The 41,913-nt window shown below is 70.3% G+C and carries 35 protein-coding genes and 2 pseudogenes (1 of these 37 running past the window's edge); 24 read left to right on the top strand and 13 right to left on the bottom strand.

Annotation, left to right across the window (positions count from 1 at the left end; translation table 11 throughout):
- On the bottom strand, positions 1-362 hold the beginning of the coding sequence (corA, locus tag ACIP94_RS22605; protein ID WP_402428357.1) for a magnesium/cobalt transporter CorA. It extends 637 nt beyond the left edge of the window; the window shows 362 of its 999 coding nt (coding positions 1-362); the start codon lies at positions 360-362; the stop codon falls past the left edge of the window.
- Positions 363-493: 131 nt separating this feature from the next.
- Here corA and ACIP94_RS22610 point away from each other — a divergent pair, with 131 nt between their 5' ends.
- From ACIP94_RS22610 to mshC, 4 genes are all read left to right on the top strand, one after another.
- Positions 494-1,177, top strand: a complete 684-nt coding sequence (locus ACIP94_RS22610) for a histidine phosphatase family protein (RefSeq protein ID WP_402428360.1) — start codon at positions 494-496, stop codon at positions 1,175-1,177.
- A 109-nt stretch (positions 1,178-1,286) separates the two neighbouring features.
- Positions 1,287-1,877: a DUF3090 domain-containing protein gene (locus ACIP94_RS22615; RefSeq protein WP_402428363.1), complete on the top strand. Its 591-nt coding sequence runs from the start codon at positions 1,287-1,289 to the stop codon at positions 1,875-1,877.
- Positions 1,841-2,659 (top strand): SCO1664 family protein, encoded by an 819-nt coding sequence (locus tag ACIP94_RS22620; RefSeq protein WP_402428367.1) that lies wholly within the window; start codon positions 1,841-1,843, stop codon positions 2,657-2,659. The genes ACIP94_RS22615 and ACIP94_RS22620 overlap by 37 nt, the downstream gene beginning before the upstream one ends.
- A gap of 146 nt (positions 2,660-2,805) precedes the next feature.
- Complete coding sequence (mshC, locus tag ACIP94_RS22625; RefSeq protein WP_402428370.1) at positions 2,806-4,035, top strand: cysteine--1-D-myo-inosityl 2-amino-2-deoxy-alpha-D-glucopyranoside ligase; 1,230 nt, start codon at positions 2,806-2,808, stop codon at positions 4,033-4,035.
- 394 nt (positions 4,036-4,429) lie between these two features.
- On the opposite strand, the gene ACIP94_RS22630 is transcribed toward mshC, so the two are convergent.
- From ACIP94_RS22630 to ACIP94_RS22660, 7 genes are all read right to left on the bottom strand, one after another.
- Positions 4,430-5,401: a PAC2 family protein gene (locus tag ACIP94_RS22630; protein WP_402428374.1), complete on the bottom strand. Its 972-nt coding sequence runs from the start codon at positions 5,399-5,401 to the stop codon at positions 4,430-4,432.
- Between the two features lie 178 nt (positions 5,402-5,579).
- Entirely contained in the window at positions 5,580-6,251 is a 672-nt protein-coding gene (locus ACIP94_RS22635; protein ID WP_402428377.1) for a FadR/GntR family transcriptional regulator, read from the bottom strand.
- 111 nt (positions 6,252-6,362) lie between these two features.
- A complete protein-coding gene (locus ACIP94_RS22640; protein ID WP_402428380.1) occupies positions 6,363-7,166 on the bottom strand; it encodes a nucleoside phosphorylase in 804 nt (267 codons plus the stop codon).
- 212 nt (positions 7,167-7,378) lie between these two features.
- Positions 7,379-8,986 (bottom strand): FAD-dependent oxidoreductase, encoded by a 1,608-nt coding sequence (locus tag ACIP94_RS22645; RefSeq protein WP_402428383.1) that lies wholly within the window; start codon positions 8,984-8,986, stop codon positions 7,379-7,381.
- Positions 8,987-8,992: 6 nt separating this feature from the next.
- The gene (glpK, locus tag ACIP94_RS22650; RefSeq protein ID WP_402428386.1) at positions 8,993-10,531 is read right to left on the bottom strand and encodes a glycerol kinase GlpK; all 1,539 of its coding nucleotides are present in this window, start codon (positions 10,529-10,531) and stop codon (positions 8,993-8,995) included.
- An 86-nt stretch (positions 10,532-10,617) separates the two neighbouring features.
- A complete protein-coding gene (locus tag ACIP94_RS22655; RefSeq protein WP_402428389.1) occupies positions 10,618-11,406 on the bottom strand; it encodes an MIP/aquaporin family protein in 789 nt (262 codons plus the stop codon).
- Between the two features lie 743 nt (positions 11,407-12,149).
- Positions 12,150-12,914: an IclR family transcriptional regulator gene (locus tag ACIP94_RS22660; RefSeq protein WP_402428392.1), complete on the bottom strand. Its 765-nt coding sequence runs from the start codon at positions 12,912-12,914 to the stop codon at positions 12,150-12,152.
- Between the two features lie 267 nt (positions 12,915-13,181).
- Here ACIP94_RS22660 and metH point away from each other — a divergent pair, with 267 nt between their 5' ends.
- The 3 genes from metH (at position 13,182) to ACIP94_RS22675 (ending at position 19,852) form a co-directional block, all read left to right on the top strand.
- Positions 13,182-16,706 carry a methionine synthase gene (gene metH, locus ACIP94_RS22665; RefSeq protein ID WP_402428395.1) on the top strand — a complete coding sequence of 1,175 codons (3,525 nt, stop codon included), beginning with the start codon at positions 13,182-13,184 and terminating at the stop codon, positions 16,704-16,706.
- 419 nt (positions 16,707-17,125) lie between these two features.
- Positions 17,126-17,827: an HAD family hydrolase gene (locus ACIP94_RS22670; RefSeq protein ID WP_402428399.1), complete on the top strand. Its 702-nt coding sequence runs from the start codon at positions 17,126-17,128 to the stop codon at positions 17,825-17,827.
- 420 nt (positions 17,828-18,247) lie between these two features.
- Positions 18,248-19,852, top strand: coding sequence for an ABC transporter substrate-binding protein (locus tag ACIP94_RS22675; RefSeq protein WP_402428402.1), 1,605 nt, complete (start codon positions 18,248-18,250; stop codon positions 19,850-19,852).
- Positions 19,853-19,992: 140 nt separating this feature from the next.
- Here the strand turns inward: ACIP94_RS22675 and ACIP94_RS22680 are convergent, their stop codons facing one another.
- Both ACIP94_RS22680 and ACIP94_RS22685 read right to left on the bottom strand, forming a co-directional pair.
- Positions 19,993-20,664: a response regulator gene (locus ACIP94_RS22680; protein ID WP_402428405.1), complete on the bottom strand. Its 672-nt coding sequence runs from the start codon at positions 20,662-20,664 to the stop codon at positions 19,993-19,995.
- A 353-nt stretch (positions 20,665-21,017) separates the two neighbouring features.
- A pseudogene (locus tag ACIP94_RS22685) lies at positions 21,018-21,890 on the bottom strand (RecB family exonuclease); the annotation flags it as partial.
- A 218-nt stretch (positions 21,891-22,108) separates the two neighbouring features.
- On the opposite strand from ACIP94_RS22685, the gene ACIP94_RS22690 reads away from it, so the two are divergent.
- From ACIP94_RS22690 to ACIP94_RS22700, 3 genes are all read left to right on the top strand, one after another.
- Complete coding sequence (locus ACIP94_RS22690) at positions 22,109-23,707, top strand: site-2 protease family protein (protein ID WP_402428408.1); 1,599 nt, start codon at positions 22,109-22,111, stop codon at positions 23,705-23,707.
- Positions 23,708-23,763: 56 nt separating this feature from the next.
- A complete protein-coding gene (locus ACIP94_RS22695; RefSeq protein WP_402428411.1) occupies positions 23,764-24,666 on the top strand; it encodes a tRNA (adenine-N1)-methyltransferase in 903 nt (300 codons plus the stop codon).
- A 215-nt stretch (positions 24,667-24,881) separates the two neighbouring features.
- Positions 24,882-25,457 (top strand): hypothetical protein, encoded by a 576-nt coding sequence (locus ACIP94_RS22700; RefSeq protein ID WP_402428414.1) that lies wholly within the window; start codon positions 24,882-24,884, stop codon positions 25,455-25,457.
- Between the two features lie 116 nt (positions 25,458-25,573).
- On the opposite strand, the gene ACIP94_RS22705 is transcribed toward ACIP94_RS22700, so the two are convergent.
- Positions 25,574-25,876: a ferredoxin gene (locus ACIP94_RS22705; protein ID WP_402428417.1), complete on the bottom strand. Its 303-nt coding sequence runs from the start codon at positions 25,874-25,876 to the stop codon at positions 25,574-25,576.
- 246 nt (positions 25,877-26,122) lie between these two features.
- On the opposite strand from ACIP94_RS22705, the gene arc reads away from it, so the two are divergent.
- The 6 genes and pseudogenes from arc to prcA all read left to right on the top strand — a co-directional run bounded on the left by arc (position 26,123) and on the right by prcA (position 32,066).
- Positions 26,123-27,889, top strand: a complete 1,767-nt coding sequence (gene arc, locus ACIP94_RS22710; protein WP_402428420.1) for a proteasome ATPase — start codon at positions 26,123-26,125, stop codon at positions 27,887-27,889.
- 233 nt (positions 27,890-28,122) lie between these two features.
- Positions 28,123-29,634 (top strand): depupylase/deamidase Dop, encoded by a 1,512-nt coding sequence (gene dop / locus ACIP94_RS22715; RefSeq protein ID WP_402428423.1) that lies wholly within the window; start codon positions 28,123-28,125, stop codon positions 29,632-29,634.
- Positions 29,635-29,815: 181 nt separating this feature from the next.
- Positions 29,816-30,034, top strand: a complete 219-nt coding sequence (locus ACIP94_RS22720; protein ID WP_356149350.1) for a ubiquitin-like protein Pup — start codon at positions 29,816-29,818, stop codon at positions 30,032-30,034.
- A 257-nt stretch (positions 30,035-30,291) separates the two neighbouring features.
- A pseudogene (locus ACIP94_RS22725) lies at positions 30,292-30,453 on the top strand (endonuclease domain-containing protein); the annotation flags it as partial.
- Complete coding sequence (gene prcB, locus ACIP94_RS22730; protein WP_402428426.1) at positions 30,405-31,250, top strand: proteasome subunit beta; 846 nt, start codon at positions 30,405-30,407, stop codon at positions 31,248-31,250. The pseudogene ACIP94_RS22725 and the gene prcB, both read left to right, overlap by 49 nt.
- Positions 31,251-31,313: 63 nt before the next feature.
- Positions 31,314-32,066, top strand: a complete 753-nt coding sequence (prcA, locus tag ACIP94_RS22735; protein WP_402428429.1) for a proteasome subunit alpha — start codon at positions 31,314-31,316, stop codon at positions 32,064-32,066.
- A 116-nt stretch (positions 32,067-32,182) separates the two neighbouring features.
- Here prcA and ACIP94_RS22740 read toward each other — a convergent pair whose 3' ends face one another.
- Positions 32,183-33,199 carry a LacI family DNA-binding transcriptional regulator gene (locus tag ACIP94_RS22740; RefSeq protein WP_402428432.1) on the bottom strand — a complete coding sequence of 339 codons (1,017 nt, stop codon included), beginning with the start codon at positions 33,197-33,199 and terminating at the stop codon, positions 32,183-32,185.
- A gap of 248 nt (positions 33,200-33,447) precedes the next feature.
- On the opposite strand from ACIP94_RS22740, the gene ACIP94_RS22745 reads away from it, so the two are divergent.
- The 7 genes from ACIP94_RS22745 (at position 33,448) to ACIP94_RS22775 (ending at position 40,400) form a co-directional block, all read left to right on the top strand.
- Positions 33,448-34,707 carry an MFS transporter gene (locus ACIP94_RS22745; protein WP_402428435.1) on the top strand — a complete coding sequence of 420 codons (1,260 nt, stop codon included), beginning with the start codon at positions 33,448-33,450 and terminating at the stop codon, positions 34,705-34,707.
- A gap of 9 nt (positions 34,708-34,716) precedes the next feature.
- Positions 34,717-36,078, top strand: a complete 1,362-nt coding sequence (gene pafA / locus ACIP94_RS22750) for a Pup--protein ligase (protein ID WP_307619711.1) — start codon at positions 34,717-34,719, stop codon at positions 36,076-36,078.
- Positions 36,079-36,204: 126 nt separating this feature from the next.
- A complete protein-coding gene (locus ACIP94_RS22755; RefSeq protein WP_402428439.1) occupies positions 36,205-37,209 on the top strand; it encodes an FKBP-type peptidyl-prolyl cis-trans isomerase in 1,005 nt (334 codons plus the stop codon).
- Between the two features lie 71 nt (positions 37,210-37,280).
- Positions 37,281-37,652: an FKBP-type peptidyl-prolyl cis-trans isomerase gene (locus ACIP94_RS22760; protein WP_402428442.1), complete on the top strand. Its 372-nt coding sequence runs from the start codon at positions 37,281-37,283 to the stop codon at positions 37,650-37,652.
- A 418-nt stretch (positions 37,653-38,070) separates the two neighbouring features.
- Positions 38,071-39,024, top strand: coding sequence for a helix-turn-helix transcriptional regulator (locus ACIP94_RS22765; RefSeq protein WP_402428445.1), 954 nt, complete (start codon positions 38,071-38,073; stop codon positions 39,022-39,024).
- A gap of 18 nt (positions 39,025-39,042) precedes the next feature.
- On the top strand, positions 39,043-40,071 hold the full coding sequence (locus tag ACIP94_RS22770; protein WP_402428448.1) for a helix-turn-helix transcriptional regulator: 1,029 nt from the start codon (positions 39,043-39,045) through the stop codon (positions 40,069-40,071).
- A gap of 11 nt (positions 40,072-40,082) precedes the next feature.
- Entirely contained in the window at positions 40,083-40,400 is a 318-nt protein-coding gene (locus ACIP94_RS22775) for a hypothetical protein (RefSeq protein WP_402428480.1), read from the top strand.
- A gap of 403 nt (positions 40,401-40,803) precedes the next feature.
- Here ACIP94_RS22775 and ACIP94_RS22780 read toward each other — a convergent pair whose 3' ends face one another.
- On the bottom strand, positions 40,804-41,148 hold the full coding sequence (locus ACIP94_RS22780) for a hypothetical protein (RefSeq protein ID WP_402428451.1): 345 nt from the start codon (positions 41,146-41,148) through the stop codon (positions 40,804-40,806).
- A gap of 251 nt (positions 41,149-41,399) precedes the next feature.
- On the opposite strand from ACIP94_RS22780, the gene ACIP94_RS22785 reads away from it, so the two are divergent.
- Positions 41,400-41,594: a hypothetical protein gene (locus ACIP94_RS22785; RefSeq protein WP_402428454.1), complete on the top strand. Its 195-nt coding sequence runs from the start codon at positions 41,400-41,402 to the stop codon at positions 41,592-41,594.
- The last annotated feature ends 319 nt before the right edge of the window (positions 41,595-41,913 follow it).

A 41,913-nucleotide genomic window follows, 5' to 3' on the forward strand; every position in this document is an offset into this window, starting at 1 on the left:
AGCGGCATGTCCTTGCCGTGGCGCACGGTGACCACGAAGGAGTCGCCGAGGAAGACCATCAGTTCGCCGGTGCTGACCGTGTCGCCGCGCGGCTCGTAGGACACCGGTTTGAACACCATGAACAACGAGTCCTCATATATGTCCAGTTTCGGCCGCTGGTGCGCCTTCAGGGCGTCCTCCACGGCCAGCGGGTGCAACCCGAACTCCTTGGTGACCAGGTCGAACTCTTTCTCCGTCGGTTCGTACAGGCCGATCCACAGAAAGGCGTCTCCCGAGCCGCGCGCCTCCTCAAGCGCGTCGGAGAGATCCTCGGGCCCCTCTGTCCGGCGCCCGTCGCGATAGATGGCGCAGTTGACGATCACGGAGCGCACTCTCCCTTCAGCCGGCCCCACCCGCACTCGGGGGTCTGTGCGCCCGGGCGCACGCGCCCCCGCGCCGCGCGGTGGTCGTTCCCCCGGTCCGGGTCCCGAGGCGTCCCCGTACGCTGGACGGCATGCCCACGTTGATCCTCGTCCGGCACGGACGCTCCACCGCCAACACCGCGGGACTCCTCGCCGGCTGGACGCCCGGCGTCGCCCTCGACGAACGCGGCGCCGCGCAGGCCGCGGCCCTGCCGGGCCGGCTCGCCGAGGTGCCGATCGCCGAGGTCGTCACGAGCCCCCTGCAACGCTGCCAGGAGACCCTTCAGCCGCTCCTCGACGCCCGCGGGCTGCGCGCGCACACCGACGAGCGCATCGGCGAGTGCCACTACGGCGACTGGTCCGGCCGCAAGCTCGCCGAGCTGAAGGACGAGCCGCTGATGGAGGTGGTGCAGGCCCACCCGTCGGCGGCCGCCTTCCCCGCCGGCGAGTCGATGCGGGCCATGCAGACGCGGGCCGCGGAGGCGGTACGGGAATGGAACGCGCGCGTGGAGCGCGACCACGGAGCCGACGCCGTGTACCTCATGTGCTCGCACGGTGACATCATCAAATCGCTCGTCGCGGACGCACTCGGGCTTCATCTCGACCTCTTCCAGCGGATCTCCGTGGAACCGTGTTCCATCACCGCGATCCGTTACACCCGGCTGCGGCCATTTCTCGTCCGCCTCGGGGACACCGGGGATTTCGCCTCCCTCGTGCCGCGTGCGGAACCGGCCGGTCCGGACGCCACCGTCGGGGGCGGTGCGGGCGCACCGTGATCGTCGGCCGCAGTAGGGTGAAGCGGTCGCACCAGCGCAGTAGTTGTCAGCAACCGGAACGGGCCGGTGAGGTCAGCCGGTCCCGGTCCCGATCCAATGGAGACAGGACGTGTCCCGTCAGGTGTTCCTCTACGACCCCCCGGACCGCTTCGTGGCCGGCACGGTCGGGCTGCCCGGGCGCCGTACCTTCTTCCTGCAGGCCACTGCCGGACCCCGGGTGACCAGCGTGGCCCTGGAGAAGACCCAGGTCGCGGCGCTCGCCGAACGCATGGACGAGTTGCTCGACGAGGTGGTGCGGCGCAGCGGCGGCAGTGCGGCCGTCCCCGCCGTGGCCCCCACGGAGATCGCCGACACGGATCCTCTGGACACCCCGATCGAGGAGGAGTTCCGCGTCGGCACCATGGCCCTGGCCTGGGACGGCGAGGACCAGCGCATGATCGTCGAGGCCCAGGCCCTCGTCGAACTGGACGCGGAGTCCGAGGAGGACCTCGCCGAGGCCGAGGAGCGGTTGCTCCAGGACGAGGAGAACGGTCCGCCGATGCTCCGGGTCCGGCTCACCGGCGCGCAGGCCAGGGCCTTCGCCAAGCGCGCCCTCGACGTCGTCAACGCCGGGCGGCCGCCGTGCCCGCTGTGCAGCCTCCCGCTCGACCCGGAAGGACATGTATGTCCGCGCCAGAACGGATACCGCCGCGGAGCGTGACCACGGCCGACCTGCTCGCCACGGGTGAGCTGACCGTGCGCGGACGCATCCGCGACGCCTCCAACGCGGCGCTGTACTGTACGGTCTCCCAGGACGGCCGGGAAGTCGCCTGCATCTACAAGCCCGTCGCCGGGGAACGCCCCCTGTGGGACTTCCCCGACGGCACGCTGGCCCAGCGCGAGGTCGCCGCCTACGAGGTGTCCGAGGCGACCGGCTGGGGGCTCGTGCCGCCCACCGTGCTGCGTGAGGGCCCCTACGGCGAGGGCATGTGCCAGCTGTGGATCGAGCCCGTGCCCGACGGCGAGCTGCTCGCGCTGGTGGACGCCGAGGAACCGGAGCCCGGCTGGAAGGCGATCGGGCTGGCGGACGTCGGCGAGGGGAAGACGGCGCTGCTGGTGCACGCCGACGACGTCCGGCTGCGGCGCCTGGCCATCCTCGACGCGGTCATCAACAACGCCGACCGCAAGGGCGGCCATCTGCTGCCCGGAGCCGGCGGGCGCCTGTACGGCATCGACCACGGCGTGACCTTCAACACCGAGAACAAGCTGCGCACCCTGTTGTGGGGCTGGGCGGGGGAGCCGCTGACCGGCGAGGCGGTCGAGGCCCTCAAGGGGCTGAAGGAGGCCCTGGAAGAGGGCGCCGCACTGGCCGACCGACTGGCCGCGCTGATCAGCCCGGCGGAGATCGAGGCCACCCGCGCCCGGGTGGAGGCGCTGCTGGTCTCGGGCCGCCATCCGGAGCCGACCGGGGAGTGGCCGGCGATTCCCTGGCCGCCGGTGTGAGGCGTGCCTCCCCGGCCGCCGGCAGCAGGTGACGGCCGGGGATCGGACGTTCCTGCACATCACCGGGATTTCCGCAAGAGTGCCTTCCCGGTCATCCGAGCCGGTCCGGTTCGTATGCCGAACTTCCGGCCGGTTAGGCTCATGACATGCATGCCTGGCCCGCTTCCGAGGTCCCCGCCCTGCCTGGTCAGGGCCGCGGCCTGAGGATCCACGACACCGCGACCGGCGGTCCGGTCACCCTGGACCCCGGTCCTGTCGCCCGTATCTACGTCTGCGGCATCACCCCGTACGACGCGACCCACATGGGTCACGCGGCGACCTACAACGCGTTCGACCTCGTCCAGCGCGTATGGCTGGACACCAAGCGGCAGGTGCACTACGTCCAGAACGTCACCGACGTCGACGATCCCCTCCTGGAGCGTGCCCAGCGCGACGGCGTCGACTGGGTTGCCCTCGCCGAGCAGGAGACCGCCCTGTTCCGGGAGGACATGACCGCGCTGCGGATGCTCCCCCCGCGGCACTACATAGGCGCGGTCGAGGCGATACCCGGAATCGTTCCGCTCGTCGAACGGCTGCGCGACCTCGGCGCCGCCTACGACCTCGAAGGGGACATCTACTTCTCCGTCGAGTCCGACCCCAACTTCGGCAAGGTGTCCCACCTGGACGCCGCCGCCATGCGCCTGCTGTCCGCCGAGCGCGGCGGCGACCCGGACCGAGCGGGCAAGAAGAACCCGCTCGACCCGATGCTCTGGATGGCCGCCCGTGACGGCGAGCCGAGCTGGGACGGCGGTTCGCTGGGCCGTGGCCGTCCCGGCTGGCACATCGAGTGCGTGGCCATCGCCCTGGACCACCTGGGCATGGGCTTCGACGTCCAGGGCGGCGGCTCCGACCTCGCCTTCCCGCACCACGAGATGGGCGCCTCGCACGCCCAGGTGCTGACCGGCGAGTTCCCGATGGCCAAGGCGTACGTCCACGCCGGCATGGTGGCGCTGGACGGCGAGAAGATGTCCAAGTCCAAGGGCAATCTGGTCTTCGTCTCCCGGCTCCGGCGGGACGGCGTCGATCCGGCCGCCATCCGGCTCGCGCTGCACTCCCACCACTACCGCTCCGACTGGGAGTGGACCGACCAGGTGCTCGAGGACGCCGTGGCACGGCTCGGCCGCTGGCGCGCCGCCGTCTCCCGGCCGGACGGCCCGCCGGCCGAGGCGCTCGTCGAGGAGGTCCGCGAGGCCCTGGCGAACGATCTGGACGCCCCGGCCGCGCTCGCCGCGGTCGACCGCTGGGTGGCGCTCCAGCAGGAGACCGGCGGTACGGACACGGGCGCGCCGGGTGTGGTCTCGCGCGCCGTGGACGCGCTGCTCGGCGTGGCCCTCTGACCACAGCCACCGGAAACGGGGAGCGGCGCCGGGCAGGTCGATCCACGATCTGCCCGGCGCCGCTCGGCACACATCCAGGCAGTCCGACGGTCCCCGAACCCGAGGGCAGGCCCCGGACCTTGCCCTTGCCCCGTCACGGCTCGACCGGACGCTCCATGCTGACGGTCGCATCAGCCGACGGCCCGTCAATTGGCCCCTGCCGGTGACCGCCTGAGCGGTTGACGTGCCGTCAACGACCGCCGGAGTGGCCGAGGCCCCGCCACATGACGGTGAACAGCGGCCGACGTCTCGCCAGATGACGGTGAACAGCGGCCGACGTCTCGCCACATGACGGTGAACAGCGGTCGATGAGCCGTCACATGGCCGTCGTCACGGAACGGCCGACGACGACCCGTCAGTCCTCCGTGGAGTCCTCGTCCTCGCCGCTCGTCCGCGGTGGCTTCGGTGGCCGCGGGCGGCCACCGGGGCTGTCCCGCCGGTACGAGCCGCCCTCGCCGCCGTCCGTGGCGTGCCCGCCGGGCGGGCTGACGTCCCGTCGGCGCAGATACCGCTCGAACTCCCGGGCGATCGCCTCCCCCGACGCCTCCGGCAACTCGGCGGTGTCCCGGGCCTCCTCCAGCGTCTGGACGTACTCGGCGACCTCGCTGTCCTCCGCCGCCAGCTGGTCCACGCCGAGCTGCCAGGCGCGCGCGTCCTCCGGCAGCTCGCCCAGCGGGATACGCAGGTCGAGCAGGTCCTCCAGACGGTTGAGCAGGGCCAGCGTGGCCTTGGGGTTGGGCGGCTGCGAGACGTAGTGCGGCACGGCCGCCCACAGGGAGACGGCCGGGACGCCCGCGTGGGCGCAGGCCTCCTGAAGGACGCCCACGATGCCCGTGGGGCCCTCGTACTTGGTCTCCTCCAGGTCCATCCGGCGGGCCAGGTCCGAGTCGGACGTGGTCCCGCTGATGGGCACCGGACGGGTGTGCGGGGTGTCGCCGAGCAGGGCGCCCAGGATGACGACCAGCTCCACGCCCAGCTCATGGGCGAAGCCCAGCAGCTCGTTGCAGAACGAGCGCCAGCGCATCGACGGTTCGATGCCCCGGACCAGTACCAGGTCGCGGGGTTTCTCGCCGCCGACGCGCACCACCGACAGACGGGTCGTGGGCCAGGTGATCTTGCGGACCCCGGCCTCCATGAACACGGTGGGGCGGTTCACCTGGAAGTCGTAGTAGTCCTCGGCGTCCAGCGCCGCGAACACCTCGCCCTTCCACTCCCTGTCCAGATGCGCGACCGCGGTGGAAGCGGCGTCGCCGGCATCGTTCCAGCCCTCGAACGCGGCCACCATGACCGGGTCGATCAGCTCGGGAACCCCCTCGAGCTCGATCACCCAGCGCCTCCTTCCGACGTGCCCTCGCGTACGTCCCAACCTTACGGCGTGCGGCGGGGGCGCCCGCAGCCCCCGTGCACGGGGGAGTGAACGGATCACTGCCCCGTACGGGGCCCTCGAACACACATGATCGTCTCCCCGGTCCGGCCCCCACGAGATGATCCACCCCTCCGAGCGGTCAGAGCGTCGAGCGCAGCCACTGCTCCACGGACGCGATGTGCACGGTCGCCCAGGAGCGGGCCGCCTCGGCGTCCCGGGCGCGCAGGGCGCCGAGGATCGCCCGGTGTTCGTGCAGGGTCCGGCCGACCGCGTCCTCCTGGGTGAGTCCCCGCCAGATCCGGGCCCGGGTGGTGGGTCCGGACAGGCCGTCGAGCAGGGAGCACAGCACCGAGTTGCCGGAGCTCTGCACGATGCCCCGATGGAACTCCAGGTCGCCGGCGACGAGTTCCTCCACCGACGGCTCGGCGCCCAGCTTGTCCAAACGGGCGGTGAGCGCGTCCAGTTGCCGCTCGCTGATCCGGGAGGCCGCCATGGCCGTCGCGGCGGGCTCCAGGATGCGGCGCACCGCGAGGAACTCCAGCACGGTGTCGTCCCGGTGGAAGTCCACCACGAAGCTGAGCGCCTCCAGCAGCACCTGGGGGTCCAGACTCGTCACATACGTGCCGTCGCCCTGCCGTACGTCCAGAATGCGGATCAGCGACAGGGCCCGTACGGCCTCGCGCAGGGAGTTGCGGGAGAGCCCGAGCCCGGCGGCCAGCTCGCTCTCCTTCGGCAGGCGGTCGCCGGGACGCAGCGCGCCGGAGACGATCATTCCCTTGATTTTCTCGATCGCCTCATCGGTGACCGCCATGGGGCCTCCCTGTCGCCGAGACATCCGATGTATCAGCTCATTATGGGGCGCCAGTGGGCCGAACGGGGGAGTGGATCATGATGCCGGCGCGGCAAACCGCCCCCGGCCCGCTCAGGCCGGGGCCTCCGGATCCGCCGCCCCCTGCACCGCATCCGTCGGCGCCTCCTCCCACGCCAGCAGCCGCAGTGCCTCCAGGGCGACGACCGCGCCCCGCTCCACGCCCCGAGCCACCACCTCGCGGTACGGGTCGTAGCCGCCCGTGGAGAAGGGCGCCTTCTCGTCGACCAGTTCGTCGGCGCTGACCCCGTCCACCACCAGCACGCCACCCGCGACCAGCCCGCGCAGGGAGGCGGTCACCAGCAGCGCCGACAGCTCCATCTCGATCGCCGCGAGACCCGCCCCGTCGTACGCGTTCAGCGGGATCAGCCCGGGCTGGAAGGCCGCCCGGGTCCACACGATCCCCCGGTGGTGCGGCACGCCCGCCTCCCGGGCCGCGCGCACCAGGGCGAGGACCGCCTCCGGCGCGGACACGGCCGGGTACTCGGGCGGCAGTACCTGCTGGGTGACACCGTCGTCGCGGACCGCCGCCTGCGCGATCACCAGATCCCCGTCGCCGATTTCCGGCCGCATGGCACCCGCCGTGCCGAGCCGAAGGATCGTCCGGACGCCCACGTCCGCCAGCTCCCGGAAGAGCAGGATCGCGCCCGGCGCGCCCACCCCGTGCGAGGCGACCGTCACCGGCAGGCCCTTCCAGCTCCCGCGGAACACCCGGTACTCGCGGTAGTACGACACCTCCTCGGCCCCGTCGAGCAGCGCGGCGACGGTGGCCGTGCGCGCCGGGTCGCCCACGACGACGGCGTACGGGGGCAGCCCGGTGCGCGGGATCCGGGTGACGGGCGACAGGTCCTGCGTCATCGGGCGGCTCCGGTGGGTCGGCGAGGCCAGGAGGCGGCGCGCGTGGCGCACACCGGATACCGTACGCAGCCCGGCCCCGCCCGTGATCACCGACCGCACGCCAGGGCGTGGCGTCCTACCGGCTGCCCGGTCCCAGAGGGCGCATCGGCAGCGGTGGCGGCGCACACGAAAGGGGCGGCTTCGTGCGGGAAGCCGCCCCCGTCGTGGGGGACCTACTTCTTGTCGAGCAGGTCCTGCACCTTGCCGCGCACCTCGCCCGTGGCCAGGCCACGGATCGTCAGGGTGGTGCGGCGGCGCAGCACGTCGTCCGCCGTCTCCGCCCACTCGTGGTCGCGGGCGTAGACGACCTGCGCCCAGATCTCCGGCGCGTCCGGGTGGACGCGCTCGCCCAGCTCGGGGTTCTCGTTCGCGAGCCGCGCGATGTCGAAGGCCAGCGAACCGTAGTGGGTGGCCAGGTGCTTGGCGGTGTCGGGCGCCATGCGCGGGCCGGGCGCCGGACCGTCCACGACCAGCCGGTGGGCGACCGCGCGCGGGTTGGCGATGCCGGGCAGCGGCAGCTTCCTCGGAAGCGTGGAGATCGGCTCGAAGTCGTCGCCGAGCGGACGGCCCGGCAGGGACTCCAGCTTCTCCATGACCGTACGGCCGATGTGCCGGAAGGTGGTCCACTTGCCGCCCGCCACGGACAGCATGCCGCCCCGGCCCTCGGTGACGACGGTCTCGCGCTTGGCCTTGGCGGTGTCACCGGGGCCGCCGGGCAGCACCCGCAGACCGGCGAAGGAGTAGGTGATCAGCTCACGCCGCAACTGCTGGTCCCGGACGGAGAAGGCCGCCTCGTCGAGGATCTGGGCGATGTCCTTCTCGTTCACCCCGACCTCGGCCGGGTCGCCCTCGTACTCCTCGTCCGTGGTGCCGAGCAGCAGCATGTCCTCCCAGGGGAGGGCGAAGGTGATGCGGTACTTGTCGATCGGGGTCGCGAGCGCCGCCTTCCAGGGGGAGGTGCGCTTGAGGACCAGGTGCACACCCTTGGACAGACGTATGGAGGGCGCAGCGTTCGGGTCCTCCATCCGGCGCAGATGGTCGACCCACGGGCCGGTCGCGTTCAGCACCAGCCGCGCGTCGACACCGAACTCGTCCCCGGAGGCCCGGTCCCTCAGCTCGGCACCGGTGACCCGGCCCCTGGTGAAGCGCAGGCCGGTGACCTCCGCGTGGTTCAGGACGACGGCGCCCGCCTCGACGGCCGCACGCACCGTCATCAGCGCCATGCGCGCGTCGTTCATCTGGTCGTCGCCGTACACGGCCACGGCCTTGAGGTTCTCGGTGCGCAGCTCCGGCACGTCCTGCTGCGCCTTGGCCGGCGACAGCAGGTGCCCCACGCCGTCACCGAACGCCGACAGCGCGGAGTAGGCGAAGACGCCCGCCCCGAGCTTCGCCGCGCCGTGCGGCCCGCCCTTGTACACGGGGAGGTAGAACGTGAGCGGGTTCGCCAGGTGGGGGGCCACCTGACGGGACACCGCACGGCGCTCGAAGTGGTTCTCCGCCACCAGCCTCACCGCGCCGGTCTGCAGATAGCGCAGTCCGCCGTGGAGCAGCTTGGAGGAGGCGGAGGAGGTGGCGCCGGCGAAGTCGCCGGCGTCCACCAGCGCCACCCGCAGGCCCGACTGCGCGGCATGCCAGGCCGTGGAGATGCCCAGGATTCCGCCGCCGATCACCAGGAGGTCGTAGGTCGCCCTGGACAACTGCTCCCGGGTCTCGGCGCGGCTCGGGGTGGAGCCGTAGGCCGGGTGGGTCCCCAGAGCCGGGACACTCTGCAGGGTGGTCATCGCGAATTACTCCTCGTCTTCGATCCAGCCCATGGTCCGCTCGACGGCCTTGAGCCAGTTCTTGTACTCACGGTCGCGGGTCTCCGCGTCCATGTGGGGCGTCCACTCGGCGGCCCGGCGCCAGTTGGCGCGCAGGTCGTCGGTGCTGGTCCAGAAGCCGACGGCGAGACCGGCGGCGTAGGCGGCGCCGAGGCAGGTGGTCTCGGCGACCATCGGACGCACCACCGGTGCGTCCAGGACGTCCGAGAGCGTCTGCATCAGCAGGTTGTTGGAGGTCATGCCGCCGTCGACCTTGAGTGCCGAGAGCTCGACGCCCGAGTCCTTGGTCATGGCGTCGGTGATCTCCCGGGTCTGCCAGGCGGTAGCCTCCAGGACGGCGCGCGCGAGGTGCGCCTTGGTGACGTACCGGGTCAGGCCGGCGATCACACCGCGCGCGTCGGAGCGCCAGTACGGGGCGAACAGACCGGAGAAGGCCGGCACGAAGTAGGCACCGCCGTTGTCCTCGACCGTGAGCGCCAGCGTCTCGATCTCGGCGGCGGTCTTGATCAGGCCCATCTGGTCGCGCATCCACTGCACCAGGGAGCCGGTGACGGCGATCGAGCCCTCCAGGGCGTAGACCGGCCGCTCGTCGCCGATCCGGTAGCCGACCGTGGTCAGCAGGCCCGAGTAGGAGTTGATGATCTTCTCACCGGTGTTCATCAGCATGAAGGTGCCGGTGCCGTAGGTGGACTTGGCCTCGCCCTCGGAGAAGCAGGTCTGGCCGAACAGGGCCGCCTGCTGGTCGCCGAGCGCGGAGGCGACCGGGATGCCGCCGAGCAGGTCGCCGAGCTTGCCGCCCTTGACCTCGCCGTAGACCTCCGCGGAGGAGCGGATCTCGGGCAGGATCTGCTGCGGGACGCCGATGGACTCGCAGATCCTGTCGTCCCACTCCAGCGTGTGCAGGTTCATGAGCAGGGTGCGGGAGGCGTTGGTCACGTCGGTGACGTGGTGGCCGCCGTCGACACCGCCGGTCAGGTTCCAGATGACCCAGGTGTCCATGGTGCCGAAGAGGATGTCGCCCGCCTCGGCGCGCTCCTTGAGACCGTCGACGTTGTCGAGCAGCCAGCGGGCCTTGGGCCCGGCGAAGTAGGAGGCCAGCGGCAGACCGGTCTCGCGGCGGAAGCGGTCCTGGCCGACGTTGCGGCCCAGCTCCTTGCAGAGCGCGTCGGTGCGGGTGTCCTGCCAGACGATGGCGTTGTGGACGGGCTCACCGGTGTTCTTGTCCCACAGCACGGTGGTCTCGCGCTGGTTGGTGATGCCGATGGCCTTGATGTCGTCACGGGTGATGCCGGCCTTCTCGATGGCTCCGGCGACGACCTCCTGGACGTTGGTCCAGATCTCGGTGGCGTTGTGCTCGACCCAGCCCGGCTTCGGGAAGATCTGCTCGTGCTCCTTCTGGTCGACGGAGACGATGCGGCCGTCCCGGTCGAAGACGATGCAGCGGGAAGAGGTCGTGCCCTGGTCGATGGCGGCGATGAACGGGCCGGCGGTGTGTGCGTCGGTCACGGTGTGCTCCTGGGATTCCATGGATAAGCGGGGCGGTCTTTACGGCGCTGTGCTGAGAGCGGGATGTCCGGAGAGGCTCAGTCTTCTCAGGCGAAGGCGACGTTGTATATGCCTGCGGCGATCGCGCCGCCGATCAGCGGACCGACGACCGGGATCCAGGCGTAGCCCCAGTCGGAGCCGCCCTTGTTGGGCAGAGGGAGGAGCGCGTGCACGATGCGCGGACCGAGGTCACGGGCCGGGTTGATCGCGTAGCCGGTGGGGCCACCCAGGGAGAGACCGATCGAGACCACCACGAGCGAGGTGATCAGGGCGCCCAGGGTGCCGAGGCCGTTGCCCTTGTCGTTCAGGCCCTGGGTGAGGACCGCGAGCACCAGCACGATCGTGCCGATGATCTCCGTGGCCAGGTTCATCACCGCGTTCCGGACCTCGGGACCGGTGGAGAAGACGCCGAGCACGGGGCCGGCCTGGGCCTCCTGGGCCTCCACGGCCTTGGTGTCCTGCGCCCCCGGACCGCCGACGATCTCTCTGTCGGTGAGGTGGGCGTGGAACTGGCCGTAGTAGGCGACCCAGACCAGGGTGGCACCGATCATGGCGCCGAGCAGCTGACCGGCCCAGTAGACCGGGACGTTGCTCCAGTCGCCGTCCTTGATGGCGAGTGCGAGCGTCACGGCCGGGTTCAGGTGGGCGCCGGACAGCGGCGCCGACGTGTAGACGGCCGTCAGAACGGCGAAGCCCCACCCGAAGGTGATGGCGAGCCAGCCGGCATTGCGGGCCTTGGAGGCCTTCAGCGTGACAGCGGCGCAGACGCCGCCGCCGAGCAGGATGAGTATGGCGGTACCGATGGTCTCGCCGATGAAGATGTCGGAGCTGGACACCCGCGACTCCTTTGTCCTTCGTCCAGGGGAAGGCGAACCCCGGGTCCCTCCGGTGGTCCGCGCCCTCGGGGGTGAGAGCGATGTCGGCCCTTGGCGTTGTCACACTCTAACGTGTATTGCCGGTAGGTGTTCGACAATGCCGACCGATGGACGGGAGTCTCGCTTCCGGTTCGCCAGCACGTCAAGAGTTCGGTAATCGAATGCGGGATCGTTATTGATCGCCGCGAGTCATCGATCATGAGCCGGGTGCGCACCGCGCCCGAGCAGGTACGTTTCGTGGCCGCCCGGGGGCGGCGGAGACGGGCCCGGGGCGGGGGCCCCGCGCAGGATCGCCGCCTTGCGTCGGGTGTCGCGGCGGGACCGGTGAACGGGGCGCGGGCGTGGGCGCGGGCAGGGGTTGTGGGCAAGCGCAAGGTCCTACGGGCGCACACCCGGGGCGTGCGCACACGCGCAGCCGCGGGTGCGCGCGAGGCGGGGGTCCGCGCGAGGGGGGTGCGCGCGAGGGAGGTGCGCGAGGCGAGGGTGCGCGAGGCCGCGGACGGGTGCGGGCAGGGCTGCGGGCGGGTGCGAGGCGGGCGGTGCGCCAAGGCGGCGGGGCGGGTGCGTGCAAGGCGGCGGGCGGTGGGCGCAAGACGGCGGCCGGTGCGCGCAAGGTGGCCGGCGCCCGAAAGGGGTCGGTACGTCGCGTGCGTACCGGCTTCAGGCTCCTGGCCTCCGATGGGAGTACGAGGAGCGCGGGAGGCTCAGAACCGCCCGGCGCCCAGGTCCCGCGACACCGCGCGGGCACAGTCGCGGACCGCCGCGATCAGCTCGGGGCGCAGTTCGCCGTCCCGGCACACCCGTTCCACCGCGCCGGTGATGCCCACCGCGCCCACCGGCATCCGCCGCCGGTCGTGGATGGGGGCCGCCACGGAGGCGACTCCGGTCCAGGTCTCCTCGACATCGGCCGCGTAGCCCCTGGCCCGGGTCAGGTCGAGGAGGTGCTCGAAGTCGTCCGGCTCGCACACCGTGCGGTCGGTGAACGCCTTGCGGTCGTTCTCCAGCGCCTCGCTGTGCGCCACGGGGTCGTACGCCGACAACACCTTGCCGAGGGCCGTGGAGTGCAGCGGCTGCATGGCCCCGATCTCCAGGACCTGCCGGCTGTCGTCGGGCCGGAAGACGTGATGCACGATCAGCACGCCCTGCTGGTGCAGCACCCCCAGGTAGACGCTCTCACCGCTCGAGCGGGCCAGGTCGTCCGTCCACACCAGGGCGCGCGCCCGCAGCTCGTGCACATCGAGATAGGTGGTCCCGAGGCGCAGCAGTTCGGCCCCCAGCTGATAGCGGCCCGAGGCGGCGTCCTGCTCGACGAACCCTTCCTGCTGGAGCGTGCGGAGTATGCCGTGGGCCGTGCCCTTGGCGAGGCCCAGTGACGAGGCGATGTCCGACAGGCCGAGCCGCCGCTCGCCGCCCGCGAGCAGCCGCAGCATCGCGGCCGCCCGTTCGAGCGACTGGATGTTCCGTGCCATCCCCGTCCTGCCTCCGTCCTTCGACCTGTCGCCGACCGTCTTAGACCACCGTTCGGCAATGCCGAACACTACCGGTCGTTGCCGACCTCCCGCTAATGGGTGGTCGCCATCCGTTCCGTCGGAATCCCCGTGCGGGTCACATGAGGCACGCCCGTCCGCCCCGTGGACGCCTCTGACCGTAGGGCCTACCGGGGGCTACCCTGGCCGCGTGCGCCTTCCGTGGGAAGCGCAAAGCCGACAGCCGTCGCACTCCAGGGAGCATCTTCCATGGCCTCGTTGCCGAATCCGTCCCCTTCGTCCGCCTCTACCGATCCCCGGACCCGAGTCGACGCCCTCCGGGAAGCCCTCGCCGCCCGTGTCGTGGTGGCCGACGGCGCGATGGGCACGATGCTCCAGGCGCAGGATCCGACCCTGGAGGACTTCCAGGGCCTCGAAGGCTGCAACGAGATCCTCAACCTCACCCGCCCCGACATCGTGCGCTCCGTCCACGAGGCGTACTTCGCCGTGGGCGTCGACTGCGTGGAGACCAACACCTTCGGTGCCAACCACGCGGCCATGGCCGAGTACGAGATCGCCGACCGCGTGTACGAGCTGTCGGAGGCGGGCGCGCGGATCGCCCGCGAGGTCGCCGACACGTTCGCCGCGGAGGATGATCGTCAGCGCTGGGTGCTGGGCTCCATCGGCCCCGGCACCAAGCTGCCCACCCTCGGCCACGTCGCCTACACCACGATCCGCGACGGCTTCCAGGCCAACGCCGAGGGCCTGCTCTCCGGCGGCTCCGACGCCCTCATCGTCGAGACCACCCAGGATCTGCTCCAGACCAAGGCCTCGATCCTGGGCGCCCGCCGCGCCATGGAGGCCACCGGCATCGAGGTGCCGCTGCTGTGCTCGATGGCCTTCGAGACCACCGGCACCATGCTGCTCGGTTCCGAGATCGGCGCGGCGCTGACCGCGCTGGAACCCCTCGGCATCGACATGATCGGCCTCAACTGCTCGACCGGCCCCGCGGAGATGAGCGAGCATCTGCGCTATCTCACCCGCCATGCGCGCATCCCGCTGCTGTGCATGCCGAACGCCGGACTGCCGGTGCTCACCAAGGACGGCGCGCACTTCCCGCTCGGCCCGGAGGGCCTCGCCGACGCCCAGCAGAACTTCGTCCGCGACTACGGGCTCTCCCTGGTCGGCGGCTGCTGCGGCACCACCCCCGAGCATCTGCGCCAGGTCGTCGAGCGGGTCCGCGGCCTCGCCCCGGTCGAGCGCAGCCCGCGGCCCGAGCCGGGCGCCGCCTCCCTCTACCAGAGCGTGCCGTTCCGCCAGGACACCGCCTATCTGGCGATCGGCGAGCGCACCAACGCCAACGGCTCGAAGAAGTTCCGCGAGGCCATGCTGCAGGGCCGCTGGGACGACTGCGTGGAGATGGCCCGGGAGCAGATCCGCGAGGGCGCGCACATGCTCGACCTGTGCGTCGACTACGTGGGCCGCGACGGCGTCGCCGACATGGAGGAACTCGCCGGCCGTTTCGCCACCGCCTCCACCCTGCCGATCGTGCTGGACTCCACCGAGGTCGACGTCCTCCGCGCGGGCCTGGAGAAGCTCGGCGGCCGGGCCGTCATCAACTCGGTCAACTACGAGGACGGCGACGGCCCGGAGTCGCGGTTCGCGAAGGTGACCCGCCTCGCACGCGAGCACGGTGCCGCGCTCATCGCCCTGACCATCGACGAGGAGGGCCAGGCCCGTACCCCCGAGAAGAAGGTGGAGATCGCCGAGCGGCTGATCGCCGACCTGACAGGGAACTGGGGCATCCGGGAGGAGGACATCCTCATCGACGCCCTGACCTTCACCATCTGCACCGGCCAGGAGGAGTCCCGCAAGGACGGCATCGCCACCATCGAGGCGATCCGCGAGCTGAAGCGGCGTCACCCCGATGTGCAGACCACCCTGGGGCTGTCGAACATCTCCTTCGGCCTCAACCCGGCCGCCCGCATCCTGCTCAACTCCGTCTTCCTCGACGAGTGCGTCAAGGCCGGGCTCGACTCCGCGATCGTGCACGCCTCGAAGATCCTGCCGATCGCGCGCTTCGACGAGGAACAGGTCACCACGGCCCTCGACCTGATCTACGACCGCCGCACCGAGGACTACGACCCGCTTCAGAAGCTGATGGCGCTGTTCGAGGGCGCCACCGCCAAGTCGCTGAAGGCGGGCAAGGCCGAGGAACTGGCCGCGCTGCCGCTGGACGAACGCCTCAAGCGGCGGATCATCGACGGCGAGAAGAACGGCCTGGAAGCCGACCTCGACGCGGCCCTGGAGACCCGCGAGGCCCTCACCATCGTCAACGAGACGCTCCTGGACGGCATGAAGGTCGTCGGTGAGCTGTTCGGCTCCGGCCAGATGCAGCTGCCGTTCGTGCTCCAGTCCGCCGAGGTCATGAAGTCCGCCGTGGCCTACCTCGAGCCGCACATGGAGAAGACCGACGAGGCCGGCAAGGGCACCATCGTGCTCGCCACCGTGCGCGGCGACGTCCACGACATCGGCAAGAACCTCGTCGACATCATCCTGTCCAACAACGGCTACAACGTCGTCAACCTCGGTATCAAGCAGCCGGTCTCCGCGATCCTGGAGGCCGCCGAGGAACACCGGGCCGATGTCATCGGCATGTCAGGGCTCCTGGTCAAGTCCACGGTGATCATGAAGGAGAACCTGGAGGAGCTGAACCAGCGGGGCCTCGCCGCCACCTACCCGGTCATTCTCGGCGGCGCGGCGCTCACCCGCGCTTATGTCGAACAGGACCTGCACGAGCTGTACGAGGGCGAGGTCCGCTACGCCCGCGACGCCTTCGAGGGCCTGCGTCTGATGGACGCGCTCATCGGTGTCAAGCGGGGCGTGCCCGGGGCGAAGCTGCCCGAACTGCGGCAGCGCCGGGTGCGGGCCGCCGCCGTCGAGATCGAGGAGCGGCCCGAGGAGGGTCATGTCCGCTCCGACGTCGCCACCGACAACCCCGTGCCCGCCCCGCCCTTCTGGGGCACCCGCGTCATCAAGGGCATCCCGCTCAAGGAGTACGCCTCCTGGCTGGACGAGGGCGCGCTCTTCAAGGGCCAGTGGGGCCTGAAGCAGGCTCGCACCGGTGAGGGACCGACGTACGAGGAACTCGTCGAGACCGAGGGCCGGCCTCGGCTGCGCGGCCTGCTCGAACGGCTCCAGACGGAGAACCTTCTCCAAGCGGCCGTCGTCTACGGCTACTTCCCGTGCGTGTCCAAGGACGACGACCTGATCGTCCTCGACGAGGCGGGCAACGAGCGCACCCGGTTCACCTTCCCGCGCCAGCGCCGGGGCCGGCGGCTGTGCCTCGCCGACTTCTTCCGCCCCGAGGAGTCCGGCGAACAGGACGTCGTGGGCTTCCAGGTCGTCACCGTCGGCTCCCGGATCGGCGAGGAGACCGCGCGCCTCTTCGAGTCGAACTCCTACCGCGACTACCTTGAACTGCACGGCCTGTCCGTGCAGCTGGCGGAGGCGCTCGCGGAGTACTGGCACGCGCGGGTGCGCGCCGAACTCGGCTTCGCCGGCGAGGACCCGGCCGACATCGAGGACATGTTCGCCCTCAAGTACCGCGGCGCCCGCTTCTCACTCGGCTACGGCGCCTGCCCCGACCTGGAGGACCGGGCCAAGATCGCCGAGCTTCTGGAGCCGGAGCGGATCGGCGTCCATCTCTCGGAGGAGTTCCAGCTCCACCCGGAGCAGTCCACGGACGCGATCGTGATCCACCACCCGGAGGCCAAGTACTTCAACGCCCGATAGCGCCCTGGCGCCGGTCCGGCGCGCCTCACGCCGGACGGCTCCGCGAGCGCACGTCACGGCGGACGGCTTCGCGAGCGCGCCTCGGGTCGACGGGCTTCGCGAGCGCACCTCACGCCCGACGGCTCCGCGAGCGTGCATCGCACCGACCGGCTCCGCGAGCGCGCTGCGCCCGGGAGCGACACCTGCGTGCCGCGCGCACGCACCGACACCGGGCGTACGGGTGCGGACCCGCCCGGCGTGGGGGGCCGCACCGGTACGGGCCCCGGGCCACCGGCCTGCGCGCCATCGGCCTGCGCGCGGCGCGCCCGGCCGGTGTCACCACGCACTTTCCCCGCGACCGTCGTACACTGGTCGGTCCACCGCAGGCCGGTTCCCCCTCCGGGAACCGGCCTGGTCGTCCCTTGAAGGAGGTACGCCGGATGACCACCACGGTCCCCGCGCTCGGAACCCGTACGGCCGAAGGCTCCGCCCTGCAGGCCGTGCTCCTCGACATGGACGGCACCCTGGTGGACACCGAGGGTTTCTGGTGGGACGTCGAGGTCGAGGTCTTCGCCTCCCTCGGCCACACCCTCGACGATTCCTGGCGCCATGTCGTGGTGGGCGGCCCCATGACGCGCAGTGCCGGCTTCCTGATCGAGGCCACCGGCGCCGACATCTCCCTCGAGGACCTCAGCGTGCTGCTCAACGACGGGTTCGAGGACCGCATCGACCACAGACTGCCCCTGATGCCCGGCGCCGCCCGGCTGCTGGCCGAGCTGGCGGCGCACGAGATCCCCACCGCCCTGGTATCCGCCTCGCACCGGCGCATCATCGACCGGGTTCTGGCCGCGATCGGCCCCCAGTACTTCGCGCTCACCGTCGCCGGCGACGAGGTGGAGCGCACCAAGCCGTTCCCGGACCCCTACCTCCTGGCGGCCTCGGGCCTCGGCGCCGACCCCACCCGGTGCGCGGTCGTCGAGGACACCGCCACCGGTGTCGCGGCCGCCGAGGCAGCCGGCTGCATGGTGGTCGCCGTGCCGTCGGTCGCCCCCATCACCCCCGCCCCCCGCCGCGCCGTGGTGGCCTCTCTCGAAGAGGTCGACCTGCCATTTCTCCGTGGTTTGATGACGGAAATGCGCTGATCGTTCACCCAGCGTGCATCCCGAATGGATGCAATACCTCAGGGTGTCCAGCCGAATGAATTCATACCCCGCCGCCCAGCCGAATTGGGGTGCGGCCCCGCGGACTTCAGGGTGTGATGTTCGTCACGTGCGCAGGGGTCGACAGTGTGGGCGAAGTGTGCAGATCACCCCCGATCGGGTGCCCCCGGCGGGCCCTTGTGTCCCGATTGATGGAACGCTGCACGAATCCTTCCCCGAGCGGTTTTTCGGTGCGTCCGCAACCGGTTTCACAGCGTGATGGGAACTCAACTCCGGTGGCGGTGAACCCTCGTGCGGGCGCGGACTAATCTCATCGCGAGAACATCGCCACAACCCCGTGATCCCTCGCACCACCCCTGCTTGACGGATACACGGATCCAACAGCCCTGGAGAAACTCGAGCATGAACCGCAAGACTTTGGTGCTGCCGGCCGTCGTCGGTCTGCTCACCCCCGTCCTCGCTGCCTGCGGCGGGTCCGACAGCGGGGGTAAGAGCGGTGACGCCATCGTCGTCGGAACCACCGACCGGTTCACCGCCTCCGGCGACACGCCCGCGCCCGTCGACCCGGCGTACGCGTACGACGTCGGCAGCTGGAACATCCTCCGGCAGACCGTGCAGACGTTGATGGTCCAGCCCCGCGGCGACGGCGAACCCGAGCCCGAGGCCGCCGAGAGCTGCGGCTTCACGGACACCGGCAACGAGCGCTACGCCTGCAAGCTGCGCAGCGGCCTGAAGTTCTCCAACGGCGACCCGGTGACCGCGGCCGATGTGAAGTTCTCCATCGAACGCGCCCTCTCCCTCAAGGCCGACAGCGGTGTCTTCGCGCTGCTGTCCACCATCGACACCGTCGAGACGCAGGGCGACAACCAGGTCATCTTCCATCTGAAGACCGCGGACGCCACCTTCCCGTTCAAGCTGTCGACGCCGGTCGCCGGCATCGTCAACCCCAAGGACTACGAGAAGAACAAGCTGCGCAACGGCTTCCAGGTCGACGGCTCCGGCCCGTACACCATGCAGGCCGACGTCTCCAACAACGAGCTGATCAAGGCCACCTTCAGCAAGAACCCCAACTACAAGGGCCTGCTGAAACCCAAGAACGACAAGGTGGTTCTGGAGTCCTTCAAGGACGCCGACGCCATGGGCGCCGCCCTCGAAAAGGGCGACATCGACGTCATGACCCGCCAGATGTCCCCGGACCAGATCCGCAAGCTCCAGAACGACACGTCCGGCAACGTCAACCTCGTCGAGATGCCGGGCCTCGAAATCCGCTACCTGGGCTTCAACACCGATGCCCCGTCGGTGAAGAGCAAGGCCGTCCGCCAGGCCATGGCCCAGGTCATCGACCGCAGCGCCCTGGTCTCCAAGGTGTACGGCTCCCAGGCCCAGGCGCTGTACTCGCTGGTCCCGGCCACCATCACCGGCCACTCCAACGCCTTCTTCAACAAGTACAGCGACCCGAGCGTGGCCAAGGCCCGCACGCTGCTGAACAAGGCGAACATCACCACCCCGGTGAAGCTGACCCTGCACTACACGACCGACCACTACGGCCCGGCCACCGCCAAGGAGTTCGAGGTGCTCAAGGAGCAGCTCAACGGCAGCGGGCTGTTCGACGTCGATGTCCAGGGCGCGCCCTGGGACAAGTTCCGCCCGGCCGAGAAGAAGGGCGCGTACGACGTCTACGGCATGGGCTGGTTCCCCGACTTCCCGGACGCCGACAACTACCTCGCGCCGTTCCTCGACAAGGACAACACCCTCGGCTCGCCGTACGACAACACCGAGATCCGCAACACGCTGATCCCGCAGTCCCGGCGTGAGGCCGACCGTCTCACCGCGTCGAAGAGCCTCACCGACATCCAGGACATCGTCGCCGACGACGTGCCGATCCTCCCGCTGTGGCAGGGCAAGCAGTACGTCGCCACCCGGGATGACATCACGGGCAGCGAGTACGCGATGAACTCCTCCTCCACGCTGCAGCTGTGGGAGCTCGGCCGCGGTGTGAGCGGCTGATCCGACGCGCATGCCAAGACCCCCCGGGCCGTCCGGCCCGGGGGGTCTTGGCATGTATGTGCGGAACATCGCCCAACGTCCCACGGCGGGCGGGCCGTTCGAGGCGGCCGTGAGGATGCCGCGCTCTCGCGCGGCCGCGACTACTGCGCGCCGGGGCGCACCAGCCCGCTCTCGTACGCGTACACCGCGGCCTGCACCCGGTCCCGCAGTCCCAGCTTCGTCAGCACATGACCCACATGCGTCTTGACCGTGGTCTCGCTGACGAACAGGTCGGCGGCGATCTCGGCGTTGGACAGGCCGCGCGCCACCAGCTTCAGCACCTCCACCTCACGTTCGGTGAGGGTGTGCAGGGTGTCCGGAACCGGCTCGTCCCCGGACGGCAGATGCCCCGCGTACTTATCGAGCAGACGGCGTGTGATGCTCGGAGCGAGCATCGCCTCGCCCGCCGCGACCACGCGGATCGCCTGCACCAACTCGTCGGCCGGCGCGTCCTTGAGGAGAAAGCCGCTGGCACCGGCGCGCAGCGCCTCCACCACGTACTCGTCGAGATCGAAGGTGGTCAGCACCAGCACCTTCGCCGGGCCGTCCCGCCCGGGCCCGGTGATCTGCCGGGTCGCCTCCACCCCGTCCATCCGCGGCATGCGGATGTCCATCAGGACCACATCGGGCTGGAGGGCACGCACCTGGTCGAGCGCCTGGAGGCCGTCTCCGGCCTCGCCGACGACCGCGATGTCCTGCTCGGCCTCCAGGATCATCCGGAAGCCCGTGCGCAGCAGCGGCTGGTCGTCGACCAGTAGGACGCGGATGGCCACGTAAGTCTCCTTCGCTAGTCCGGCCCCATTCTGCCCTGCTCGGCCCCGTCCGATTCGGGCACCCTGACCGCCGCCGACCACACCTCCCCGGGGACGCCCGCCGGGCCGGCGGGCGTCTCGCCGCCGGGGGCCGGCACCGTTTCCCCGGTGACGCCCACCGGGCCTGCGATCGCGTCCCCGCCGGGGGCCGGTACCGGCAGCGGCTGTGTCTCCGGGGTGCCGGCTTGCGTTCCCTCGGCCGCCCCGCCGGGGGCCGGCAGCGGCTGTGTCTCCGGGGTGCCGGCTTGCGTTCCCTCGGCCGCCCCGCCGGGGGCCGGTACCGGCTGCGTCTCCGGGGCGGCGACCCCCGTCCCCTCGGCCGCGCCCCCGTCACGGACCCGCACCGGCAGTGGATACGGCGGGGGAGTGCCGCCGAATTCCGGGCAGACGGCCTGGTGGTCGCACCAGCCGCACAGCTTGGTGGGGCGCGGCCGCCAGACACCCGTCTCCGTCGCCCGCCGGATCGCCTCCCACAGTGCGTGCAGCTTGCGCTCGACGCGCTCCAGATCCGCGAGCACCGGGTCGTATGTCAGCACATCGCCACTGCCGAGATAGACGAGCTGAAGCCGCCGCGGGACGATCCTCTTCAGCCGCCACACCACCAGGGCGTAGAACTTCATCTGGAACAGCGCGCCCTCGGCGTACTCGGGCCGGGGCGCCTTGCCCGTCTTGTAGTCGACGATCCGCACCTCACCCGTGGGCGCGACGTCGACACGGTCGATGATCCCGCGCAGCTTCAGCCCGGAATCCAGCTCCGCCTCCACGAACAGCTCGCGCTCGGCCGGCTCCAGACGGGTCGGGTCCTCCAGCGTGAACCAGCGCTCCACGAGCTGCTCCGCCTCGCCGAGCCAGCGCGCCAGCCGCCCACCCTCCGGATCGTCCGCGAACAGCTCCGCGACCTCCGGTCGGGTCTCCCGCAGCCGGTCCCACTGGCCCGGGATGAGGGACTTGGCCCGGGGCGCGGTCCGCTCGACCGCGGGCGCGTCGAACAGCCGCTCCAGTACCGCGTGCACCAGCGTCCCCCGGGTCGCCGCCTCGCTTGGCTTCTCGGGCAGTTTGTCGATCACCCGGAAGCGGTAGAGAAGCGGACACTGCATGAAGTCGCCGGCGCGCGAGGGCGACAGCGACGCCGGAGGCGCGGCGGCCACGGCGGACTGCTCGGCGGAGCCGTCGGTGCTGGTATCCATGCCCACAGACCATACGGCCCGCCACTGACAGTGACACGGCCGCTCCCACCGGCCCGGCGGGTTCCGGGCACCGGCACGGCCGCGTGGTTCGTGCGACGGCGGGGAGAACAGAGGGGGTGCCGGGGCGGAACGCGACGCGACGGCCGAATACCATCGACCCAGACCCTCCCACCCGGCACCAACCGGGGCCGGGGAGACGCTTCGATCGAGGGGACATCGTGGACGAGAGCGGCGGGAGCGGACAGCCGCGCCCCGGAAACGGCGGGCCGACCGACCCCGAGGCGGCCCCCCCGACGCGGCCCGCCGACACCGCGCGCCCCGGGCAGGACCGGCCTCGCCCGACGACCGAGCCGACCGCGCCGCGGGAACCGGCGCGCGCGCTGCCCGAGGAGCCCCGGACGCAGGCCCCCGCCGACGGCGAACCGGCCCCGGCCACGGACGACGACGGCACCCCGCCGGACCGGGAGGACCGGCACGACGCCGAGCCTGATTCCCCGGCACACCCCGCGCCGCGGCCGGACCCGGCTCACTCCGCCGGCCGAACGGCCCCCGAGCCGCACGACACCACCACACCGCCCTCCGCCCCCGGCCGCGACCTGCACCCGGCCCACGGCCACGCCCACTCCGGAATCGCCGGCCAGGGGCGCCCCCCACAGCGCCCCAGAGAACCCGGCGGCGGCATCCTCATGGGCCGGCCCTTCGGCGTCCCCGTCTACGTCGCCCCCAGCTGGTTCCTCGTCGCCGCCCTGATCACCTGGGTGTTCGGCGGCCAGCTCGACCGCGTGCTGCCCCAGCTCGGCGCCGCCCGCTACCTCGTCTCCCTCTTCTTCGCGGTGGCCTTCTACGCCTCCGTCCTCGTCCACGAGCTGGCCCACACCGTCGCCGCCCTCCGCTTCAAGCTCCCGGTGCGGCGCATCCAGCTCCAGTTCTTCGGCGGCGTCTCCGAGATCGAGAAAGAGGCGGAGACCCCGGGCAGGGAGTTCGTCCTCGCCTTCGTGGGCCCCCTGCTCTCCCTCGTGCTGGCCGGGATCTTCCACCTCGCCATGCGGCTCGTCCAGCCCGGCACCGTCCCCGGCGTCCTGCTGGCCGGGCTGATGGTCTCCAACCTCATCGTGGCCGCATTCAACCTGCTCCCCGGCCTCCCCCTCGACGGCGGCCGCATGCTGCGCGCCGTCGTCTGGAAGATCACCGGCCGGCCGATGAGCGGCACCGTCGCCGCCGCCTGGGTCGGCCGCGCCCTCGCCATCGCGGTCCTGATCGGCCTGCCGCTGCTCACCCAGTCGGGCGCCCTCGGCTCCACCGCCGAGGACAACGTGGGCATGGACACCGTCACCGACGCCCTGCTCGCCGCCATCCTCGCCGCCATCATCTGGACCGGCGCCGGCAACAGCCTCCGCATGGCCCGGCTGCGCGAACACCTGCCCGAACTGCGTGCCCGCGCCCTCACCCGCCGCGCCGTCCCCGTCGAGAGCGACACCTCCCTGTCCGAGGCCCTGCGCCGCGCCAACGCCGCCGGCGCCCGAGCCCTCGTCGTCGTCGACGGCCACGGCCGGCCCCTCTCGCTCGTCCGTGAGTCCGCCATCGCCGGCGTACCCGAGCACCGCCGGCCCTGGGTCAACGCCAGCGAACTCGCCCAGGAGCTCACCGACGGCATGCGCGTCTCCGCGGAACTCGCCGGCGAGGACCTCCTCGACGCCCTGCGCGCCGCCCCCGCCACCGAATACCTCGTCGTCGAGGAGAACGGCGAGATCTACGGCGTCCTGTCCGCCGCGGACGTAGAGCGCGCCTTCGTGAAGGCCATGGCCCGCCCCAGCTGAGCCCCCGCGCTCTTCGCGTGGTCGGTGGCCCCTTCCGCGACCGGTAGGCTGGTCACATGTCCGAACCGACCGGTGCCGCCCGCCGTCGCGGGCCCTTCAAGGTCGGGGACCAGGTACAGCTGACCGACCCCAAGGGCCGCCACTACACGTTCACGCTCGAAGCCGGGAAGAACTTTCACACCCACAAGGGTTCCTTCCCGCACGACGAACTGATCGGCGCACCCGAGGGCAGCGTTGTCCGCACCACCGGGAACGTCGCCTACCTCGCGCTGCGCCCCCTGCTCCCCGACTACGTCCTGTCCATGCCCCGCGGGGCAGCCGTCGTCTACCCCAAGGACGCGGGGCAGATCCTCGCCTTCGCCGACATCTTCCCCGGCGCCCGCGTCGTGGAGGCCGGCGTCGGCTCCGGCTCGCTCAGCAGCTTCCTGCTGCGCGCCATCGGCGACCAGGGCTCGCTCCACAGCTACGAGCGCCGCGCCGACTTCGCCGAGATCGCGCAGGCCAATGTCGAGCGCTACTTCGGCGGACCGCACCCCGCCTGGCAGCTCACCGTCGGCGACCTCCAGGACAACCTGAACGACACCGACGTCGACCGTGTCATCCTCGACATGCTCGCCCCCTGGGAGTGCCTGGAGGCCGTCTCCAAGGCACTCGTCCCCGGCGGCATCCTGTGCTGCTACGTGGCCACCACCACCCAGCTCGCCCGGACCGTCGAGTCCATCCGCGAGATCGGCTGCTTCAACGAGCCGACCGCCTGGGAGACGATGATCCGCAACTGGCACATCGAAGGCCTGGCTGTCCGCCCGGACCACCGGATGATCGGCCACACCGGCTTCCTCCTCACCGCCCGCCGCCTCGCCGACGGCGTCGAGCCGCCCATGCGCCGCCGCCGCCCCGCCAAGGGCGCCTACGGCGAGGACTACGCCGGCCCCAACGCGGACGGAGGCGCCGGCCGCTGAGCCGGTCCCGCACCGCATCCAACGCACGAGCGCCGTGGCCGAGTTCCCGTACCCTCAGCGGAACTCCACCACGGCGCTCGCCCGTTGGGGCCCCGCCCACCGCGGAACCCTGAAGCGCCACCGGAAGTCGGCACCCGCCGTTCCCCCGCACTGTGACGTGTGGCACGATGCGGGGCACCCCCACCGGCACAGCCCTCACAGGAGACACTTCTCTCGTGCAGCACCCCGCCGTTCCGGAACTCGCGCACACCACCACCCGGCCCATCCACTGGGTCGCCACAGCCACCGCGGTCTCCGGCGTGATCGCGCTGACCTCCCTGCTGCAACCCGGTTCCGCGACCGCGGCCCAGCCCCAGCCCCGGGCCAGGGCGGCCTCCGCCACGGCCATGCCCCCCGACCCCGCCAAGGTCCACTTCCCCCTCGACTGCGGCCCCACCAAGGTGCTCGTCGCGAAGAAGGCCACCGGCGACCTCGACGGTGACGGCCGCCCCGAGACCGTGGCCGTCGTCCACTGCGACGCGAGCATGGGCACCCCGCCCGACGGCGCCTACGTCCTCACCCAGGCCGCCGGCGCCACCGAACCCCGTGTCGTCGCCACCCTCGTCGACCCCAAGGACCGCCTCACGGTCACGGGCCTCGCCGTCCGGGACGCCGCCGTCACCGCGACCCTGCTCGGCTACTCCTCGGCCGACGTACCGAGTTGCTGCCCCGACGTGAAGAGCTCCGCCGAATGGCGGTGGAAGGGCGGCGCGTTCATCCGCTCCACCCCCTCCGCCGCCCGGACCGTGTGACGCCGCTCACCACCCCCGGGACCCACGTCCGCATGACCGCCCGGGGGCACCGGGGCGTCGGGCGGGCGAACCCGGTGTGAGAAAACAGACATGCATGACAGCCTGTGGTCGTACGATCACTCGGCGTCAGGGCCGTGGATCTCCACCTTGTCCGAAACCCGACGTACATGGATGCACTCACCGGGACACTCCCGCGCCGAGTCGACCACATCCGTGAGAAGCGGCAGCGGCACGGGGGTTGTGGCCCCCTTGGCCTGCAGAAGCTCGTCCTCCGGACCCTTCACGTAGGCCAGGCCGTCGATATCCAGCTCGAAGACCTCGGGCGCGTACTGGGCACAGATGCCGTCGCCAGTACACAGATCCTGGTCGATCCAGACCTCCAGCGCCTCGCCGTCGACTTCGGCCTGCTGCACGGTCATCTCTCCTGCCGTTTTCTGCGCAGAGCGGCCCCGGGAATCCGGCCAGCCCTGACGGGTGTTGAACACTCCGACCCTACCCTCGGCCGCTTTCCAATCATGTTCGGTGGGTATTCCCCTGGCGTGAGGGAGAGCGCAAGGGTGAAGATCGGACACACCTCGACAGTCTTTGTGATCTAGGGGTTTCAATCGACACCCACCCAGGTAGGGTCTGGAAGCGTCCAGCTCCCCTTGGAGGAGGTGAGGACCGTGGCAGCCCACGACGACGACATTAACCGCGGCATCCGCCCGGGACGAGGGTCCGAGGACCCGGCCGGGCAGATCGCCTACCTTGAGCAGGAGATCGCCGTCCTGCGACGCAAGCTCGCCGACTCTCCGCGACACACGAGGATTCTCGAAGAGCGGATCGTCGAGTTGCAGACCAACCTGGCCGGCGTGTCCGCGCAGAACGAGCGGCTCGCCAACACGCTCCGTGAGGCCCGCGACCAGATCGTGGCCCTCAAGGAGGAGGTCGACCGGCTCGCCCAGCCGCCGGCCGGCTTCGGTGTCTTCCTGCAGGCGAACGAGGACGGCACGGCCGACATCTTCACCGGAGGCCGCAAGCTCCGGGTGAACGTCAGCCCCAGCGTGGAGCTCGAGGAACTCCGCCGCGGCCAGGAAGTAATGCTCAACGAAGCGCTCAACGTGGTCGAGGCCATGGAGTTCGAGCGCGTCGGGGACATCGTCACCCTCAAGGAAGTCCTCGAGGACGGCGAGCGCGCCCTGGTGCTCGGGCACACCGACGAGGAACGGGTGGTACGGCTCGCCGAGCCGCTGCTGGACGTCACCATCCGACCCGGCGACGCCCTTCTGCTCGAACCCCGCTCCGGCTATGTCTACGAGGTCGTACCGAAGAGCGAGGTCGAGGAACTCGTCCTCGAAGAGGTCCCCGACATCGGCTACGAGCAGATCGGCGGCCTCGCGGGCCAGATCGAAGCCATCCGCGACGCGGTCGAGCTGCCCTACCTCTACCCCGACCTCTTCAAGGAGCACGAACTGCGCCCGCCCAAGGGCGTCCTGCTCTACGGCCCTCCGGGGTGCGGCAAGACCCTCATCGCCAAGGCCGTGGCCAACTCCCTGGCGAAGAAGGTCGCCGAGGTCACCGGCCAGGCCGCCGGGAAGAGCTTCTTCCTCAACATCAAGGGCCCCGAGCTGCTGAACAAGTACGTCGGCGAGACCGAGCGGCAGATCCGCCTCGTCTTCCAGCGCGCCCGGGAGAAGGCCAGCGAGGGCACCCCCGTCATCGTCTTCTTCGATGAGATGGAGTCGCTCTTCCGCACCCGCGGCTCCGGCGTCAGCTCGGACGTGGAGAACACCATCGTCCCCCAGCTGCTCGCCGAGATCGACGGCGTGGAGGGCCTGCAGAACGTGGTCGTCATCGGCGCCTCGAACCGCGAGGACATGATCGACCCGGCGATCCTGCGACCCGGCCGCCTCGACGTCAAGATCAAGATCGAGCGTCCCGACGCCGAAGCGGCCAGGGACATCTTCGGCAAGTACCTCACCGAGAACCTCCCCCTGCACGCCGACGACGTCAGCGAGCACCGGGGCGACAAGGCGGCCACCGTCCAGGGCATGATCCAGACCGCCGTGGAACAGATGTACGCCGAGTCCGACGAGAACCGTTTCCTGGAGGTCACCTACGCCAACGGTGACAAGGAAGTCCTCTACTTCAAGGACTTCAATTCCGGCGCCATGATCGAAAACATTGTCGGACGCGCCAAGAAAATGGCGATCAAGGACTTCCTCGAACACAACCAGAAAGGCCTCAGGGTCTCCCACCTCCTCCAGGCGTGTGTGGACGAGTTCAAGGAGAACGAGGACCTGCCCAACACCACCAACCCCGACGACTGGGCCCGCATCTCCGGAAAGAAGGGCGAGCGGATCGTCTACATCCGTACCCTGATCACCGGAAAGCAGGGCGCGGACACCGGACGCTCCATCGACACGGTGGCGAACACCGGTCAGTACCTGTAAAAGGCAGGACGGCTGCGGGTCCCGTCATCGGGTACCCGCAGCCGACCCTTTTCCGGACACGGCCGGAGCAAGGCAATGACGCAAATGATCTCCCCACCAGCGCAAAGGCGTTCTAGGCTCTTTCGTACCACCGCGTCGCGCCGTGCGGGGACGGGCACCGCACGCGCACCGGAGCACCAGCGGTACTTGAGCGCCGCCCCCGACCGAGGGCGCCGCCTGGCAAGGAGGGCCGCATGACCGTACGGCGAGTAATGGGCATCGAGACGGAGTACGGCATCTCCGTCCCCGGCCACCCCAACGCCAATGCCATGCTCACCTCATCCCAGATCGTCAACGCCTACGCGGCGGCGATGCACCGGGCCCGCCGGGCCCGCTGGGACTTCGAGGAGGAGAACCCGCTGCGGGACGCGCGAGGCTTCGACCTCGCCCGCGAGGCCGCCGACGCCAGCCAGCTCACCGACGAGGACATCGGCCTGGCCAATGTGATCCTCACCAACGGCGCGCGACTGTACGTCGACCACGCCCACCCCGAATACAGCGCCCCCGAGGTGACCAACCCCCGCGACGCCGTCCTCTGGGACAAGGCCGGCGAGCGGATCATGGCCGAGGCCGCGGAACGCGCCGCCCAGCTTCCCGGAGCCCAGCCGATCCACCTCTACAAGAACAACACCGACAACAAGGGCGCCTCCTACGGCACGCACGAGAACTACCTGATGAAGCGGGAGACCCCCTTCTCCGACATCGTGCGCCACCTCACGCCCTTCTTCGTCTCCCGCCAGGTCATCGCCGGCGCCGGCCGCGTCGGCGTCGGCCAGGACGGCCACGAACACGGCTTCCAGCTCAGCCAGCGCGCCGACTACTTCGAGGTCGAGGTCGGCCTCGAGACGACACTCAAGCGGCCCATCATCAACACACGGGACGAACCGCACGCGGACGCGGAGAAATACCGCCGCCTCCACGTGATCATCGGCGACGCGAACCTGTCGGAGATCTCGACCTACCTCAAGCTGGGCACGACCGCCCTGGTCCTGTCGATGATCGAGGACGGCTTCATCGCCGTCGACCTCGCCGTCGACCAGCCCGTCCGCACCCTCCACCAGGTCTCACACGATCCCGGACTCAAGCGCCTCGTCACGCTCCGCAGCGGCCGGACACTCACCGCCGTCCAGCTCCAGATGGAGTACTACGAGCTCTCGCGCAAGTACGTGGAGGAGCGCTTCGGGGCCGACGCCGACGACCAGACCAAGGACGTGCTCTCCCGCTGGGAGGACACGCTGAACCGCCTGGAGCGGGACCCCATGAGCCTGGCCGGCGAACTGGACTGGGTCGCCAAACGCGAGCTCATGGAGGGATACCGGCGCCGCGACAGCCTCGACTGGGACGCCGCCCGGCTCCATCTGGTGGACCTCCAGTACGCCGACGTACGGGCCGAGAAGGGCCTCTACAACCGTCTGGTGGCCCGTGGGCGCATGAAGCGGCTCCTGGACGAGGCCGAGGTCGAGCGGGCCCGCACAAAGCCGCCGGAGGACACGCGCGCGTACTTCCGCGGCCGCTGCCTGGAGCAGTACGCGGACGACGTCGCGGCGGCCTCCTGGGACTCGGTGATCTTCGATCTCCCGGGCCGGGACTCGCTGCAGCGCGTTCCAACCCTGGAACCGCTTCGCGGAACGCGTAATCACGTCAAGGCGCTGCTGGACCGCTGCCGTACGGCGGAGGACCTGGTCAGGGTGCTCTCCGGCGGCTGAGCGGGTGTACGGGCGCCTCGGCCGGGCAGGGTAGTAAATCCCGGCGCCCGGGAATCATCGAGGCGGTCCCCGTACGTTGGAGCAACCACGGGGCCGATGTCGGACCGGGCTTGTAGGGTCTGATCATCACCGATCGGCAGGAATGCCGACCATGTCGGGCGAACTGAGCGGGGTGAGGGTTATGGCGACCAAGGACACCGGCGGCGGACAGCAGAAGGCCACGCGCTCCACCGAGGAGGTCGAGGAGCAGGCGCAGGACGCGCAGGCTACCGAGGACCTGAAGGAGCGGCACGAGAAGCTGAGCGACGACGTGGACTCGGTTCTGGACGAGATCGACGACGTACTCGAGGAAAACGCAGAGGACTTCGTGCGTTCCTTCGTTCAGAAGGGTGGGCAGTAGCCCGTCTTCCCCTTCGATTCGAAGGCGGGTGAGGGGCAGGGGTGGCGACGAGGCCTGGGACGAAGCGCTGCGGGCGGTGCGGCGAGGTCGATCCGCGCGCAGCCTTCGCCGTCAAGCGGACGAACCTCGACGGCATGCGGCACCGCCGCCGCGCGTGCGCGACCGGCTGATCGCCTCTCAGGGCCTCTCAGGGCCTCTCAGGGGGTGTCTGCTGTGTCTGCCGGGCAGCTCCGGCAACCCGGGTTGATCACCGTCATGAGACGGGTAGGGTCCGTGGCGTACTGTGCTTCAACTGCAATTCCGGCCTCGGCCTGTTGGGGGAGGACCCCGAAGCGATGTACCGAGCTGCCGACTATCTGGAAGGAAACGCGTGGAAGCCAACCCTCGTAGCACCGGGCGTCTACCGGCTGCCTTCCTGACGCCCGGGTCGTCGTCCTTCATGGACTTCCTCTCCGAGCACCAGCCCGAGCTGCTGCCCGGCAAACGGCAGCTGCCGCCCACCCAGGGCGTGATCGAGGCCCCGCACGGCACCACCATCGTGGCCGCGACGTTCCCGGGGGGCGTCGTGCTCGCGGGTGACCGCCGGGCGACCATGGGCAATGTGATCGCCCAGCGGGACATCGAAAAGGTGTTCCCCGCGGACGAGTACTCGGCGGTCGGCATCGCCGGCACCGCCGGCCTCGCCGTGGAGATGGTGAAGCTGTTCCAGCTGGAGCTGGAGCACTTCGAGAAGGTCGAGGGCGCTCAGCTGTCCCTCGAGGGCAAGGCGAACCGCCTGTCGACCATGATCCGTTCCAACCTGGGCATGGCCATGCAGGGCCTTGCCGTGGTGCCGCTCTTCGCCGGGTACGACATGGACCGCGAGAAGGGCCGCATCTTCTCCTACGACGTGACGGGCGGCCGCTCCGAGGAATACGGCTACGCGGCCACGGGTTCCGGCTCGATCTTCGCGCGCGGCGCCATGAAGAAGCTCTACCGTGATGATCTGACCGAGGAGCAGGCCACCACGCTGGTGGTCCAGGCCTTGTACGACGCGGCAGACGACGACTCGGCGACAGGCGGTCCCGATGTCGCGCGCCGGATCTATCCGATCGTCACCGTGATCACCGAGGACGGCTTCCGCCGGCTCACCGAGGACGAGGCGGGTGACATCGCCCGTGCGGTCCTGCAGCACCGGCTGGACCAGCCGGACGGTCCGAAGGCCGCCCTGCTCTGACGCCGGGCCCTTGGTTGTGGTGAAGGTGATCGTGTGACTTTGACAGAAAGGGACGGATAACCGGTGTCGACGCCGTTCTATGTCTCCCCCCAGCAGGCCATGGCCGACCGGGCGGAGTACGCCCGCAAGGGCATCGCGCGCGGCCGCAGCCTGGTCGTGATGCAGTACGCCGACGGCATCGTGTTCGTCGGTGAGAACCCGTCCCGTGCGCTGCACAAGTTCAGCGAGATCTACGACCGGATCGGTTTCGCGGCGGCCGGCAAGTACAACGAGTACGAGAACCTCCGCATCGGCGGTGTCCGCTATGCCGACCTGCGGGGTTACACCTATGACCGCCACGATGTGACCGCCCGCGGTCTGGCGAACGTCTACGCGCAGACGCTGGGCACGATCTTCTCGAGTGCGGCGGAGAAGCCCTACGAGGTGGAGCTGGTGGTCGCCGAGGTGGGGGAGACCCCGGAGGGCGACCAGATCTACCGTCTGCCGCACGACGGATCGATCGTGGACGAGCACGGCTCGGTGGCGGTCGGAGGCAACGCGGAGCAGATCAGCGGTTTCCTGGACCAGCGTCACCGGGACGGGATGAGCCTGGCGGAGGCGCTGAAGCTGGCGGTGCAGGCGCTGTCCCGCGACACGAACGGCAGCGAGCGGGAGATCCCCGCCGAGCGCCTGGAGGTCGCGGTCCTGGACCGTACGCGTCCGCAGCAGCGGAAGTTCAAGCGGATCGTGGGCCGTCAGCTCTCCCGGTTGCTGGAGGCGGGCGGCGCGACGACCGTCGCGGAGGCGGAGGCCGAGTCCTCCGAGGACGAGGAGTGATCCGGCGTCACGCCCCGCGGGGGGCGTGACCCGTATCGGTGCGTCGCCGCGTGCCCCGGCCGAGAACGGCCGGGGCACGCGGCGTTGCGCGTCGCGGGTCGGAAGTCCGCGGTGTGTCAGGAGCCGGGCGGCGGCGCCGTGGAACCCCGTACGACGAGATCGACGGGTATGTCTCCCTGTTCCGGTGTCCGGCCGTCCAGGACGGCGAGGAGGGCGTGCATGCCCCGTTCGCCGAAGAGTTCCGCGTCGAGGCGGACGGTGGTCAGCTCCGGGTCGAGGGCCGTGGCGAGGGCGAGGTCGTCGAGGCCGGTGACGGACAGGTCCTCGGGGATGCGCAGGCCGAGGCGCCGGGCGGCCTTGTAGGCGCCGGCGGCGAGCTTGTCGTCGTCGCAGACGAGGGCGGTGGGCCGGGGACCGGGGGCGGCGAGGGCGGCCTCGGCGGCGGCGAGGGCGCCCTCGATGGCGATGGGTGCGCGGGTGGTGCGCAGGGTGGCGCCTGGGGTGCCCGCGAGACGTGCGGCGAGTTCTTGTGCGCGTATGCGGAAGGTCCAGGAGGGGACGTCGGCGGCGAGGTGGAGGAAGCGGCGGTGGCCGAGGGCGAGCAGGTGGTCGGCCACCTGGCGTACGCCGTCGGCGATGTCGAGGTTGACGGTGGCGGCGCCGAGGCTGCCGTGGGGGTCGCTGTCGAGCATCACGAGCGGCAGCTGGTCGCCGTGGATGGCGGTGAGGGCGTCGGCGGCCATGGAGGAGGCGATCACGCCGTCGAGGGCCGCCTGGGCGGAGTGGAAGGGGTCTCTGGCGGGGCCGACGCCTTCGGGGGAGGGGTAGAGCACGACGCCGAAGCCGTGCTGGGCGGCGATGCGGGCGGCTCCGGTGTAGACGCCGGCGAAGAACTCGGTGGTCAGGGCGGGGACGACGAGGAGGACGGTCCGGGTACGGCCGAGGCGGAGGTTGCGTGCGGCGAGGTTGGGCCGGTAGCCGAGTTCCCGTGCGGCCTGGCGCACCCGTTCGGCGGTGGCCGCGGAGACGCGTCCGCGCCATTTGTCGCCGAGGACCAGGGAGACCGCGGCCTGGGAGACTCCGGCGGACTGGGCGACATCGCGGCTCGTGGGTCGCGTGCTACCTGATGCCACCGTGGGCCTGCTCTTTCGTCTGGACTCGTGGACAGCGCACATGGTACGTATGGCAGGCGACGTTATACGTACAACGTCGCCTGTGGCCGACACGGAAGCGGCCCGGGAAGGGCCTGAAAAGGAGCCCGGACAGCGGACCGGAATCGGCTCGGAGCGGGCGGAATCCGCCCGGAGACGGCACGGACAGGGCGCGCAGGCGGCACGCGGGAGCGCGTGATGGCCGCGCGCGGAAGCAGGGAGAGGGCGGGATGGCCGCGGGTTATCTGGAGATCCTGAGGGCGAAGCACGCCGCGCGTCTGCTCGTCGGGACGCTCGTGGGCCGGCTGCCGAACGCCACCGCGGCGATCGCGGTGGTGCTCTTCGTGCGTGCCGAGGGCGGTACGTACAGCCTCGCGGGCGTTCTCGCGGCGGTGTACGGGGTGGCCAACGCCGCGGGGCAGCCGCTGCTCGGCCGGCTGGTCGACCTGCACGGCCAGCCGCGCGTCCAGCTGCCCGCCGCGCTGGTCTCGGCCCTCGCCATGGCCGCCTTCGCCCTGACGGGCCTGGAGCCGCGCGTGGTGGCGTATGCCGCGATGGCGGTCGCGGGGCTGTTCACGCCGCCCCTGGAGGGCGGCCTGCGGGCTCTGTGGCCGTCCGTGCTGCGCCGGGAGGAGCAGGTGCACACCGCGTACGCGATGGACGCGGTCGCCCAGGAGGTGATGTTCACCGTCGGACCGCTGCTGGTCACGCTGTGCGCGTCCCTGTGGTCGGCGCGGGTGGCGCTGGTGGTGCTCAGCGTCGTCGGGGTGCTGGGCGCGCTGTCGGTGGTCCTCTCCCCGCCGTCGCGGGCGTGGCGGTCGGCGCCGCGTGCCGCGCACTGGCTGGGTGCTCTGCGCTCGCCGGGCCTGCTGGCGCTCCTCGGGGCGTTTCTGTGCGTCGGTATCGCGCTCGGTTCCATCACGGTGGCGGCGGTGTCGTACGCCGACGGCCACGGTGGGGACACGGTGTACGGGTGGCTGATGGCGGGTGTGGGGCTCGGCGCGCTCGCCGGGGGCATGCTGTACGGGGCGCGGAGGTGGCCCGGCGCGCCCGAGCGGCGACTGCGTGTGCTGGTGGGGCTTCTGGCGGTGTGTTATCTGCCGCTGACGCTGGTACCGGGTGCGGTGGCCATGGTGCTGCTGGCCGTGCTGGCGGGGGTGTTCCTGGCGCCGTGTATCGCCTGCGCGTTCATCATCGTGGACCGGCATGCGCCGAGGGGGACGGTCACCGAGGCGTTCTCCTGGCTTGTGACGACGTTCACCGTGGGGGCCTCGGTCGGTACGGGCGTGGCGGGGCCGGTGGTGCAGGCGGGCGGGGCCCGGTGGGGGTTCGCGGTGCCGGGTGTCGCGGGGGTGGTGTCGTTTCTGGTCCTGCTGGCCACCGGACGGGTCCTGGCAGCTCCCGCGGAGGGGGCGGTGGTTGCGGCTTCATGGGAAAATGATCCAAACCGTGCCGTCGAACCCCGTTTCAGCTCGGGGGATCGGGCGTAATGTTCAGTCATGGACCGCCGCATTTTCGGGCTGGAGAACGAGTACGGCGTCACGTGCACGTTCAGGGGACAGCGCCGCCTGTCGCCTGACGAGGTGGCGCGGTACCTCTTCCGCCGTGTCGTGTCATGGGGCCGCAGCAGCAATGTCTTTCTGCGCAACGGGGCCCGTCTCTATCTCGACGTGGGCTCACATCCGGAATACGCGACACCGGAATGTGACAATGTGACCGAACTGGTCACCCACGACAAGGCCGGCGAGCGCATTCTCGAGGGACTGCTGGTCGACGCCGAGCGCCGCCTGCACGAGGAGGGAATCGCGGGCGACGTCTATCTTTTCAAGAACAACACGGACTCGGCGGGCAACTCCTACGGTTGCCATGAGAACTATCTGGTGGCGCGGCACGGAGAGTTCTCCCGGCTCGCGGACATCCTGATCCCGTTCCTGGTCACACGGCAGCTGCTGTGCGGCGCGGGCAAGGTGCTGCAGACCCCGCGGGGCGCGGTCTACTGCGTGAGCCAGCGGGCCGAGCACATCTGGGAGGGCGTCAGCTCGGCGACCACGCGTTCCCGGCCGATCATCAACACGCGGGACGAGCCGCACGCCGACGCCGAGCGCTACCGCCGTCTGCATGTCATCGTCGGCGACTCGAACATGTCGGAGACGACGATGCTGCTCAAGGTCGGCGCCACCGACCTGGTGCTGCGCATGATCGAGGCGGGCACGGTGATGCGGGATCTCACCCTGGAGAACCCGATCCGGGCCATCCGCGAGGTCAGCCATGACATCACGGGCCGCCGCAAGGTGCGCCTGGCGAGCGGCCGTGAGGCCTCCGCGCTGGAGGTCCAGCGCGAGTACTACGAGAAGGCCGTGGACTTCTGCGAGCGCCGCGGCATCCGTACGGGCACGGTCGAGCAGGTCCTGGAGCTGTGGGGCCGTACGCTGGACGCGATCGAGTCGGAGGACCTGGACCGGATCGATACCGAAATCGACTGGGTGATGAAGTACAAGCTCATCGAGCGGTATCGCGCCAAGCACAACATGACGATGTCGCACCCGCGGGTCGCGCAGATAGACCTCGCATATCACGACATCCACCGTCGTCGCGGCTTGTACTACCTGCTGGAGAAGAAGGGCCAAGCCACCCGGATCTGCAACGACTTGAAGATCTTCGAGGGCAAGTCGGTTCCCCCGCAGACCACTCGGGCGCGGCTGCGCGGCGACTTCATCCGGCGTGCACAGGAACAGCGCCGCGATTTCACGGTGGACTGGGTGCATCTGAAGCTGAACGACCAGGCGCAGCGCACCGTGTTGTGCAAGGACCCGTTCCGTTCGGTGGACGACCGGGTGGAGAAGCTGATCGCCGGAATGTGAAGGATGCGTTCCCGCCGCCGGCGGGAGCGCAACGCGGGCGCCGTACGTTTGCCGTACGGCGCCCTTCGCACGCCGTAGAGTTGCGCGCACGACAACCGACAAGATCGATCGATACGAGGCCCCATCGTGCGCCGACGCTCGCTGCTCCTTGCCGCTCTGCCCGCCGGAATGGTCACGCTCGCCGCATGCGGCGACAACGGATCCGGCAAGAGCAAGACCAGCACCAGCCCGTCCCCCTCGGCCTCGGCTCCGGCCGCCGCCCCGCCGCCGAAGATCGTCGAAGGGCCGCTGCCGGCGATCGTCGCAGGGACGAAGTTCGACGAGAAGCCGACCGTGGCGAAGGGCCCCGGTTCCCCGCCCAAGGATTTGGCGGTCAAGACGGTGATCGCGGGCAGCGGACCGATCGTTGCGGAGAACGACTACATCCAGGCCAACTACCTGGGCCAGATCTGGGACACGGCGAAGGTCTTCGACAACTCCTACGACCGCAAGACGCCGCTGGTCATCCAGCTCGCCCAGGGCGGCATCATCGACGGCTGGCGGTATGCGCTCCAGGGCAAGAAGGCCGGAAGCCGGGTGCTGATGGCCGTGCCCCCGACCTGGGGCTACGGCTCGCAGGGCAACACCCAGGCGGGCATCAAGGGCACCGACACGCTGGTGTTCGTGGTGGACATCGAGAACACGTTCAACGCGAAGAGCTCGGCCAAGGGCAAGGCCGTGGCGCAGAACGACCCCAACGTGCCGAAGGTCGGCACCAACACCGACGGCAAGGCCCCGTCCATCGACGTCCCCAAGGTGAAACCCCCGACGGGCCTGGTCTCGAAGTACGTGATCGAGGGGAACGGGGCCCAGGTCGCGGCGGACAGCACGGTCCTGGTGCAGTACAAGGGCGTGCTCTGGGACACCGGCAAGGAGTTCGACTCCACCTACGGCCGCGGGCAGCTGACGTCGTTCTCGTTGCAGCAGGTCGTCAAGGGCTGGGCCGAGGGGCTCACCGGCAAGAAGGTGGGCAGCCGGGTCCTGGTCGTCATCCCGCCGAAGCTGGGGTACGGCGACAACCCGCCCCAGGGCAGCGGCATCAAGAAGGACTCCACGCTGGTGTTCTCGGTCGACATCCTGGCGAAGATGTAAACCCTCGCGGCGATGTGAGAGTGTCGTTCCGGCCGCAATGGCCTCAACCCGAACAAGCAGGAGCTTTTGACGTGAGCATCGAGAAGCCCGAGATCGACTTCCCGGGCGGCGAGCCGCCGGCCGACCTCGAGATCCAGGACATCTGGGTGGGCGACGGTCCGGAGGCGAAGGCGGGCGACACCGTCTCCGTCCACTACGTGGGCGTGGCCTTCTCCACCGGTGAGGAGTTCGACGCGTCCTGGAACCGCGGCGCCCCGCTGAACTTCCAGCTCGGTGTAGGCCAGGTCATCAAGGGCTGGGACCAGGGCGTGCAGGGCATGAAGGTCGGCGGCCGCCGCCAGCTGACCATCCCTCCGCACCTGGCCTACGGTGACCGTGGCGCCGGCGCCCGTATCAAGCCGGGCGAGACGCTGATCTTCGTCTGCGACCTGGTCGCGGTCTGATCCGAGCCCCGATCACCGGCGCCCGCCCGGGCCGGGGCGGGGTCGGCCGGGCGGAGCGCTCCGGTCCGGCTGCGGACCGGGGTTCCGGACCGACGCCTCTGGGCCGGCCTTGGACCGACGCGCCTCCGGACGACCCTGGGCCGGCGGCTCTTGACGGGCCTCGGCCCTACGGCGCCGAAGGATGCCGCACCAATCCGGCCCCCGGAGGGGCTCTCGCCCAGCCGGGACGGCCCAGGCGCAGTGCGGCCGATGTGATGCGGTCGATGCGGCCGATGTGATGCGGTCGATGCGACGCGGGCGATCGGAACCGATCATCTTGCGCCCATGCCCGTCCGGGCATGGGCGCTCGGCTTTTGCCGTGCCCCGCGCGAGCGGTACGGTCTCGATCGTAAGCACCATAGGGAGGCGAAGGGCGTCGATGGCCATTGCCAAGGCCGAGCGGCTGATGAACCTGGCGCTGTGTCTGCTCGGGACGCGCCGGCCGCTCAGCAAGCGCGAGCTGCGCGAGTCCATCGAGGCCTACCTCGAGGCGGGGTCGGACGACTCCTTCAACCGGATGTTCGAGCGGGACAAGGACGATCTGCGCGAGCTGGGCCTGGTCATCGAGACCGTGGAGAACCTGGACGGCGAGATCGGCTATCTCGCTCGCCACGACAGCAACCGGCTCCCGCCCATCACGCTCGACGCCGAGGAGGCCGCCGCGCTCGGCCTGGCAGCCAAGGTGTGGCAGCAGGCCCGGCTTGCCGGTGCGGCGAGCGGTGCGCTGCAGAAGCTGCGCGCCGCGGGCCTGCCCGAGGACGTCGACCCGTACGAGGTCCATGGGGCCCTGGAGCCCCGTATCCCCGTGCACGAGGCCGCCTTCGAGCCGCTGATGCTGGCCTGCCGGGACCGCCGCCCCGTCGTCTTCGACTACCGCAAGGCCAACGCCGCCCGGCCCGAGCCCCGGCATGTGGAGCCCTGGGCGCTGGAGTGCTGGCGTGGCCACTGGTATCTGGCCGGCTGGGACCGCGACCGGGGCGCGGAGCGTGTCTTCCGGCTGTCCCGGATCACCGGCAAGGTGCGCAGCCGCGGCGGCAGCTTCACCGCGCAGGTGCCCGACGTGGTCACGGTCCGTGAGACCGTGGCGGGCTGGGCGGGGGAGACCGCGGACCGTTCGGCCCGGATCCGGCTGCGCACGGGCGCGGGATACCCCCTTCGGGCGAAAGCCACCTCCGTACGGGAACTCGGCGACGGGTGGGACGAGTTGGAGATTCCGTACGGGCACGGTCTCGACGCCTGGCTGGTCGAGTTCGGGCCCGATGTGGTGGTCCTGGAGCCGGCCGAGCTGCGGGCCGATGTGGTGGACCGGCTGCGTGCCGTGGCCAAGGGCTGAGGAGGGGGACGGAGCACAGTGGCAGCCAAACCGGCCAGACCCGCGAACGCCATCGACCAGACCCGGCGGATGCTCTCCCTGGTGACCTATCTGCGGGAGCGCCCCGGTGCGCGCATCGAGGACGTCGCCCGGGCCTTCGGGATCACCGAGGACGAGCTGGTCTCGGACCTCGATGTGCTGCCCATGTGCGGCACCAGCTTCCGCGGGGGTGATCTGCTCGACATCGACACCGACGGTGAGCGCATCTGGTGGCACAACCCGGCCGCCCTCGGCGCGGAGGCCGCCGAGCCCCTGCGGCTGGCCGCCGACGAGGCGACCGCGCTGCTCGTGGCCGCGCGGGCCGTGGCCACCCTGCCCGGACTGCGAGAGAGCGACCGGCAGGCGCTGCTGCGCGCCACCGCCAAGGTGGAGACCGCCGCCGGCGAGGCCGCGGGTGCCAGCTCGCGCCTGTCGGTGACGTTCGAGTCGGAGGGAGGGGTCTTCGCGGACGTCGACCGTGCGATCTCCGAGCGCCGCCGGCTGTGGATCCGCTACTACTCGCCGGCCCGTGACGAGGTCACCGAGCGCGAGATCGACCCGATCCGCCTGGTCAGCGTCGGCCACACCTATGTGGAGGCGTGGTGCCGCCGCTCCGAGGCGCGCCGCACCTTCCGGCTCGACCGGGTCGCCGAGATCAGGATCCTGGACGAGCCGTCGGCGCCCCCGGAGGTCGAGCTGCGAGATCTCTCGGAGGGACTCGTCCAGCCCGCCGCCGAGGACCCCGAGGTTGTCGTGGAGGTCGGCCCGGGCGGGCGCTGGGTCGCCGAGTACTACCCGCACGACCGCGCGGATGAGCTTCCGGACGGCGGGCTGCGTATCACCTTGCGGACTCCGGAGCCGGCGTCGCTGCGACGGCTGGCGCTGCGGCTCGGGCGTGACGGCCGGATCGTGTCGCCGCAGGACCTCGCGGAGAGCGCCCGCCGGGCGGCCCGTGAGGCGCTCGCGGCGTATGACGGGCCGGACGGAGTTCGGGACGGGCTGTACGACAGGCAGGAGCAGGGGCTGTGAGCATGTCGGCGATGTCGGGTGCGTCGGAGCAGTCGGGTGCCTCGGCCGGTGCGCCGCAGGCGCCCGGGGCGGCGGAGATGTCGGTGCGGACGGCGTTCGCCGGCATGCGGCGGGTGGCCGACGTGGTGTTCAGAGCCGGCTGCCCGGACTGCCGGGCCCGCTTCGAGCTGGGCGCGAGCGCGTTGCGGCTGGTGATCGGCGCCAGCAGCAAGACGACCTTCTACTCCTTCACCTGCCCCGAGTGCGGCGCGTCCGTGCGCAAGCCGGCGGGGGAGCGCATTGTCGAACTCCTCACGGGGGGCGGGGTCAGGACCCTGCGGCTGCACTGAACGGTCTGGTACTCCCGCTGTCCGGTACCGGGAATGTGCGACTGGACCGGCATCCGGTGACACCGGTCGATCATTCGGCGCTGTGAGGAAGTGATTGCACCACCACGAATTCGCCGACCGGCGGCATGGTGGCTCTGATCGAGGCTCTGAAGGAGAGCGAAAAGCTTCACTCGTCCGTGCTGAATGTCACCGCCGACGTCGCAGGGGCGATGGCGACCGGAGAAAGCGGAATCTGTGCGGTCTTCGGCCGTGTTTGAGCGGTGGTGCTTGAATGGGAACGTCCGGTTCTGAGGGGGCCGGGCCACGTTGCTGTGACCCGGCCCCCGACCAGGGGTGAGGAATTGCCACTCACACTGGTGCGAACGAATTGCCCGACCCGGCGGGCATTTTGCCTTGCGGCAGGTCAGCAGTGACCGCCCTTGGAGGACGAGAAGGTCATGGGCTGGTTGTACACCACGGTGTGGCCCTTGCCGTCCGCGGCCACATCGGCGCACCAGATGTTGTCGAACAGCGCGTCGGTGGTGCCGGCAATGGCCGGCTTTACGTTACAGGTGTTGTGGTAATAGATCGTGTAGGTCGCGCTTCCATCCCCCCAGGAATAGTTGAAGCAGCCCACGCTGCCACGGTGCACGGAGTCCGCCGACACGGTCGCTGCGCTCGCCGGAGTGGCGGCGGTTATGCTGAGAATCGCGACGGAGCTGGCGGCGATGAGGCTGAAGCGCTGCTTGAGCTTCACGTTTTCGCCCATGAAATTGAGTGGATAAGGCCAAGGAAAGCACAACGGCTTGGCCGTCAATCCATTTCATGGACGACAGTAATTGGCGTTCCCCCGGCCTCAGGTCGAGCCGATGCTAAACGGAGATTGACGCCGTTTGTCAAGATCAGTTGTACGAGAAGATCGTCACCATATGTTCGGCCGGACTCCACGGCGCGGGCCCCTTCCTCCGGCCCAGCCGCCGATCTGAACGGAACCGCCCAGGACCGTCTAGGCTCGGCGTCATGTTCTGGCCGATGTTCGCAGTAGCCATGGGTTTCGTGGGACTTGCCGTCCTCGGTGTGCTGGCCGTCCGCGTCTTCCTGGAGGCGCAGCGCCTGGGCAGGCAGGTCTCGGACTCAGCGCGCCGTATCAACAAGGCGGCCGAGGACCTGGAGCAGGCGACCGTGAACGCGGCCCGGGCGGCAGACTCCCTGTGAGCCGCGCCGGGAACTCCTGTGAGCTTCCGAACGTCCTGCGCTATGGGGCACTTCGCCCTCGCGGCTGGGTACGCTGCTAGTCGCGGTCCGGAGAACGAGGCGCGGTCCGTAGAAGCGGAAGTACGCACGGGAATGGTTTCGTGTTCATCCCTGGGCGTTACGATCGCTGCCAGCACTATGGTCAGACACCTGTCCGACCGGTCACATGCCCTGCTGCCCCGCCTCAGTGAGAAGGTGAAGACTATGTTCCGCAACGCACTTGAGCCGTGGCACCTGGTGCTCCTGGTTCTGGTGATCGTCCTCGTGTTCGGCTCGAAGA

Origin of the sequence: Streptomyces sp. NPDC093261, assembly GCF_044753645.1 — a bacterium.
In the GTDB taxonomy this organism is placed as follows: Bacteria; Actinomycetota; Actinomycetes; order Streptomycetales; family Streptomycetaceae; genus Streptomyces.

Bases quoted from the DNA above. Each gene is read 5' to 3' on its own strand.
- ACIP94_RS22775 (WP_402428480.1), top strand. From the start codon at position 40,083: ATGTCGGGTGCGTCGGAGCAGTCGGGTGCCTCGGCCGGTGCGCCGCAG.
- ACIP94_RS22670 (WP_402428399.1), top strand. From the start codon at position 17,126: ATGACCACCACGGTCCCCGCGCTCGGAACCCGTACGGCCGAAGGCTCC.
- ACIP94_RS22780 (WP_402428451.1), bottom strand. From the start codon at position 41,148: ATGGGCGAAAACGTGAAGCTCAAGCAGCGCTTCAGCCTCATCGCCGCC.
- ACIP94_RS22695 (WP_402428411.1), top strand. From the start codon at position 23,764: ATGTCCGAACCGACCGGTGCCGCCCGCCGTCGCGGGCCCTTCAAGGTC.
- ACIP94_RS22745 (WP_402428435.1), top strand. From the start codon at position 33,448: ATGGCCGCGGGTTATCTGGAGATCCTGAGGGCGAAGCACGCCGCGCGT.
- ACIP94_RS22705 (WP_402428417.1), bottom strand. From the start codon at position 25,876: ATGACCGTGCAGCAGGCCGAAGTCGACGGCGAGGCGCTGGAGGTCTGG.
- mshC (WP_402428370.1), top strand. From the start codon at position 2,806: ATGCATGCCTGGCCCGCTTCCGAGGTCCCCGCCCTGCCTGGTCAGGGC.
- pafA (WP_307619711.1), top strand. From the start codon at position 34,717: ATGGACCGCCGCATTTTCGGGCTGGAGAACGAGTACGGCGTCACGTGC.
- ACIP94_RS22610 (WP_402428360.1), top strand. From the start codon at position 494: ATGCCCACGTTGATCCTCGTCCGGCACGGACGCTCCACCGCCAACACC.
- ACIP94_RS22635 (WP_402428377.1), bottom strand. From the start codon at position 6,251: ATGGCGGTCACCGATGAGGCGATCGAGAAAATCAAGGGAATGATCGTC.
- ACIP94_RS22620 (WP_402428367.1), top strand. From the start codon at position 1,841: ATGTCCGCGCCAGAACGGATACCGCCGCGGAGCGTGACCACGGCCGAC.
- ACIP94_RS22675 (WP_402428402.1), top strand. From the start codon at position 18,248: ATGAACCGCAAGACTTTGGTGCTGCCGGCCGTCGTCGGTCTGCTCACC.
- ACIP94_RS22640 (WP_402428380.1), bottom strand. From the start codon at position 7,166: ATGACGCAGGACCTGTCGCCCGTCACCCGGATCCCGCGCACCGGGCTG.
- ACIP94_RS22645 (WP_402428383.1), bottom strand. From the start codon at position 8,986: ATGACCACCCTGCAGAGTGTCCCGGCTCTGGGGACCCACCCGGCCTAC.
- ACIP94_RS22785 (WP_402428454.1), top strand. From the start codon at position 41,400: ATGTTCTGGCCGATGTTCGCAGTAGCCATGGGTTTCGTGGGACTTGCC.
- dop (WP_402428423.1), top strand. From the start codon at position 28,123: ATGACCGTACGGCGAGTAATGGGCATCGAGACGGAGTACGGCATCTCC.
- metH (WP_402428395.1), top strand. From the start codon at position 13,182: ATGGCCTCGTTGCCGAATCCGTCCCCTTCGTCCGCCTCTACCGATCCC.
- ACIP94_RS22765 (WP_402428445.1), top strand. From the start codon at position 38,071: ATGGCCATTGCCAAGGCCGAGCGGCTGATGAACCTGGCGCTGTGTCTG.
- ACIP94_RS22660 (WP_402428392.1), bottom strand. From the start codon at position 12,914: ATGGCACGGAACATCCAGTCGCTCGAACGGGCGGCCGCGATGCTGCGG.
- ACIP94_RS22720 (WP_356149350.1), top strand. From the start codon at position 29,816: ATGGCGACCAAGGACACCGGCGGCGGACAGCAGAAGGCCACGCGCTCC.